The following is a 54681-nucleotide window of genomic DNA, read 5'->3' as shown; positions in this document are numbered from 1 at the left end:
TCCGCCGCGACCTGGGCGGCCGGGCCCGGGTCGGACTCGGGGTGCTCAGGCTCGGACGGCAGGTCCACCCGCTGGTGCGGGAGGCCGCGATGCCGGCGCTGCGCTCGCTGGCGGAGGACATCGGCGCGACCGCGCACCTGACGCTGGTGGACGGCGCGGAGGCGCTGGCCGTGGCGGTCGTGGAGCCGTCCTGGACGGACTACCACGTGGCCTACCGGGCGGGCTTCCGGCATCCGCTGGAGCGGGGGGCCGCCGGGAAGGCGATCCTGTCCGCCCGGCAGCAGGCGGCGGACGACCCCGGGTACACGCTGACCCACGGCGAGCTGGAGGCGGGCGCGTGCGGGGCGGCCGCGCCGCTGCTGGGGGTGACCGGAGTCGAGGGCAGCGTGGGCGTCGTCATGCTGGCCGAGGTGGTGCCGGAGCGGGTGGGGGCGCGCGTGATGGACGCGGCGCGTGAGGTCGCCGAGGCCCTGCGCTGACCCGGCGGACCGCGGCCCGTCGTGCCGCGACCGCCCGCGGCTACCATGACGTCGTGCTCTCCCGCCTCACGCGTCCCCAGAAACTGGCCGGTCTCGCCGTGCCCGCAGCGGCCCTGCTGGCCACCGCCGCCTTCGCGCCGCTGCCCTTCTCCGTGGCGCAGCCCGGCATGACCGCGGACGTGCTCGGCGAGAACAAGGGGACGCAGGTCATCACCATCTCCGGCGCACCCGTGCGGGAGACCAGCGGACAGCTGCGGATGACGACCATCGAGGCGACCTCCCCGGACACCCGCGTCGGCCTCCCGGACGTGATCGACAGCTGGTTCAGCACCGACCGCGCGGTCATGCCCCGCGACGCGGTCTACCCCAGCGGCGGCGACGTCGAGGAGATCGAGCGGTACAACGAGAAGCAGATGGAGGAGTCCCAGGACGAGGCGACCCGGGCCGCGCTGGACTACCTGGACCGCGCCGACGAGAACATCGACGTCACCCTGGAGCTCGCCGACGTCGGCGGCCCGAGCGCCGGCCTGCTGTTCTCCCTCGGCATCGTCGACAAGCTGAACGGCGACGGCAGCGGCGGCGACCTCACCGGCGGCCGGGTCGTCGCCGGCACCGGCACGATCGACGCGGCCGGCACCGTCGGACCCGTCGGCGGCGTCCCCCTCAAGACACAGGCGGCCAGGCGCGACGGCGCCACCGTCTTCCTGGTCCCGAAGGCCGAGTGCGCCGACGCCCGGACGGAACTCCCCGAGGGCCTGCGCCTGATCCCCGTCACCACCCTCAAGGGCGCCGTGCGGGCACTGACCGACCTGGAGAAGGGCACCGGCAAGGTCCCGAGCTGCTAGGGGGGCGCTAGCCCTCCTTGACGAACCCTTCCGCCACCATCCAGTCCAGCGCCACCTGGTGCGGGTCCTCCCCGTCGACGTCCACCTTGGCGTTCAGCGTCTGCGCCACCTCGTTGTCCAGCCTCTCGGTGACCGGGGCGAGGACCTCGGCGATGGCCGGCCACTTCTCGAACGTGCCGGAGTTGACCGTCGGTGCCGCGTTGTAGTTGGGGAAGAACTTCCGGTCGTCCTCCATCACCACCAGGTTCATGGACTTGATGCGCCCGTCGGTGGTGAAGACCTCCCCGTAGGTGCAGGCGCCCTTCGCGGTCTGGGTGTAGATGATCCCGGTGTCCATCTGCGTGACGTTGCCCGCCGGGATGTCCATGCCGTACGTCCTCTCCATGCCCGGCAGGCCGTCCGCGCGGTTGGCGAACTCGCCCTCCACGCACAGCGTCACCGCGGCCGGGTCGGACTTCGCCAGCGCGGCCACGTCGGAGAGGGTCCGGGTGCGGTACTTCTCGAAGTTCGCCTGGTTCATGGCCAGGGCGTAGGTGTTGTTGAGCTCCGACGGCTCCAGCCAGGTCACCCCCTCCTTCACGTCCGCGTCCCGCACCGCCAGCCACTGCTCGCGCGGATCGGGAATCGGCTTGCTGTTGCCCTGGTACGTGATCCACGCGGTGCCCGTGTACTCGAACCCGGCGTCCGCGTCGCCGTTGACGACGGCCTCCCGCGAGCCCACCGACCCCTGGATGCCGGTCCGGTCGATCACCTCCGCGCCGGCCGCCTGGAAGGCGATGCCCATGATCGCGCCCAGGATCAGCTGCTCGGTGAACTCCTTGGAGGTGACGGTGAGCTTCGCGCCCTCCAGCGGCCTGCCCGCGCCGACCGAACCCGGTTCCACGTCGTCGACCATCGGCGAGCCACTGGTCAGCCCGCACGCCGGGGCCACCGCCAGCAGCACCCCGGCCAGGAACAGGCGGACAGCGGTACGCGCGCGTCTCATGGGCCCGCCTCCAGACCCCGCGGCCGCAGCAGCAGTTCCGCCAGCGAGGCCAGCCAGTCCACCAGCAGCGCGAGCGCCACGGTGAGGATCGAGCCCACCACCAGCACCGGCATCCGCTGACTGGTGATCCCGGTGGTGATCAGCACCCCGAGCCCGCCGCCGCCGCCGAACGTGGCGAGCGTGGCCGTGCCGACGTTCAGGACGAGCGCCGTCCGCACCCCCGCGAGGATGAGCGGCACGGCCAGCGGCAGTTCCACCCGCGTGAGCACGCCCAGCGGGGACATGCCGATGCCGCGCGCCGCCTCCAGCAGCGTCGGGTCGTTGGCCTTCAGACCGGCGATCGTGTTGGACAGCACCGGCAGCACGGCGTAGGCGATGATGCCGATCAGGGCGGCCCGGCGGCCGATGCCCAGCCAGATCACCAGCAGCGCCAGCAGACCGATCGCCGGGGTCGCCTGGCCCATGTTGGCGAGCGCCATCGCGGCCGGGGCGGCCCTGCGGAACCTCGGCCGGGTCAGCAGGATGCCCAGCGGGATCGCGATGATCAGCACGAAGAACGTGGAGATCGCGGTGAGTTCGATGTGCTGCCACAGCGCCTTGGACACCTGCCCGTCCGACAGCGCGTTCCGGGTGAGCGCGTCGAGGTCCGCCTGCTCGAACCACAGCCAGGTCGCGAGCAGCACCGCGATCAGCGCCGCCGGCAGGAACGTCAGCTTCCGCCAGGTCACCCGGGGGCGGCGCGCAGCCGTGGGCGGGGGAGCGGCGCCGGTGCCGTCGTCGGACGGTCCGTCGTGCCCGTCGGTGGGGGCCGGGTCCTGCGTCCCCTGCCCGCCCTCGGGCCGCCCGGAAGAGGTCCTCACGCCTTCGCCTCCCCGCCGGGGCCCTCCTGCTCGGCGTGCGTCTGCGAGGCCCGCTGGTCCTGGAGGTCGGCCTGCGCCTCCCGCGCCTCCAGCCGGTCCGCCTCCAGCAGCTCGTGCACGGAGTTCATCAGCGTCTCCACGTCCACGACCCCCTCGTACGCGCCGCGCCGCCCGGTGACCGGGACCCGGCCGGTGTTGTCGGTCAGCACCGCCTCCAGCGCGTCCCGCAGGGTCGCGTCCTGGGTCACCGTGTCGCCCACCAGCGCGCCCGCGCGGGCCAGGGAGCCCTTGGCGCGCATCATGTCGCCGCGCCGCAGCCACTTGTAGGGGCGGCCCCGCTTGTCGAGCACCAGCACCTCGTTGGTGCCGCCGGAGCGGAGCCTGCTGAAGATCTCCTCGAGCGGGTCGTCGACGCTCACCGTCGGATAGTCGGTGATCCCCACGTCCCGCACCCGGGTCAGGTTGAGCCGCTTCAGCGCCGCCCCCGCGCCGACGAAACCGGACACGAAGTCGTCGGCGGGGTTGGTGAGGATCGCCTCCGGGGTGTCGAACTGCGCGATGTGGGAGCGTTCGCGCAGCACCGCGATCCGGTCGCCGAGCTTGATCGCCTCGTCGAAGTCGTGGGTGACGAACACGATCGTCTTGTGCAGCTCCCGCTGGAGCCGGATCAGCTCGTCCTGGAGGTGGTCCCGGGTGATCGGGTCCACCGCGCCGAACGGCTCGTCCATCAGCAGCACCGGTGGATCCGCCGCCAGCGCCCGCGCCACGCCCACCCGCTGCTGCTGGCCGCCGGAGAGCTGCCGCGGGTAGCGGCCGTGGAACTCGCCCGGGTCCAGGCCGACCAGGTCCAGCATCTCCTCCACCCGCTCCCGCACCCGGGCCGCGGGCCAGCGCAGCATCCTCGGCACCAGGGCGATGTTCTGCGCGACCGTCATGTGCGGGAACAGCCCGCTCGCCTGGATCGCGTACCCGATCTTGCGGCGCAGCCGCACCGGGTCCATGTCGGTGACGTCCTCGCCGCCGATGCGGATCCGGCCGGACGTCGGCTCGATCAGCCGGTTGATCATCTTCAGCAGGGTGGACTTCCCGCAGCCCGACGGGCCGACGAGGATCACCGTCTCGCCTTCCCTGAAGTCCATGCTGACGTCGTCCACGGCGGGCAGCGCGCTGCCCGGGTACCGCTTGGTCAGACCCTCCAGCTCGATGGTCGCCCCGACGGAGCGGGTCTCCGCCTCCGGCGTCCGGGGACCAGCCACGGAATCAGGCACGGATCCCCCTGGGAATGGTCAGCCGCCCGAGCAGGACGTACGCGGCGTCGAACAGCAGGGCGAGGACGATGATCCCGAGGGTGCCGGCGAGCACCTGGTTCAGCGCGTTCGAGCTGCCCAGCGAGGCGATCCCGCGGAAGATGAGGTTGCCCAGGCCGGGACCCGAGGCGTAGGCGGCGATGGCGGCGATGCCCATCAGCATCTGGGTGGACACCCGGATCCCGGTCAGGATCGGCGGCCACGCCAGCGGCAGCTCCACCCGTGCCAGCCGGGCCACGCGCGACATCCCGATCCCCTTCGCCGCGTCCACCAGCGACGGATCGACCCCGCGCAGGCCCACGATCGCGTTCCGCACGATCGGCAGCAGCCCGTACAGCGTCAGCGCGATCACCGTCGGCGGCACGCCGAGCCCCACGACCGGGATCAGCAGACCGATCATGGCCAGCGCCGGGATGGTCAGCAGGGTGGCGGTGGTGACGGTGGCGAGGTTGCCCGCCCACTCGCTGCGGTAGGTGACCACCCCGATCACCACGCCGAGCAGGGTGGCCACCACCATGCACTGGAAGACGACGCTGGCGTGCTGGTAGGCGTCGACGAGGATCTGCTGATGCCGGCTCCCCAGGTACTCCCAGAAGTTCACAACGGCTCACCCCAGCTCGGCCAGGTCGGGTCACTCGCCGAGCGCGGCCTGCTCCACCAGCGGGATGATCCGCAGCGGAACGGGGTTCTCCATGACGATCGCCGTGGACGCCCGGACGATGCCATCAAAACCGACCACGCGGTCGATCACCCGCTGGAGATCGGCGTTGGAGCGTGCCACCAGCCGGCACATCATGTCCCCGGTGCCGGTCGTGGTGTGCAGCTCCAGCACCTCCGGCACACCCGCCAAGTGGGCCCGCACGTCGGCTCCTTGACCCTGCCGGATCTGCAGCGTGGCGAACGCCGTGACCGGGTAGCCGAGGGCCGCGGGATCCACCTCGGGGCCGAATCCGCGGATGACTCCGTTCGACTGAAGGCGGTCCAGGCGGGCCTGCACCGTGCCGCGCGCCACCCCCAGCCGGCGGGACATCTCCAGCACCCCGATCCGGGGCTCCCGTGCCAGCAGCAGGATGATCCGCCCGTCCAGATGATCGATCGCCATATCGGCCTCCCCGATGGTCATCCTGTACAGAAAGCCCGCCGGAGCGGGCGTACGGCTAAACACATTGCCCAGTGAACAGGCAAACTATTGCGCACCTTGCAGGGCTGGCCCACCCTGCACCTATGACGCAGACCACAGACCACACTCCCGCAGCGACCGCCCGGCAGGCCGACCCCTTCCCGGTCAAGGGAATGGACGCGGTCGTCTTCGCCGTGGGCAACGCCAAGCAGGCGGCGCACTACTACTCCACCGCCTTCGGCATGAAGCTGGTCGCCTACTCCGGACCGGAGAACGGCAACCGCGAGACCGCCGCCTACGTCCTCGAGAGCGGCTCCGCCCGCTTCGTCCTCACCTCGGTGATCAAGCAGTCCACCGAGTGGGGCGCCTTCCTCGCCGAGCACGTGGCGGCGCACGGCGACGGCGTCGTCGACCTCGCCATCGAGGTCCCGGACGCGCGTGCCGCGTACGCCTACGCCATCGAGCACGGCGCCCGCTCGGTCGCCGAGCCGTACGAGATGAAGGACGAGCACGGCACCGTCGTCCTGGCCGCGATCGCCACGTACGGGGAGACCCGCCACACGCTGGTCGAGCGCTCCGGCTACGACGGCCCCTACCTGCCCGGGTACGTGGCCGCCGAGCCGATCGTCGAGCCGCCGGCCCAGCGCTCCTTCCAGGCCATCGACCACTGCGTCGGGAACGTCGAGCTCGGCCGGATGAACGAGTGGGTCGAGTTCTACAACAAGGTCATGGGCTTCACGAACATGAAGGAGTTCGTGGGCGACGACATCGCCACCGAGTACAGCGCGCTGATGTCCAAGGTGGTCGCCGACGGCACGCTCAAGGTCAAGTTCCCGATCAACGAGCCCGCCATCGCCAAGAAGAAGTCCCAGATCGACGAGTACCTGGAGTTCTACGGCGGCGCGGGCGTCCAGCACATCGCGCTGAACACCAACGACATCGTGCAGACCGTCCGCCAGATGCGCGCGGCCGGTGTGCGGTTCCTGGACACCCCCGACTCGTACTACGACACCCTCGGGGAGTGGGCGGGGGAGACCCGGGTGCCGGTGGAGACGCTGCGCGAGCTGAAGATCCTCGTCGACCGGGACGAGGACGGGTACCTGCTGCAGATCTTCACCAAGCCGGTGCAGGACCGTCCGACGGTCTTCTTCGAGCTCATCGAACGCCACGGCTCGATGGGCTTCGGCAAGGGCAACTTCAAGGCCCTCTTCGAGGCGATCGAGCGCGAACAGGCCAAGCGCGGCAACCTGTAACCCGGACCACCCCGCCGCTGCGCACGACTGCCCGCAGCGGCGGGGTGGGCGTCAGGAGGACTCGGGGCCCGCCTGGACGGGCGGTTCGCCCAGGCGGGCCAGGGCGGTTCTGGCCCGGGGGACCGCCAGCGGGGAGAACCACGGGTTGATCTGGAGTGCCTCCCTCAGATGCCGCCGGGCCGCCCCGTACCGCTCCAGCGACCGCTCGATCACCCCCCGGTGGAACACGTACAGCGCACTGCGCACCCCGCCCCCCTCCGTCCCCTCCGTCGCCCGCACGGCGAAGGGCAGCGCCTCCTCGTGCCGCCCGGCGCGGTGCAGCGCCCATCCCAGCGCGTCCGCCACCTCCGTCGACGGGCCCCGCTCCCACACCGCCCGGAGCCGCCGCACGGCACCGGCCGCGTCCCCGTGGTCCGCCTCGAACCGGCCCAGCACCAGCGACTCGTCCGCCCCGTGCGCCGCGGCCACCCGCACCCGTTCCCGCAGCACCCCGTACTGCACTTCCGCCGCCTGCCTCAGCCCCAGCGACTCGTACAGCTCGCCCAGTTCCAGCGCGTACTCCGGCCGGGGCTGCTTCGCCAGCGCCATCCGGTACGCGCTCAGTGCCTCCGTCATCCGCCCCAGTGACGCCAGTGCCCTGCCCTGGCCGGCCTGCGCCGCCCGCTGATCGGGGTCGATCCGCACCGCCTCCCGGAAGTGCCGCAGCGCGTCCTCCCGGTCGCCGCGCTCCCAGGCGAGCTGCCCGGCCCGCTCCAGGTACGCCGCCCGCTCGGCCGGCTCCCCGGCGGCGGACGCCGCGTCCGCCAGCTTCGCCGCCGCGTCCTCCCGCCAGCCCCGGTCCCGGTACACGGCCGCCGCCCGCGCCATCACCGCCGGACCGGTGCGCAGCTTGGTCAGCCGCTCCAGCAGCCTGCCCGTCTCCTCGTCGTCCCCGAGTCCCGCCGACGCCTCGATGAGCAGCGGATACGTCGTCCACCGCGTCGGCTCCAGCTTCCGCGCGGCCTCGCCGTACCGGCGTGCCCCGGTGTGGTCCCGCCGCGCGTTCGCCAGCGCCGCGAGCCCCCGCAGCGCCGGGGCGTTGCCCTCCGGCCGCACCTTCAGCGAGGTGCGCAGCGCCTTCTCCGCCCGCGACCAGTACGCCGGGTCCGCCAGCCGCAGCCCCTGTTCCACCCGGGCCGAGCCGAGCACCGCCCAGGCCGCGGCGTCCCCGGGGTGCCGCCTCAGGTGCCGCTCCCGGTCCGCGGCCAGGGCGCCCAGGTCCGGCAGCGCGGCCGGCACCCCGCTGCCGACCGCGGCCAGCGCCCGTGCCTCGGGAGTCGGCGCGGGCGGTGCCCCCTCACCCCACGGCAGCAGTACCAGCGCCCCGCCCAGTACGGCGCACCCGGTGACGGAGGCGAGCAGCGCGCGGCGGCGCGTCCGCCGGCGGGGCTCACACGGCTTGTCGTCCATGGCGCACACTGTGCGTCACACCCCGCGTACGTACGATGATCACACCCCGATGTGACGCGGCTGCCGTACACGGGGTTCACACCGATGGCCCCGGGTGCCACGCTGTGATCATGAGCCGTAGCGAAGCGCGCAGCGATGCAGACACGGTGTCGGCCGGCCCCCTCGTCGACCGGCTGCTCGGCGGCCTGCCCGCGGACGCCGTCCTCACCGACCCCGACGTCACGGCCTCCTACGCCCACGACATGGCGAGCTTCTGCCCGGCCGGCCGCCCCGCGGCGGTCGTGCTGCCGCGCACGGTCGAACAGGTCCAGCACGTCATGCGCACCGCCACCGAGCTGCGCGTCCCGGTCGTCCCGCAGGGCGCCCGCACGGGTCTGTCCGGCGCCGCCAACGCCACCGACGGCTGCATCGTGCTCTCCCTGACCCGGATGGACCGCATCCTGGAGATCAGCCCGGTCGACCGGATCGCCGTGGTCGAGCCCGGCGTCGTCAACGCCGCCCTCTCCCGCGCGGTCGGCGAACACGGCCTCTCCTACCCCCCGGACCCCTCCAGCTGGGAGACCTGCACCATCGGCGGCAACATCGGCACCGCGTCCGGCGGGCTGTGCTGCGTGAAGTACGGCGTGACGGCCGAGTACGTCCTCGGCCTGGACGTCGTCCTCGCCGACGGCCGCCTGATGTCCACCGGCCGCCGCACCGCCAAGGGCGTCGCCGGGTACGACCTGACCCGCCTGTTCGTCGGCTCCGAGGGCTCCCTCGGCATCGTCGTCCGCGCCGTCCTCGCCCTGCGGCCCAAGCCGCCCGCCCAGCTGGTGCTGGCCGCCGAGTTCTCCTCCGGCGCCGCCGCCTGCGACGCCGTGTGCCGCATCATGGCCGGCGGCCACGTCCCCTCACTCCTCGAACTCATGGACCGTACGACGGTCAAGGCGGTCAACGACATGGCCCGCATGGGCCTGCCGGAGTCCACCGAGGCACTGCTGCTGGCCGCCTTCGACACCACCGACCCCGCGGCCGACCTCGCCGCCGTCGGCGCGCTGTGCGAGGCCGCCGGGGCCACCCAGGTCGTCCCGGCCGAGGACGCCGCCGAGTCCGAACTGCTGCTCCAGGCACGGCGGATGTCACTGCCCGCGCTGGAGGCGGTCAGGGGCACCACGATGATCGACGACGTGTGCGTGCCCCGCTCCAGGCTCGGCGAGCTCATCGACGGCGTGGAGCGGATCTCCGAGAAGTACCGGCTGACCATCGGTGTCGTGGCGCACGCGGGCGACGGCAACACGCACCCGACGGTCTGCTTCGACGCCACCGACGCGGAGGAGTCGCGGCGGGCCCGGGAGTCCTTCGACGAGATCATGGCGCTCGGTCTGGAGCTCGGCGGCACCATCACCGGCGAGCACGGCGTGGGCGTGCTCAAGAGGGAGTGGCTGGCGCGCGAACTCGGCCCGGTGGGCGTGGAGATGCAGCGGGCCGTCAAGAAGGCCTTCGATCCGCTCGGCATTCTGAACCCGGGCAAGCTCTTCTGACCCGAAGGTGCCCGAAAGGGGTGGGGTCCGGCCGGACGGGCGGTCAGTTCCCCGCCCGTCTGATAGATGTGGTCCCCCCGACCCACCCATCGAGCAGATACGGGACGACGGAATGAGTGCCCCAACCCCGGCCCCCGGTGACGACAGGCCCCGCGAAGGGTACTACCCGGACCCCTCCATCCCCGGATACGTCCGGTACTGGAACGGCGCCTCCTGGGTCCCCGGCACCAGCCGTCCGGCGCCCAAGGACGGCGAGTCGCTCCCGGCGCCCTCCGGCGCCGGGCCGGCGGTGCCCTCCGTCGAGGAGACCGGCCCGCACTTCTTCGACGAGGACCCGGTGGACGAACCGGCGCACCCGTCGCCCGCACCGCCGCCCTCCGCCGCTTCCTCCCCCGGTCCTTCCCCGGCCGAGGCGCAGCACGGCAGCCGGCCCGAACCGGCCTCGGCCTGGGGCGCGGACCGCTCCCACCAGTCCGGCTTCGGCGGCGACCAGGACCGCAGGGTCTCCTGGGGCACCGACCCGCGCGTGCCGCACGCGGCCGCCTCGTCCCCGCCGTCCGCGCCCTCCGCGCCGGAACCCCCGGCAGCCGGCACCGCGGACCCGGGTACCGGGCCGGCCGGCGCGGGCACCTTCGTGCTCCGCGGACCGGTGGCGAACGACCGGCGGACGGCCGGCGCCGGAGCCGGGGACGAGGGCACGATGACCTTCCGCGCCGTCACCCCGCGCGCGGACGACCGGAGCCGGGGACAGGACCCGGCCCCGGCACACCCCGCCCCCGCACGCCCCGGCTTCGGTGCCGGAAAGGCCGCGGCCGCCAGCGCCGCCACCACCCCGGCACCCTCCGGCCCGCAGCGGGCCACCCCACCGGCCGTCCCCCCGCAGACCGCGGCACCCGCCGCTCCCGCTCCCGCCGCGTCCGGCGCCCCCGCGGCTCCGGCTCCCGCCGCGTCCGGCTCCGCGCCCCTGACGAGCGGCTCGGGCGGCGGTCAGTCCTCCTGGGCGCAGCAGGTGCACCGGCTCGCCGGCGGCGAGGAGCCGCCGGTCGCGCCGTGGAAGCCCCCGGTCGACGACCCGTTCCAGGCCGCCGCCCGCCGCCAGGCCGAGGCCCGCCCCGCCGCCCTCGGCAAGCGGCTGGCCGCCCGGCTGCTGGACACGCTCGTCGTCGGCGCCGTCACCGCCGCGGCCGGTGTGCCGCTCGGCATCGCGGCCATGGACCACATCGACGCGAAGATCGAGGCGGCCAAGCTGTCCGGCGAGACCGTCACGGTCTGGCTGCTCGACGGCACCACCTCGGTCCACCTCGGCATCGTCCTCGCCGTCCTCCTCCTCACCGGAGTGCTCTACGAGGTGCTGCCCACCGTCAAGTGGGGGCGCACCCTGGGCAAGAAGCTGCTGGGCCTGGACGTACGGGACATCGAGGGCCACGAGGCCCCCGGCTTCGGCGCGGCGCTGCGCCGCTGGCTCGTCTACAGCGTTCCCGGACTGCTCGTCGTCGGTGTCGTGGGCGTCCTGTGGTGCCTGTTCGACAAGCCCTGGCGGCAGTGCTGGCACGACAAGGCCGCGCACACGTTCGTCGCCGGCTGATCCGGTACTCCGGACGGCGGCTCGCCGGATGCGGGGCCCGGGGGTTCGCGGTCGACTCGGGTGCATGACCACCGAACCGCCCCCCGGCTCCGGTCAGCAGCCGCCGGACGACGACCCGTTCAGGAAACATCCCCCGCCGGGTGGCCCCGGCTCCGAGGGGTCCGGCTCACCCGGGCCCGGCTCTCCCGGGTCCGGCTCCCCGTACGGGGGCGGTCCCGCGGGAGGCGGTGACCCCTACGGAGGTGGCGGCCCGTACGGGGGAGGAGGCCCGTACGGCGGAGGCCCGCCGGGTGGCGGGCCGTTCGGCGGCGGCGGCCCCTACGGGGGCGCTCCCCAGGGCCCCTCCGACCCCCTGGCCGGCATGCCCCCGCTCGCCGACAGCGCCCGGCGCACGCTGGCCCGCGTCATCGACATGATCCTGGTCGGCATCGTGGTGGTCCTGCTCACCTGGCCGTTCGGCGTCAACGAGTACAACGTCGACGGCAACGACGTCAACGTCGGCAACGGCTTCGTGCAGTCCGCCGTCGCCGCCGTGCTCTACATCGCCTACGACACCCTCCTGACCGCCCGCACCGGCCAGACCCTGGGCAAGAGGCTGCTGCACATGAGGGTGGCCGACCTCTCCGACGGCTCCACCCCGTCCGTGCAGACCTCGCTGATGCGGGCCGCCGTGCTGTGGCTGCCGTTCGCGTTCTGCTGCGCCTGCGTCTGGACCGTCATCGCGGGCGGCTGGAGCTACTTCGACCGGCCCTACAAGCAGGGCCTGCACGACAAGGCGGCCAGGACCGTGGTGGTCAGCACCGGATGACGCCGGAGGGCGGGGAAAGGCCCGGGCCGGGGCCCGTCACCGCACCGGTTCGCGCACCGAGTCCCGTACCGGGCCGCGGGCCGGGGAGGGGACGGTGGCCCGTACCGGCTGCGGGGCCGCGGGCCGTGCCACCGTCGCGGAGCGCCGGGGCACCGGGAGCGGAGCGGTCACGGCGACCAGCAGCCCCAGGGCGAGTGCCGACACGGCGACCACCGCGACGCCCGCGCCCGAACTGGTGCCGGACAGCAGCAGCATGGCGACGGTGGAGAAGATCACGGTGCACGAGCCGTAAGCGAACTGAGCCACAGTAGGACGGGGCATGGCCATCGTGTCCTCGGGAGTCGGGGGCTGTCGGCCTGGCTCTCCGCCGGTTCAAGGGCGTTGCGCCAAGCGACTCTAACCGCGAGGGTGCCCGAGCGGAAAGGACGGTAAGCGTGACCTCACCGACGGGGCCGGTGCACAGGGGGCGCACGGAGTCATGACGTCCACCACGTGGACGGTTGCACGCGCCCGCCCGGGGTCGTTCGAAGGTGTCCGGTAAGCGGACCCGTACTCCGCATAATGCAGTTGACCTGTTCAAGTCAAGGTCTGTTTTTTCTGCCGAACCTCTAGTCAAATGTCGTCACTTGACTACACGCGTTGATCACGTGCGTGCGGGACCTTCCACCGACGGAACCTCCTACGGCCGCGCGTGAGCACGCGGGAGGGGATCTCAAGTGACCACTAGACCATGGACGTTCAGAGCGGCCGCGACAGGCGTGGCACTCGCGGCGGTCACCGCCACCTGCTCTGCGTTCACCGTGGCCCAGGCCGACACGGCTGACCAGGCCGACCGGCCCGGCGCCGTGGAGCGGCACGACCCGGCCGAGCGCCACCACGTCGAGCACGACCTCGAGGGGCCGCTCTCCAAGACGCAGGCGGCCCAGCGAGAGGAAGCCCTCAAGCAGGTCATCTCCGGCAAAGCCTCGGTCAAGGACCGTGAGGGCTCGAAGGTCGTCCAGCTCAAGAGCAAGAAGGGCGACGCCAAGTACGTCGAGCTCGGCCGCGAGAAGACCGACAAGATCTTCACGATCCTCGTCGAGTTCGGCGACCAGATAGACAGCCGCTACGGCGGCACCCCGGGCCCGCTGCACAACCAGATCGCCAAGCCGGACCGCAAGGTGGACAACTCCACCGCCTGGCAGGCGGACTACGACCAGCAGCACTTCGAGGACCTGTACTTCGGTTCCGGCAAGGGCGTCGACTCGGTCAAGACGTACTTCGAGAAGCAGTCCTCCGGCCGCTACTCGGTCGACGGCGAGGTCTCCGACTGGGTCAAGGTGCCCTACAACGAGGCCCGTTACGGCTCCAACAAGTGCGTCCCCGACAACTGCGCCTGGTACGCGGTGCAGGACGGCGTGACCGCCTGGGCCGCCGATCAGAAGGCCGCCGGCCGGACCGACGCCCAGATCAAGGCGCAGCTCTCCCGGTACGACGAGTGGGACCGCTACGACTTCGACGGCGACGGCGACTTCAACGAGCCCGACGGCTACATCGACCACTTCCAGATCGTGCACGCCGGCGAGGACGAGTCCGCGGGCGGCGGCGCCCAGGGCGAGGACGCCATCTGGGCCCACCGCTGGTACGCCTTCGGCACCGACGCCGGCGCCACCGGCCCCGAGCAGAACAAGCTCGGCGGCACCCAGATCGGCAACACCGGCATCTGGGTCGGCGACTACACCATCCAGCCGGAGAACGGCGGACTCGGCGTCTTCGCCCACGAGTACGGCCACGACCTCGGCCTGCCGGACCACTACGACACCCAGGGCGGCGAGAACTCCACCGGGTTCTGGACGCTGATGTCCTCGGGTTCCTGGCTGGGCACCGGCAAGAACGAGATCGGCAACCTGCCCGGCGACATGACCGCCTGGGACAAGCTGCAGCTCGGCTGGCTCAACTACGACACGGCCAAGGCCGGCGTCAACTCGTGGCACAAGCTCGGCCTCGCCGAGTACAACACCAAGCACAAGCAGGCGCTGGTCGTCCAGCTCCCGAAGAAGGCCGTCACGACCGAGGTCGTGACCCCGGCCGAGGGACAGACCCAGTGGTGGAGCGGCAGCGGTGACGACCTGCGGAACACGCTGACCCGCAGCGTCGACCTCACCGGCAGGACGTCGGCCGCGCTGACCCTCGACGGCTGGTACGAGATCGAGGCCGACTACGACTTCCTCTACGCCGAGGCGTCGACCGACGGCGGTGCCAACTGGACCGCCCTGGACGGCACGGTGGACGGCTCGCCGATCCCGCGCGACGGCAGCGACAAGCCGGCCCTGCACGGCACGGTCGACGGCTACAAGAAGCTGGCGTACTCCCTGGACGCCTACGCGGGCAAGAAGATCGACCTGCGCTTCCGCTACCAGACCGACGGCGGGGTGGCCCTCAAGGGCTTCGCGGCCGACCGGATCACGGTGACGGCGGACGGCTCCGCGCTGTTCACGGACAACGCCGAGACCGCCGACGGCGCCTGGACGGCAAAGGGCTTCTCCCGCATCGGCGCCTCCTTCACCAAGGAGTACGCGCAGTACTACATCGCCGAGAACCGGCAGTACGTGTCGTACGACGAGACGCTGAAGGTCGGTCCGTACAACTTCGGCTTCGCCAACAGCCGTCCGGACTGGGTGGAGCACTTCCCGTACCAGAACGGCCTGCTGATCTGGAAGTGGGACACCTCCCAGCAGGACAACAACACCAGCGTGCACCCGGGTACCGGTCTGCTCCTGCCGATCGACTCGCACCCGGCCCAGCTGAAGTGGTCCGACGGCACGCTGATGCGCAACCGCATCCAGACCTACGACGCGCCGTTCAGCACCTTCCGCACCGACGCCCTGACGCTGCACAAGGCGGACGTGGCGACGTGGATCCCCTCGTCGAAGGGTGTGCCGGTCTTCAACGACCGCACCAACACCTACTACGACGAGTCGAACCCGACCGCCGGTGTCAAGGTCACTGACACCAACACCAAGATCAAGATCGTCAAGGAGGCCAAGAACGGCTCCACGATCGAGCTCGAGGTCGGGCCTGCCGGTAGGTAAATAGCATCCTCGCAGGTCAGAGCGTGATCGGCGGTGACCCCCTGGCGGGTCACCGCCGATCCGTGTTTAGGTGCCTCCTGTGGCTCTCTTATTGACACCTGTTCCGACGCCGGCTGACTCGGGGGTATGACCGCATGGCCGCAGGAGGTTACTGCAAGCTGCCGAACGGCACGGTGGTGGTGGCGCTGAACCTGCCCAGCCCGGCCGCCGGCGCACCCGCCGGGGTCCGCGTCCTCGTCCACGCCCGGAACCGCGCCCGAGCCCTGACCAGGCTGCGCAACCTGGGCCTGCGAGCGGTCTACCTGCGGGGCAACGCGGCCCCGCCGACCCCCGACGAGATCACCGCGGTGCTGCACCACCCCGACGGCCTCATATGGCGCACGACCCCCGACCCGAGCCCCCTGACGGTGGAACTTTGGCACCCGATCAAGGCCCTGCTGAGACGTCCCACGGAGGCCCAGGCGTAGCGACGCCCCCACGCGGCGGGCAGTCGTGCCCCCTCCGGTACGGAGCCGGCAGCGGGGGAGGCGCCGGCCCGGCGCGGTGAGCCGAAGCGGCGCCCGGCCCGGGCCCGCCCGGGGTCACTGCACCACGGGCTTCCCGGACAGCTCCACCCCCGCCGAGCGCAGCTCCTCCAGCGCCCGCTCGGTCGTCGCCGCCGCGACGCCCGCCGTCAGATCCAGCAGCACCCGCGTCCGGAACCCCTCCCGCGCCGCGTCCAGCGCGGTGGCCCGCACGCAGTGGTCGGTGGCGATCCCCACCACGTCCACCTCCCCGACCTCCCGCTCCCGCAGCCACTGCGCCAGCGGAGTCCCGTTCTCGTCCGTCCCCTCGAAGCCGCTGTAGGCGGCCGAGTAGGCGCCCTTGTCGAACACCGCGTCGATCGCCCCGGACGTCACCGCGGGGGCGAAGTTGGGGTGGAACCCGACCCCCTCCGTCCCGGCGACGCAGTGCGCGGGCCAGGACCGCACGAAGTCGGGGTTGTCGGCGAAGTGTCCGCCGGGCGCGATGTGGTGGTCGCGGGTGGCGGCCACGTGCTGGTAGCCGCCGGCCGAGGCGGCCTGGCCGATCAGCTCGGTGATGGCGGCGGCCACATCCGCCCCGCCGGTCACGGCGAGGCTGCCGCCCTCGCAGAAGTCGTTCTGCACGTCGACGACGATCAGTGCGCGGCGCATGGCGGTGTCCTTCGATGAGGGGTCGGTCGTGTGGGGTGGGGGACGGGGCCCGGCCGGGTGGACCTCCGGGCCTGGGGAACGCGGGGCACCGCGGACAGGGCCGCGGCGGGGGCACCGCCTTTAGCTACCCGACGGCCCGGGCGCGTACTCCGTCGGAATCACGGGTTCCCCGCGGGACAGCTGCGTCGCGGACAGCGGCAGCCCCGCACGCGCCGCCGCGTGCCGGTCGCGGACCACGTCCAGCGGCTCGCGGACGAGCACCTCACCGTCCTCGGCCAGCGGCACCAGCAACTGCCGTCCGGCCAGCTCCGGCGGGACCTCGCCGGTGCCGACGACCTCCGCCTCGGCGACGCCGTAGGCGTCCAGCCGCCTGGCCGCCCACTTGCGGCCGCCGACGGAGGTCTTGCCGCCGGTGGACTTCTTCGCCACCGGCACCAGCGGCGCCGCGGGGTCGTCGGACTCGGCGCGGGCGACCAGCTTGTAGACCATGGAGGCGGTCGGGTGCCCCGAACCGGTCACGAGCTGCGTCCCCACCCCGTACGCGTCCACCGGCGCCGCCGCCAGCGAGGCGATGGCGTACTCGTCCAGGTCCGAGGTCACGGTGATCTTCGTACCGGTGGCGCCCAGCTCGTCGAGCTGCTGCCGCACCCGGTGCGCCACCAGGAGCAGGTCCCCGGAGTCGATCCGCACGGCGCCCAGCTCCGGCCCCGCGATCTCGACGGCCGTGCGGACCGCCTCGGTCACGTCGTAGGTGTCCACCAGCAGCGTCGTGCCGCCGCCGAGGGAGTCCACCTGGGCGCGGAAGGCGTCCCGCTCGCTGTCGTGCAGCAGGGTGAAGGCGTGCGCGGAGGTGCCCACGGTCGGGATGTCGTAGCGGAACCCGGCCGCCAGGTCGGAGGTGGAGGAGAAACCGCCGATGTAGGCGGCCCGGGAGGCGGCCACCGCCGCCAGCTCGTGGGTGCGGCGGGCGCCCATCTCGATCAGCGGCCGGTCACCGGCCGCCGACGCCATCCGGGACGCCGCGGCCGCGATCGCCGAGTCGTGGTTGAGGATCGACAGGATCACCGTCTCCAGGAGCACGCACTCCGCGAAGCTGCCCTCGACCCGCAGGATCGGCGAGCCCGGGAAGTACACCTCCCCCTCCGGGTAGCCCCAGATGTCACCGGAGAAGCGGTATCCGGCCAGCCAGTCCAGGGTCGCCCCGTCGACGATGTTCTTCTCGCGCAGGAACGCGAGGACGTCCGGCTCGAAGCGGAAGTTCTCCACCGCGTCCAGCACCCGCCCGGTGCCGGCCACCACGCCGTAGCGGCGCCCGTTCGGCAGCCGCCGGGTGAAGACCTCGAACACGCTGCGCCGTCCGGCCGTACCGGCCTTCAGCGCCGCCTGCAGCATCGTCAGCTCGTACTGGTCCGTGAAAAGCGCCGTCGAGGGCACGCCCACCCGTCGGCCACGCCCAAGGTCTGCTGTGGTCATGGCAGGAATGCTACCCCCATTTCGTCAGTTTGACGATTTGGGTTCGGGGGGCCGGAACAGCGGGCCGGTTTGTGCGACCACCCCCCTGCGGTGGCAGCATGGGCATGTGACGTCACCCGCACCCCTGGAGATCGAACGCACCGAGTCGGCGGAGGAGGTCTTCGCCGTACCCGAGCCCGACGTCCCGTGGGTCACCATCGTCCACAACGACCCGGTCAACCTCATGAGTTATGTGACGTACGTCTTCCAGTCGTACTTCGGCTACTCCAAGGACAAGGCCACCAAGCTCATGATGGACGTCCACCACAAGGGCCGGGCGGTCGTCTCCAGCGGCACGCGCGAGGAGATGGAACGCGACGTGCAGGCCATGCACGGCTACGGGCTGTGGGCCACCCTCCAGCACGACCGGAAGTGACCGAGCCGGACATGACCCGACCCCGCCCGCAGGACCGGAAGTAGCGATCGCCGCCATGCCAGGAACCTTCGAACCGCTCCCCGGCGGCGGCGCGGCCGTCGCCCTCGACGACGTCGAGATCTCCATCATCCGGTCGCTGGCCGTGCAGATGATGGAGCTCATCGGCCCCGGGACCGCCGGGGAGGCATCGGGCGACCCGCTCGCCGACCTGTTCGCCGACGGTCCGAGCGAACCGCCCTCCGACCCCGTGCTGCGCCGCCTCTTCCCCGACGCCTACGGCGACCCCGAGGGCACCCCGCAGCCGGCGGAGGCCGAGCAGCAGCGGGCGTACTCCGCCGAGTTCCGCCGCTACACCGAGAACGACCTGCGGGCCGGCAAGCGCGACAACGCCCTCGCGGTGATCCGCTCCCTGGACGCGCTCAGCCCGGCGGGCCGGGAAGGCGCGGTGCTCAAGCTGTCCCCGGACGCGTCCCGCCAGTGGCTCGGCGCCCTGAACGACCTGCGCCTGGCGATCGGCTCCCGGCTGGAGATCAGCGACGAGGACGACAGCGACCTGCTCTTCCACCTCCCCGACGAGGACCCGCGCAAGCCGATGGTGATGGCCTACCTGTGGCTCGGGGGGCTTCAGGAGACGCTCGTCTCGACGCTCATGCCGTAAACGTGCCCCATACATCCAAAAAGATCCCCTGATCTGTTCGCTCAGAGGAACCTCAAGTCCGGATAACGATCCCGTCACCGCCCCTGCGTATTTGCCGCGCAGGGGCGTTTTCGTGTGACCCGCGTCACTCATGATCAGGTAAACGGCGTGGTAAGAATCGGCAACTTGCTTGCGGCCCACTCCCCGCCGTGAGCAAGAAGCCGGCCACCGCCGGTGTGGAGGAACCAGCACGCCCAGGACGACGGACCCGGTTCACCGGGCCGCCGGCCGCCGCCGTCGCCGAGCGCGACGTGGGCCCCGCCCACGTCGTCACCCGCTCCGCTGCGCACGCCAGCACGTCCCCGCGCCATCTGAGGAAGTTCGATGTCACTCGACTCCATCACGCAAAACATCGACGACGCCGTAAGTGATTTCTTCGACCCTGTCGCGACCACCGTCGGCGACATCGTCTTCTACACCGTCCCGGTCGGTGACGCCGATCTTCCGCTCATCGTCGCCTGGCTCGTGATCGCCGGCCTGGTCTTCACCGGCTGGTTCGGCTTCGTCCAGGCACGCAAACTGAAACTCGCCCTGGACGTCGTCCGCGGCAAGTACGACGAGAAGGACGCCCCCGGGGAGGTCAACCACTTCCAGGCGCTGACGGCCGCGGTCTCCGGCACCGTCGGCCTCGGCAACATCGCCGGTGTCGCCGTCGCCGTCTCCATCGGCGGCCCGGGTGCCACCTTCTGGATGATCCTCTGCGGCCTGCTCGGCATGGCCACCAAGTTCGTCGAGGTCACCCTCGGTGTGAAGTACCGCGAGGAACACGCCGACGGCACCGTCTCCGGCGGCCCCATGCACTACCTGCCCAAGGGCCTCGCCGAGCGCTTCGGCAGCGGTGGCGCCAAGCTCGGCAAGGTGCTCGCCGTCCTGGCCTCCGCCATGATCCTCTTCTTCGGTCTCTTCGGCGGCAACCTGTTCCAGACCAACCAGAGCTACGCGCAGATCTCCTCCACCTTCGGCGGCGAGGACGGCTTCCTGGCCAGCTCCGCGGGTGCCGTGCTCTTCGGGCTCCTGGTGGCCGTCCTGGTCGGTCTCGTGCTGCTCGGCGGCATCCGCTCGATCGCCTCCGTCACCAGCCGTCTGGTCCCCGCCATGGCGATCATGTACGTCGTGGCCTGTCTGGTCGTCATCCTGACGAACGTCACCGCCGTGCCCGACGCGATCGGCAGCATCTTCCGGGGCGCCTTCGAGGCGGACGGCGTCGCGGGCGGCATCATCGGCGCCCTGATCGTCGGCTTCCAGCGTGCCGCCTTCTCCAACGAGGCCGGCATCGGTTCCGCGCCCATCGCCCACTCCGCGGTCAAGACCAAGCACCCCGCCAGCGAGGGTCTGGTGGCGCTGCTCGAGCCCTTCATCGACACGGTCATCGTCTGCACCATGACCGCGCTGACCATCGTCATCGCCAACCCCGCCAGCTGGGGCGAGGCCCGCGAGGGTGAGAACATCGGCGGCGTCACCATCACCTCCGACGCCTTCGCCACCGTCCTGCCCTGGTTCCCCCACCTGCTGACCGTCGCGGTGCTGCTGTTCGCCTTCTCCACGATCCTCACCTGGGGGTACTACGGCCTCAAGGCCTGGACGTACCTCTTCGGCCGCAGCAAGGTCAGCGAGACGACCTTCAAGGTGACCTGGAGCGTGTTCGTGATCGCGGGTTCCCTGCTCTCCCTCGACTCGCTGATCAGCCTCGCCGACTCGGCGCTCTTCCTGCTCGCGGTGTTCAACATCATCGGCCTCTACCTGCTGGCCCCCGTGGTCAAGCGGGAACTGAACTCCTTCCTCGAATTCGTCCGCGCCCGCGGGACCGGAGCCGGTGCCGAGGCGGAGGGCACCGAGGCCGAGGTCGTCGACGCGCCCCAGCGGTAGCTTCCGCGCCCGAGGGGCCCGTCCGTACCCGCACCGGTACGGACGGGCCCCTTCCGTTTCTCGTTCTACCTGCAATTTGTGCACAGGTGTTCGCTCAATGGACTCTCAAATCCGCATAACGATCGCGTCAAACGGGCGGCCGCGTTTTCGGTCCGCGGTCCCCTTTCTCCGTATTTTCCTGTGATCTGCATCTCGTCGGAGTGGGTGGTGCGGTCCAGCCGCCGTGATAGATCTTCACGACCGCCCGGCGAACGCCACCCGAACGTTCGGCCGGGTGCGCCACCGAGCCGGTCACCGCCGGCCAGGCACGGGCGGACTCCTCCGAGTCCGCTCAGCTCCATCAGTCCGGGGGGATCGAGACCCGATCCGAGGCCGAGCGGCCCGGGTCGGCATGGAGAAAGGCGCAGCACACATGGCCTCACCGCAGGTCGACACGGAGTCCGTACCCGAGGAGGGGTACGAGCGCGGCCTCAACAGCCGCCAGGTCCAGATGATCGCCATCGGCGGCGCCATCGGCGTCGGACTCTTCCTGGGCGCCGGGGCGAACATCGCCAAGGCGGGCCCCAGCCTGATCGTGATGTACGCCCTCGCCGGCGTGATCATCTTCTTCATCATGCGGGCGCTCGGAGAGCTGCTGCTCTACCGTCCGGTGTCCGGCTCCTTCGCCGAGTACTCGCGCGAGTTCCTCGGCCCGTTCTTCGGCTACTTCACCGGCTGGACCTACTGGCTGATGTGGGTGGTCACCGGCATGGCGGAGCTGACCGCCGCCGCCATCTACATCAACTACTGGTTCCCGGCGATCCCGCAGTGGACGTCGGCCCTGGTCTTCCTGATCATCCTGTTCGGCGCCAACCTCATCTCGGTGAAGCTGTTCGGCGAGATCGAGTTCTGGTTCTCGATGGTCAAGGTCACCGCGATCATCGGCATGATCGTGATCGGTCTCGGCGTGCTCACCCTCGGCTTCAGCCAGGCCGGCGACACCGCCGCCGTCTCCAACCTCTGGGCCTTCGACGGCTTCTTCCCCAAGGGCATCGGCTCCTCCCTGATGACCCTCCAGGGCGTCATGTTCGCCTACCTCGCCGTCGAGCTCGTCGGCGTCACCGCCGGTGAGTCCGAGAACCCCGAGAAGACCCTGCCCAAGGCGATCAACACCCTGCCCTGGCGCATCGCCCTCTTCTACGTCGGTGCCCTCACCGTCATCCTGTGCGTGGTCAAGTGGACCGAGTTCTCCGCCGACGCCAGCCCCTTCGTGAAGGCGTTCGCCGTCATCGGCATCCCCGCCGGCGCCGGCATCGTGAACTTCGTCGTGCTCACCGCCGCGCTGTCCTCCTGCAACTCCGGCATGTACTCCACCGGCCGCATGCTGCGCAACCTCGCCGACAACGGCGAGGCCCCGCGGATCTTCCGCAAGCTCTCCTCCCGCAAGACCCCGGCGTTCGGCATCGCCACCTCCGTGGTCTTCATGGGCATCGGCGTCGTCCTGAACTACGTCGTCCCGGAGAAGGCCTTCGGCTACGTCATGTCCATCGCCACCGCCGCCGGCATCTGGACCTGGCTGATGATCCTGGTCAGCCACGTCCTCTACCGCCGCAAGGTCGTCGCGGGCCGGCTGCCCGCCTCCTCCTTCCCGGCACCCGGCGGCTCGGTCTGCTCCTACATCGCCATCGTGTTCCTGCTCTTCGTCACCGCGCTCATCGCGATCGACGCGGACGCCCGGATCTGTCTGTACGTGATGGCCGGCTGGGCCATCGCCCTCGGCATCGGCTGGATGATCCTCAAGAGCCGCAACCCGCAGGTCACCCAGCGCGACGAGAGCCATTTCGAGAAGGTGGGCTGACCCCCACCCAGGACGCCGGCGACGGGGGGCACTCGTGGCGCTCCCCGCCGCCATCCGCTCAAGGCGTCCGGCATACGGGCCGTTCCGTACCACCCCTCGGTACGGAACGGCCCGTTGCCTATCCTGGGCCCCATGCTGACCATCACCCAGGCCCTGTACGACCAGATCGTGGCCCACGCCCGCCAGGACCACCCCGACGAGGCGTGCGGCGTGGTGGCGGGCCCGGTGGGCTCCGGCCGCCCCGAGCGCTTCATCCCCATGCTGAACGCCGCCCGCTCGCCCACCTTCTACGAGTTCGACTCCCAGGACCTGCTGAAGCTGTACCGGGAGATGGACGACCGCGACGAGGAACCCGTGGTCATCTACCACTCCCACACCGCGACCGAGGCCTACCCCTCCCGCACCGACGTCACCTACGCCAACGAGCCCGGCGCCCACTACGTCCTGGTCTCCACCGCCGACACCGACGACGCCGGCGAGTTCCAGTTCCGCTCGTTCCGCATCGTCGAGGGCGAGATCACCGAGGAGGAGGTCAAGGTCGTCGAGGCCTACTGACCGCGGGCCCCGGCCCCGGTCCCGCCGCGCCGTCCCCGGCCCGTCCCGTATCGCGGAAGCGAGGTGTCCGCACAGTGAGATCACACTCCGGAGGCCCGTCCGGGAATCGATACGATGACCCCATGGTTCTCCTCGACGTGAGTGACACAGCGCCGGGCGCACTGCTCGTGGCGCGGCTGCACGTCGACCTGTGCCGGCTGAACAGCGCCATCTGTTGATCCCCGCCGCCGCCGTACGGCCGAGTGCCGCGGCGGACTGCCGCGTGCCGCCGCGCGCCCTTCCCGAACCCACGACAGACACATCCGACAGGAGCCCTCAGCCATGGCCATCGAGGTCCGCATCCCGACCATCCTCCGCCAGTACACCGACGGCCAGAAGGCGGTGGAAGGCACCGGGAGCACCATCGCCGAGCTCTTCACCGACCTCGAGACCCGGCACGCGGGCATCCACGCCCGCATCGTGGACGGCGAGCAGCTGCGCCGCTTCGTCAACGTCTACCTCAACGACGAGGACGTCCGCTTCCTCGACGGCATCAACACCAAGCTGTCCGACGGCGACAGCGTGACGATCCTGCCGGCGGTGGCCGGCGGTATGGCCTGATCGGCGATGCGATACGACTCCCCGCTGGCCGCGGTGGGCAACACCCCCCTGGTGCGCCTGCCGCGGCTCTCGCCGTCCGCCGACGTCCGCATCTGGGCGAAGCTGGAGGACCGCAACCCCACCGGCTCCATCAAGGACCGCCCCGCCCTGTTCATGATCGAGCAGGCGGAGAAGGACGGCCGCCTCACCCCCGGCTGCACCATCCTGGAGCCGACCAGCGGCAACACCGGCATCTCCCTGGCCATGGCCGCCAAGCTCAAGGGCTACCGCATGGTCTGCGTCATGCCCGAGAACACCTCGCAGGAACGCCGTGACCTGCTCGGCATGTGGGGTGCGGAGATCATCTCCTCCCCGGCCGCCGGCGGCTCCAACACCGCCGTGCGCGTCGCCAAGGAGCTCTCCGCCGAACACCCCGACTGGGTGATGCTCTACCAGTACGGCAACCCGGACAACGCCGGCGCCCACTACGCGACCACCGGCCCCGAGATCCTCGCCGACCTGCCGTCCCTCACCCACTTCGTGGCCGGCCTCGGCACCACCGGCACCCTCATGGGCGTCGGCCGCTACCTGCGCGAGCACAAGCCCGACGTCAGGATCGTCGCCGCGGAGCCGCGCTACGACGACCTCGTCTACGGCCTGCGCAACCTCGACGAGGGCTTCGTCCCCGAGCTCTACGACGCCTCCGTCCTCACCACCCGCTTCTCCGTCGGCTCCGCCGACGCCGTCACCCGCACCCGGGAACTCCTCCAGCAGGAGGGCATCTTCGCCGGCGTGTCCACCGGCGCCGCCCTGCACGCGGCCATCGGCGTCGCCAACAAGGCGCTCAAGGCGGGGGAGAGCGCCGACGTCGTCTTCGTCGTCGCCGACGGCGGCTGGAAGTACCTCTCGACCGGCGTCTACACGGCCGCCACCACCGAAGAGGCCATCGACACCCTCCAGGGTCAGCTCTGGGCGTGACACCGAGCGCCAAGACGCCACAAGGGGCCGGAGCACCTCGTCTCCGGCCCCTCACGCGTCCTCGGAGTCGTGGTCCGGGCCGCCGCCGTCACGGGACCCGCCGCGCCTCCCGCTTCCGCGACCCCGCCGGGGCCGGTGCCCTCGCCCCCACCCGTCGACGAGCGCCGTGACGAACGCGAGCAGTACCACCGCGACGAGCGCGAGCCACCAGGCCGTGTCCATGCCCGGACCGTACCGGCGCGGACCACCACCGTGCGCCTTCGCGTCACCGGGATGCGCCGCTTCCAGCCGAACCGGTGACAGCACAGGTGAGTTCGCCCACAACGGCCCCTGGTGGAGGAGCGACCGAAGGTTTCGCGCCTTACGCTCGACAAACCGCACGACCCCCGTCTCTCCACACCCGCCAGCGGAGGTTTCTGCTTCATGAAGCTCACCGTCGTCGGCTGCTCGGGGTCGTTCCCGTCCGCGGAATCGGCCTGCTCGAGCTACCTCGTCGAGGCCGACGGCTTCCGGCTGCTTCTCGACATGGGCAACGGTGCCCTGGGCGAGCTGCAGCGCCACTGCGGTCTCTACGACCTCGACGCGATCTTCCTCAGCCACCTGCACGCCGACCACTGCATCGACATGTGCGGCTACTTCGTCGCGCGCTACTACCGGCACGACGGCGGCCGCTGCGAGCCCCTCCCGGTCTACGGACCCGAGGGCACCGAACACCGGCTGATCACCGCCTACGCCGACACCCCCTCGGCCTCCTCCATGAGCGAGGTCTTCGACTTCCACACGGTCAAGCCGTCCACCTTCGAGATCGGCCCGTTCCTCGTCCACACCGAGCGCGTCGCGCACCCGGTCGAGGCGTACGGCATCCGCATCGAGCACGGCGGGCGGACCCTGACCTACTCCGGCGACACGGGTGTCAGCCCCGCGCTCGACGACCTCGCCCGCGACGCCGACCTCTTCCTGTGCGAGGCCGCCTTCACGCACGGCAAGGAGAACATCCCCGACCTGCACCTCAACGGCCGCGAGGCGGGTGAGACGGCCGCCCGCGCGGGCGCCCGCCGGCTGATCCTCACCCACATCCCCCCGTGGACCGACCCGCAGATCAACCTCACCGACGCCCGCGCGGTCTACCCCGGCCCGGTGGGCCTGGCCTCCCCGGGGACGACGTACGAGATCTGAGCACGCCGGCCGCGGCCGCCCCGGTACCGGCGCACCCGCCGTGCCGGGGCACCGGGGCGGACAGCGCGAAGGCCCGGCCGTATCGGCCGGGCCTTCGCGTGTGTGAGCGGGTCGCAGCGGGTTACTTCGCCTCGGCCTTCTGCAGTTCCGCCAGTTCCTCGTCCGACTCCCGGCCGGGCGTCGGCAGGTTGAACCTGGTGATGGCGAAGCGGAAGACCACGTAGTAGAGCGCTGCGAAGCACAGGCCTACCAGCGCCAGGCCCCACGGGTTGCTGGCGATGCCGAGGTTGAGGAAGAAGTCGACCGCGCCGGCCGAGAAGCCGAAGCCGTCCTTCATGCCCAGGGCCCACGTCAGCGCCATGGACACACCGGTCAGCACCGCGTGGATGGCGTAGAGCACCGGCGCGATGAACATGAAGGTGAACTCGATCGGCTCGGTGACGCCCGTCACGAACGAGGTGAGCGCGAGGGAGAACATCATGCCGCCGACGACCTTGCGGCGCTCGGGCCGGGCGCAGTGCACGATGGCCAGGCAGGCCGCCGGGAGGGCGAACATCATGATCGGGAAGAAGCCGGTCATGAACTGGCCGGCGGTCGGGTCCCCGGCCAGGAAGCGCGCGATGTCGCCGCTCTTGCCCTCGTACTCGCCCGCCTGGAACCACGGGAAGGAGTTCAGCAGGTGGTGCATGCCGATCGGGATGAGAGCGCGGTTGGCGACGCCGAAGACACCGGCGCCGACGGCGCCCGAGCCCACCAGCCATTCGCCGAAGTTGTGCAGCACGGTGCCGAGGACCGGCCAGATGTAACCGAAGACGATGCCGATCAGCAGACCGGCGAAGGCGGACAGGATCGGCACCAGGCGGCGGCCGCCGAAGAAGCCGGCCCAGTCCGGGAGCTTCGTGCGGTAGAAGCGCTGGTAGAGCAGCGCCACCACGATGCCCATCACCACACCGCCGAGGACCTTGGCGTCCACCGGCGCGTCCACCATGACGACCTTGCCGTCGACGGCCTTGGCCACCTGGGGAAGGTTCTCGTCGGTGAAGGTGGCCAGCACGTTCTTGAAGACCAGGTAGCCGACGACCGCCGCGAGAGCGGTCGAACCGTCCGACTTCTTCGCGAAGCCGATCGCGATGCCCACGGCGAACAGCAGCGCCATGTTGTCGAGGATCGCGTTGCCGCCGGCCGCCATGAAGCCGGCGATCTTGGTAATGAAGGCGGGGAACGAGTCGCGCCCCAGCATGTCCGTGTTGCCGAGGCGCACCAGCAGTGCCGCCGCGGGCAGCACCGCGACCGGCAGCATGAGGCTGCGGCCGATGCGCTGCAGGACGGCCATCGCGCCGGCGCCCCTCTTCTTGTCGGCGGTTGCCGTGCTCGCCGTGGTCATCGTGCTCCTCCTGTGGGCAAGGCGCCGCCAGGGGACACATGAGGACGGCGGCGTCCCGAATGCGCGGCGGGAACCCCACAGCGCATGGTCTACACCACTAAGTGGTGTAGACCTGTTGTAGCACGATGAAGGCCACGTAAGGAACCCGCGAAAACGCGACCGCGGGACTACGCACCGTGCCCGCCCCGCACCCGCCCCGCGCCCCGAAGCGGAACCCGTCGCGGGCGCACCGAAAAGCCCCCGGACCACGACGGACCGAGGGCTCGAACAGCCGCCTGGAAGCCTAGAGGATCACGCCTTCGTCGCGTCCTCCACCTCCTCCTCCGCCTCCCGCCCCGGGGTCTTCAGATCGAACCGCGTGATCGCGAAACGGAAGATCGCGTAGTACAGCGCCGCGAACACCAGGCCGATCGGGATGATCAGCCACGGCCTGGTCGCCAGGTTCCAGTTGATGACGTAGTCGATCAGCCCCGCCGAGAAGCTGAACCCGTCGTGCACCCCCAGCCCCCAGGTCACCGCCATCGACACCCCCGTCAGCACCGCGTGCACCACGTACAGCAGCGGCGCCACGAACAGGAACGAGTACTCGATCGGCTCCGTGATCCCCGTGACGAACGACGTCAGCGCCACCGACAGCATCAGGCCGCCGACCTCCTTGCGCCGGGCCGGCCGCGCGCAGTGCGTGATCGCCAGCGCCGCCGCCGGCAACGCGAACATCATGATCGGGAAGAACCCGGACAGGAACTGCCCCGCCTCCGGATCACCCGCCAGGAACATGTTGATGTCACCGTGCACCACCGTCCCGTCCGGCTTCGTGTACGAACCGAACTGGAACCAGATGGGCACGTTCAGGAACTGGTGCAGCCCCACCACCAGCAGCGCCCGGTTCGCCACACCGAACACACCCGCACCCCACGCGCCCAGGTCGCTCATCCAGTCGCTGAAACTCTCCAGCGCCTCCCCGATCGGCGGCCACACCCACAGGCACACCGCCGCGAACGCGATCGCCGCGAACGCCATGATGATCGGCACCAGACGCCGCCCGTTGAAGAAGCCCAGCCAGTCCACCAGCCTCGTCCGGTGGAACCGCTGCCACAGGTACGCCGCCATCAACCCGATCACGATGCCGCCGAACACCCCCGGGTTCTGGAACGTGAACGCCGTCACCGTCCCCGACCCGTCGGTCACCTGACACCCCACCTGCGGCACCGCCCGCGAACCCTCCGGACAGTCCTCCGGGAACTGGCGCAGCACGTTGAAGTAGACGAGGAACCCCGCCACCGCCGCCAGCGCCGTCGAACCGTCCGACTTCTTCGCCATCCCGATGGCCACACCCACGCAGAACAGCAGCGGCAGCCCCAGCGAACCGTCCAGCAGGGCGCCACCCGCCCCCACCATCACCTTCGAGACGTCCGTCCACCCCAGACCGTCGTCCCCGAACACGTCCGGCTGCCCCAGCCGGTTCAGGATCCCGGCCGCCGGCAGCACCGCGATCGGCAGCTGCAGACTCCGCCCCATCTTCTGCAGACCCTGGAACAACCGGTTCCAGCGCTCCCGCGCCGAACCCGCCGTAGGCTCGGCACCGGCAGGACTGTCGGCACTCATCCGGCCCCCTTCGCTGGAACACGGCCACCACGGGCACGACGGGTTTGTCCGCGGTCCACCCGGTGGTGTAGACCAGTGGGGAGGGGCGGACCCGCCGTCGTGACGCCATCATTCGGCACCCACGACCAGGCCGCTCGCAAAGCTGGGCCAACTGTGGGTTACTGCGACAAAGCGGTTCGCATCAGGGAGAACGAACATGGCCACCAAGGCTGAGAAGATCGTCGCCGGACTCGGCGGCATCGACAACATCGACGAGATCGAAGGCTGCATCACCCGCCTCCGCACCGAAGTCGTGGACCCCGCCAAGGTCGACGAAGCCGCACTCAAGGCCGCCGGCGCCCACGGCGTCGTCAAGATGGGCAGCGCCATCCAGGTCGTCATCGGCACCGACGCCGACCCCATCGCCGCCGAGATCGAAGACATGATGTGAACCACCCCGCCTGAACTCCGGCGAAAGCCACACCTTCAGGGCCCCGACCCACCGCGGAAGGGGCCCTTCCGCCGTCTCCGGCTAGGCTCGGCGCCATGTCTCGAATCGACGGCCGCACCCCCGACCAACTCCGCCCGGTCACCATCGAACGCGGCTGGAGCAAGCACGCCGAAGGCTCCGTCCTCATCTCCTTCGGCGACACCAAAGTCCTCTGCACCGCCTCCGTCACCGAAGGCGTCCCCCGCTGGCGCAAAGGCAGCGGCGAGGGCTGGGTCACCGCCGAGTACTCGATGCTGCCCCGCGCCACCAACACCCGCGGCGACCGCGAATCCGTCCGCGGCCGCATCGGCGGACGCACCCACGAGATCAGCCGCCTCATCGGCCGCTCCCTGCGTGCCGTCATCGACTACAAGGCCCTCGGCGAGAACACCGTCGTCCTCGACTGCGACGTCCTCCAGGCCGACGGCGGCACCCGCACCGCCGCCATCACCGGCTCCTACGTCGCCCTCGCCGACGCCATCACCTGGGCCCAGGGCAGGAAACTCGTCAAGCCCGGCCGCAAACCCCTCACCGGCACCGTCAGCGCCGTCTCCGTCGGCATCGTCGCCGGCACCCCCCTCCTCGACCTCCGCTACGAGGAGGACGTCAAGGCCGACACCGACATGAACGTCGTCTGCACCGGCGACGGCCGCTTCGTCGAAGTCCAGGGCACCGCCGAAGCCGAACCCTTCGCACGCGACGAACTCAACGCCCTCCTCGACCTCGCCGTCACCGGCTGCACCGAACTCGCTACCGCACAGCGCACCGCCCTTGATACCGTCCTCGAAAGGTAAAAGGCAGACCAAGGACAGTGGCCGACGCGGAGCAACCGCGCCGGCCACCCCCGCGTCTGATCCCATACGGGCACCCGGCCCCACCGGCCGCCGCCCCGCCGACGCACACGGGCCGCACCGGCCCGACGAGGGAGGGACCGATCCATGGCCGCGAGCCGCCGACGCCGCACCACAGCCGTCGCCGCCACCCTGGCGGCCGTCGCGCTGACCGCCGGACTCACCACCGGCTGCGCCGCGGTCGACAAGGCACTGGACTGCGTGCAGACCGCCGACGCCATCGCCGACAGCGTCACCGACATGCAGCAGGCCGTCGAGAACGCCGGCAACGACGTCACCCAGCTCGAAGAGTCCCTCGACTCCATCGACAAGAACCTCACCGACATCGGCGAGAAGACCGACAACGCCGACGTCTCCAAGGCCGTCGACGACCTCGACAAGGCCGTCGGCAACGTCCGCACCTCCGTCGAGAACGGCGACGCCACCCCCGACATCAGCCCCATCACCGACGCCGCCGGCGAACTCACCAAGGTCTGCACCCCGTAGTGGACGGGCCGCCCGTGGGCCCAGACATACTGGGCCCATGACCCGCCTGATCCTCGCCACCCGCAACGCCGGAAAGATCACCGAACTCCGCGCCATCCTCGCCGACGCGGGCCTGCCCCACGAACTCGTCGGCGCCGACGCCTACCCCGACGTCCCCGACGTCAAGGAAACCGGCGTCACCTTCGCGGAGAACGCCCTCCTCAAGGCCCACGCCCTCGCCCGGGCCACCGGCCTCCCCGCCGTCGCCGACGACTCCGGCCTCTGTGTCGACGTCCTGAACGGCGCCCCCGGCATCTTCTCCGCCCGCTGGTCCGGCACCCACGGCAACGACCGCGCCAACCTCGACCTGCTCCTCGCCCAGCTCTCCGACATCGCCGACGAACACCGCGGCGCGTACTTCGCCTGCGCGGCCGCCCTGGCCCTCCCCGACGGCACGGAGCGCGTGGTCGAGGGCCACCTGACCGGCACCCTCCGCCACACCCCCGCCGGCACCGGCGGCTTCGGCTACGACCCGATCCTCCAGCCGGACGGCGAGACGAGGACGTGCGCGGAACTCACCGCGGACGAGAAGAACGCCATCAGCCACCGGGGCAAGGCCTTCCGCGCCCTGGTACCGGTGGTCCGGGAACTGCTGGGCTGACACACGAAGAGGCCCCCCGTCCAGCAAGAAGGCGGGGGGCGGTGCGGCCGGTGGGACTCGAACCCACACGGGTGTTAACCCACTGGGACCTAAACCCAGCATGACTGCCAATTCCATCACGGCCGCTCAAAAACGGTCATCATGCTTGACCGGCGACGTTCAGTGTACGGGGGCAGGAGTCGCCTCGTCCGGCTCGCCCTCCTTTTTCGCCGACACCAGGTCTCTGTCAGCGCGTGGCAGTTGGGACACAAGTACCGCGGATCTCCCGTCGGTTGTCGCGCCGGTCCCCATGGGAAAGCGGAGCGGCCCGTACCGGTGGGGTGGGGTGCGGGCCGCCGGGGGAGGGGGTGGGTCAGATGGCCAGGTCTTTGATGATCTTGGCGACGTGGCCGGTCGCGCGGACGTTGTAGAAGGCGTGTTCGACCTTGCCCTGCTCGTCGACGACGATCGTGGAGCGGATGACGCCCTGGTAGGTCTTGCCGTAGTTCTTCTTCTCACCGAAGGCGGCGTAGGCGTCGAGGACCTGCTTGTCGGGGTCGGCGAGGAGGGTGATCCGCAGCGACTCCTTCTCGCGGAACTTCGCGAGCTTCTCCGGCTTGTCGGGGGAGATGCCGATGACGTCGTAGCCGGCGTCCGCGAGCAGCTCGAGGTTGTCGGTGAAGTCGCAGGCCTGCTTGGTGCAGCCGGGGGTGAGGGCGGCCGGGTAGAAGTAGACGATGACCTTGCGGCCCTTGTGGTCGGCCAGGGACACCTCGTTGCCGTCGGCGTCGGGCAGGGTGAAGGCGGGGGCCTCGTCCCCGGGCTGGAGGCGTTCGCTCATCGGTCTGGGTCTCCTCGTACGTGCGCGCTGCGTGGATCGGGTGCCGGGATCGAGGGTAACCGGGGGTCCTGACAGTGCGTGGCGGCGTGGAGCTGACAGACTGTCCGGCACAGGTATCAGCGGATTTCGGAGGCGACACGGTGGCGGACACGGCGGACACCAGAACACCGGCGCAGATCGAGGCGGACATCGAGCGCCGTCGTGCGGTGCTGGCCGAGACCCTGGACGAGATCGGGGTGCGGGTGCACCCGAAGACGATCATGGGGGACGCTAAGGCGAGGGTCGTGTCCAACGTGGACCACACGCTCGGCCGGGCGTATGTGCGGGTCAACGGTGTGGTGAGTGAGGTGAAGGGCCAGTTCGTGGACGCGGAGGGTTCTCCGCGGCTGGAGCGGGTCGTGCCGGTGGCGGTGCTGCTGGTGGGTGTGGTGGGTCTGCTGGCGGTGGGGTCGCGTCGTCGGGGCGGGTCCGCCCGGCGCCGGCGGTGACCCCTCGCGTCTGTGTTCGGGGTGATTGCGGGTAGGTTTCAGGACGTGAGCGCCAAGAGACACGAGCAGGGTTCCCAGGACGACAAGCTGCCCATTCGGATGCTGCACGACCGCGTGCTGGTGCGGCAGGACACGAGTGAGGGCGAGCGGCGTTCGGGGGGCGGCATTCTGATTCCCGCGACGGCGGCGGTGGGCCGTCGGCTGGCCTGGGCCGAGGTGGTCGCGGTGGGGCAGAACGTGCGGACGGTGGAGCCGGGTGACCGGGTGCTGTTCGATCCGGAGGACCGCGCGGAGGTCGAGGTGCGCGGGACGGCGTACGTGCTGATGCGTGAGCGTGATCTGCACGCGGTGGCCGCGGACCGTTTCGAGGGTTCCGAGGATTCGACGGGCCTGTACCTGTAGTTCCGCGGTGCGGAGGGGCTGGTGACCATGGTCACCAGCCCCTCCGGTCTGTCCTGGGCTACGGTGGGAGGACCCATGTGGGCCCCGACGAGACGCGCCGTACCGGGGTGAGGCAAAGACGACGCACCCCCGTTTCGGTTCGTGTGTCGGAGGTGTCCGTCGTGGCGTGGGTTCTGCTGGTGGTGGCCGGTCTGCTGGAGGTCGGCTGGGCGATCGGTCTGAAGTACACGGAGGGGTTCACCCGGCTGGTGCCGAGTGTGCTCACGGGTGCGGGGATCGTCGCGAGCATGGTGCTGTTGTCGTACGCGGCCCGTACGTTGCCGATCGGTACGGCGTACGGCGTGTGGGTGGGGATCGGTGCGGCGGGGGCCGCGGTGATGGGGATGCTGGTGCTGGGTGAGCCGGTGACCGCTGCCCGGGTCTTCTTCATCAGTCTGCTGGTGGTCGCCGTGGTGGGGTTGAAGGCGACCTCGGGGCACTGACCTCCGGGCGGCGAGGGCGGCGAGGGCGGCGGGGCGGCCGGGGGTCATTCGTCGCGGCGGGTGTGCTGGGTGAGCGCCCCGGTCAGGCCGGCGGGGCCGGTGCGGTCGTCGCCGTCGCCGTTGCTGTCGCTGGAGCCGGTGCCGCCGCCGCCGGTCTCCGTGCCGTCGTCGGTGGTTCCGTCCCCGCCGCCGGTGGTGGTGCCCGTGGTGCCGCTGTCGTCGCGGCCGTCGCCCGGGGTCTCCGGTGCGGGTTCGTCGGTGTCGTCCGGGGTGCTGCTGCCGGTGTCCTCGTCGTCCGGTGTGCCACTGTCACGGTCGGTGGGGCGGTCGGAGGAGGAGGGGCTGTCGGTGGAGTCGGAGGGGGGCGGCTGGCTCTCCCAGGCGCCGGGCTGCACGCGGAGGTCGAAGGCGCGGACGGGCCGGCCTTCGAGGGCTTCGCGGGTGTACTGGCCCCAGATCTCGGCGGGTGCGCCGCCTCCGTTGACGCGGGGCAGGCCCATGGCGCCGTAGAGGGACTTGTGGCCGGCGGTGACGGGGTCCTGGCCCATGACGGCGACGACGGTGGCGAGGTCGGGGGTGTAGCCGGCGAACCAGGCGGCGGTGTCCTCCTCGGCGGTGCCGGTCTTGCCGGCGGCGGGGCGGCCCGCGGTCTGGGCGGCGGTGGCGGTGCCGTTCTCGACGACTCCGCGCAGGACGGCGGTGGTGGTGTCGGCGGCCTGGCGGCTGACGGCCTGTCGGGTGCGGCGTTCGGGCAGCTCGACGTTCTCGCCGCCGCGGGTGATCTTCTCGACGAGGACGGCTCCGCTGTGTTCGCCGTGGTTGGCGAGGGTGGCGTAGGCCTCGGCCATGTCGAGGACGCTGGCGGTGGCGACGCCGAGGGCGATGGAGGGTCCGGCGTCGTCGAGGCTGGGGGTGTCCTCGGACAGTCCGAGGTCGATGGCGGTGCGGCGGACCTCGTCGGGGCCGACGTCGACGGCCATCTGGGCGTAGACGGCGTTGACGGACTTGTCGGTGGCCTCGCGGACGGTGATGTCGCCGTAGTCGCGGTGGTCCTCGTTCTCGGGGGCGTAGCGGGCGCCCGGCCAGCCCTGGACGGGGCGTTCGCTGGTGCCGTCGTAGAGGGTGGTGGGGGTGATGCGGCGGCCGTCCTGGGTGCGGGACCTGTTCTCGACGGCGGCGGTGAGGACGAACGGCTTGAAGGAGGAGCCGGTCTGGAAGTCCCGCCGGGTGGCGTTGGGGGTGTACTGCTTGACGTAGTCGATGCCGTTGTACATGGCGACGACCTTGCCGGTCCCGGGGTCGATGGAGGCGCCGCCTGCGCGGACGTAGGTGTCGACCTTGCGGTTCTCCTGGTCGAGCCGGTCCATGAGCCGGTCGTTGACGGCGTCGACGAAGGCGTCCTGCTTGTCCTTGTGGAGGGTGGTGGTGATGCGGTAGCCGCCGGTGTCGAGGGTGTCCTCGTCGACGATGTCGTTCTCGGTGAGGTACTGCTTGACGACGTCGACGATGTAGCCGCGCTGGCCGGACATGCCGGTGGAGTGGGTGGTCTCCTTGGGGGTGGGGAACTTCATGCCGGCGCGTTCGCCCTCGCTGATCCAGCCTTCGTCGACCATGCCGTCCAGGACGTAGTTCCAGCGGTTCTCGACGGCCTGCCGGTTCTCGGGGTGGGTGATGACGTCGTACTGGCTGGGGGCGTTGAGGAGGGAGGCGAGGTAGGCGGCCCGGCCGGCGTCGAGTTCGGAGGCGTCCATGTCGTAGTAGGCGTGGGCGGCGGCCTGGATGCCGTAGGCGCCGCGGCCGAAGAAGCTGGTGTTGAGGTAGCCCTCGAGGATCTCGTCCTTGCTCTGGTTGCGGTCGAGCTTGATGGCGATGAAGAACTCCTTGACCTTGCGGGTGACGGTCTGTTCCTGGCGCAGGTAGTAGTTCTTCACGTACTGCTGGGTGATGGTGGAGCCGGACTGCTTGCCCTTGCCGGTGGCGGTGTTCCAGGCGGCGCGGATCATGGCCTCGGGGTCGACGGCCGACTCGGTGTAGAAGTCGCGGTCCTCGGCGGCGAGGATGGCGTGCTGGGCGTCCTCGGAGATCTGGCCGAGGGTGACGTTCTCCCGGTTGACGTCGCCGTCGCGGGCGATGACGGAGCCGTCGGCGTAGAGGTAGACGTTGGCCTGCTGGGTGGCGAGGGCGTTGGCGGCGGGGATCTGCACGAGGTGGTAGCCGAGGAAGAAGCCGCCGACGACGAGGGCGGCGGTGACGAGGGCCGCGGCGAGGACCGTGCGCCAGGTGGGGAGGTAGCGGCGCCATCCGGTGCGCGGGGGTCTGGTGCCCTTCTTGTCTCCGGGGGCGGCGGCCGCCTGGGGCTCTCTCGGTGCCCAGCCCTGGTCGGGCCGGCGCGGCTGCGGCTCGTCGCTCATGTCGTGCACGGACTCCTGATTCGCCTCGTTCGTTCCGGTACGCCTGATGCGTCTCCCTTATTCAAGACTGTCGCATCCGGTGGCGCGTTCCGCGGCTGCGGCGCGCGTCGCGCACACTTGCGGCTTCTCCCACGCGTGGTCCCGCCGGGTGCCGCCGCGCCGCCCGTGCGGCCGGGAAATCGCGTGGCCGGTGGGCCGGTGCGCGCACTAGGCTCCTGCGCTTCGGTGCCGGGGCGGGAGGAGGGGCGGGGTGGGTGCGTGGCGGGTGTACCCGGCCGTGGCGGTGGGGGCGTTCCGGCGGTACGCGACGTACCGGGCGGCGACCGCGGCGGGGGTGTTCACGAACACGGTGTTCGGGCTGATCCTGGTGTACACGTACCTGGCGTTGTGGGAGGCCCGGCCGGGTCTGGGCGGGTACGACCAGGCGCAGGCGGTCACGTACGTGTGGCTGGGGCAGGCGCTGTTCGCGATGCTGGCGTTCCAGGGCGGCGGGTTCGAGGTCGAACTGATGGAACGCGTCCGTACGGGTGAGATCGCGGTGGATCTGTACCGGCCGGTCGACCTCCAGCTGTGGTGGCTGGCCAACGACGTGGGGCGGGCGGTGTTCCAGTTCCTGGGGAGGGGGGTGGTGCCGTTCCTCTTCGGTGCGCTGTTCTTCCCCACGGCCTTGCCGGGGGAGGTGGCGGTGTGGGGGGCGTTCCTGGTGGCGCTGGTGCTGGCGCTGCTGGTGAGTTTCGCGATCCGCTACCTGTTCGCGCTGACCGCGTTCTGGCTGCTGGACGGGCAGGGGGTGGCGCAGGCGCTGATGGTGACGGGGCTGTTCTGCTCGGGCATGACGCTGCCGTTGAACGCTTTTCCGGGGGCGCTGGGCGAGGTGGTGCGGGCGCTGCCGTGGGCGGCGCAGCTGCAGGTGCCGGCGGATGTGCTGATGGGGGAGTCCGCTCCGCTCGGTGCGTTCGCCTTCCAGGCGGCGTGGGCGGTGGCGCTGCTGGCGGTGGGCCGGCTGGTGCAGTCGGCGGCGACGCGGCGGGTGGTGGTGCAGGGTGGCTGAGGCGGGGATGCGGGGGGTGTCCCGTGCGGGGGAGGGGCTGCGGGCGTACGGGCTGATCGCGGGGATGTGGATCCGGTCCACGATGGCCTACCGGGCCTCGTTCGTCCTCACGGTGGTCGGGAACCTGCTGCTGACGGGGCTGGACTTCGTGACGATCCTGCTGATGTTCTCGCAGGTCGACGCGCTCGGCGGGTGGACGCTGCCGGAGGTGGCGTTGTTGTACGGGCTGTCGGTGACGGCGTTCGGCATCGCCCAGCTGGCGTTCGGTTCGGTGGCCGCGCTGGGTGGCCGGGTGCGGGACGGTTCGTTCGACACGCTGCTGGTGCGGCCGGTGCCGGTGCTCGCGCAGGTCGCCGCGGACCGTTTCGCGCTGCGCCGGGTGGGCCGGGCGCTGCAGGGTGTGGTGGTGCTGGGCTGGGCGCTGGTGGCGGTCGAGGCCGACTGGACGGTGGCGAGGGTGCTGCTGGTGCCGGTGACGGTGGTGTGCGGGGCGGTGATCTTCGCTTCGCTGTTCGTGGCGGGCGGTGCCTTCCAGTTCTGGGCGCAGGACGCGGCCGAGGTGCAGAACGCGTTCACGTACGGGGGGACGACGCTGCTGCAGTATCCACCGACGGTGTTCGGCCGGGACCTGGTGCGGGGGGTGACGTTCGTGCTGCCGCTCGCCTTCGTCAACTGGGTGCCCGCGGCGTACCTGCTGGGGCGTCCGTATCCGCTGGGGCTGCCGGACGGGGCGGCGTTCGCGGGGCCGCTGGTGGCGGTGGTGTGCGTCCTGCCGGCGGCGGCGGTGTGGCGGCTGGGCCTGAGGTCGTATCGGAGCACGGGGAGTTAGGGCGGTCGGGTGGAGGCGTTCATCGATGTGGAGCGGGTGGAGAAGGTCTTCGAGGTGCGCCGGAAGACCGGCTTCCTGAAGCGGGAGCGGAGGCGGGTGCGGGCCGTGGACTCGCTGTCCTTCACGGTGGCGCGGGGGGAGATGGTCGGCTACATCGGGCCGAACGGGGCGGGCAAGTCGACGACGATCAAGATGCTCACCGGCATCCTGACGCCCAGCGGGGGGCGGCTGCGGGTGGCGGGGATCGATCCGTCCCGGGAGCGGACGCGGCTCGCGCACCGCATGGGGGTGGTGTTCGGGCAGCGTACGACGCTGTGGTGGGACCTGCCGCTGATCGACTCGTACCGGCTGATGCACCGCATGTACCGGATCCCGGACGCCCGGTACCGCGAGAACCTGGACCGGCTGGTGGAGCACCTCGACCTGGGCGAGCTGCTGGACGTGCCGGTGCGTCAGCTGTCGCTCGGCCAGCGGATGCGGGGGGACGTCGCGGCGGCGCTGCTGCACGATCCGGAGGTGCTGTACCTGGACGAGCCGACCATCGGCCTGGACGTCGTCTCCAAGACGAAGGTGCGGGACTTCCTGCGGCAGCTGAACGCCGAGCGGGCCACGACGGTGCTGCTGACGACGCACGACCTCCAGGACATCGAGCAGTTGTGCTCCCGGGTGATGGTCATCGACCACGGCCGGATGGTGTACGACGGTGCGCTCGCCGGGCTGCACGAGGCGGGGGAGAGCGAGCGGACGCTGGTGGTGGACCTGGAGCGGGAGCTCCCGCCGATCGAGGCGCCGGCGCCCGCGCGGGTGGTGCGGGTGGAGGGGCCGCGGCAGTGGCTGGCGTTCCCGGCGTCGGAGCCGGCGGCGGCCCTGGTGGCGCGGATCGTGGCGGAGTACCCGCTGGTTGATCTGTCGGTGCGGGAACCGGACATCGAGGCGGTGATCGCGAGGATGTACGCCGACCGGACGGACCGGGCCGTTCCGTGACCGTCCCGGCTGCCCTCGTAGCCGTGTGACGGAGACAACTCGTAGGCTGCTCCGTATGACCGACGACGCAGCCGCACCGGACCTCCGCGCCTCCGACGCCGACCGTGAACGGGTCGCCGACATCCTGCGGGACGCCCTCGCGGAGGGCCGTCTCGACATGGAGGAGTTCGGGGAGCGGCTGGACGCGACGTACCGGGCGCGCACGTACGGGGAACTGGCGCCGATCACCCGCGACCTGCCGGACCACGGCGCGCCGGCGGTGCCGGCGGTGTCCCTGACGAAGGACGCGCAGCCGGGCGGCGGCTGGGGCGAGCGGATCGTCGGCGCGAGCGACGGCGGGTCGTCGTCGTGGGCGGTGGCCGTGATGTCGGGCTTCCAGCGCAAGGGCCGCTGGACGGCCCCGCGGCGCTTCAACTGCTTCGCCTTCTGGGGCGGCGGGGAGGTCGATCTGCGCGAGGCGTACTTCGAGGACCGCGAGATCGTGATCAACGCGGTGGCGATCATGGGCGGGGTGGACGTCATCGTGCCGCCCGGCGTCGAGGTCGTGGTGCGCGGGGTCGGCATCATGGGCGGCTTCGACCACCGGGAGGAGGGCGTGCCCGGTGAGCCCGGCGCGCCCAGGGTGATCGTCACGGGCCTGGCCTTCTGGGGCGGCGTGGGCGTCCAGCGCAAGCTTCCCCGCGCGGAGAAGCAGCGTCTGCGCGAGGAGCGCCGTCAGGAGAGACTGGAGCGCAGGCAGGAGCGCCGCAGGGAGCTGGAGTCCTCCGTGCAGGACCACATGGACCGGTACGACGACCTGATCAAGAAGCGCCACCCGCACCGGCACGAGGACCGCTGAGCCACCCCCGGGGACGGTGGGGGCATGTCCGTAAGGGCATGTACCCCCGCACCCTCCTCCCCGGGGACGGGCCCCTCACAGCTCCGCCGGCACCGAGCCCTCCAGCAGCCTCAGCTCGAACTCCTTCGCCATCCGCACGTACCCCCGGTCGCTGGGGTGCAGGTGATCACCGGAGTCGTACGCCCCCCACAGCCGCCCCGGATCGTAGGGGTCCCGCACCGCCGCGTCGAAGTCGACGACCTCGTCGAACACGTCCCCCGCCCGGATCTCCGCGTTGATCCGCTGCCGCACGGCCTCCCGCGCCTCGCTGTACCCCCGGTGCCCCCGGAACGGCATCAGCGTCGCCCCGACCACCTTGACGCCCCGTGTGTGCGCCCGCCGCACCAGGGTCTCCAGCCCCGCCACGACGGGCTCCGGGTCGGCGGCCCCCGGTGTGCGCAGGATGTCGTTGATGCCCAGCACGATCACCACGGCCCTGACGTTCGTCCGCCCCAGCACGTCCCGTTCGAACCGGTGCAGCCCGCTGGGGTTCTCGGCCGGCCGTCCCAGCCCGTCGGCGAGCACCCGGTTCCCGCTGATCCCCGCGTTGACGACGCTGTAGCGAGGCACGTCCCGCCCGGCGGCGAGCGCCGACCGCAGCCGGTCGGACAGCACGTCCGGCCAGCGCTTGTTCGCCCCGGTCGTGGAGGTGACGCCGTCGGTCAGAGAGTCCCCGAGGACGACGACGGTGCCGTCCGCCTCGTTGCTCAGCACGTCCAGCGCGGTCGCGTAGCGCCAGACCTCGCTGCGCCCGGTGTAGGCCGCGCCGGTGGTGTCCCGCGTGTGCTCGCCCACGGCGACGTACGAGATCTGGCGGGCGTGGCGGTGGTAGGTCACCGGCCCTGACCCGGCGGGGGAGTACGTCGTGATGAGCACGTCCCCGTCGTGCGGTACGGGGACGCGGACCGCGTCGCTGGTCACCTGGGCGCCGGGCGGGACGACGACCGAGGGGCGCCCGGCGAAGGTGAGCCGCCGCATGGTGCCGGCGAGGGCCACCGCGGTGTCCGGGTCGGCGGAGACGGCGACGGAGGCGTGGGAGACGGTGAGCGGTGACTGCCCGTAGAGGTTGGACAGGGTGACGCGGGCGCCGCTGCCGCCGGCGCTGGTGTGCACGACGTTGCGCACGGAGCGGCCGGCGAGTGCGGCCGGTTCGGTGCCGGGTTCGCCGCCGGCCGGGGAGGCCGCCCAGGAGGAGACCCAGGTGCCGGTGGAGACGGGCGCGGCCGGGTTGTTGCCACCGCTGCCGCCGCCGCTGTGGCCCGGGCCCCCGGCGACGGTGTCGCGGCGCTCGGTGCCGTCGTCCGCGGCGACGCCGACGTAGATGGTGGCGGAGACCGCCACGATCGCGGCGACGACGGCGGCGAGCAGGGCGTGCTGCCTGGCGGGAGGGGCCCCCGTGCCCCCGTCACGACCCCGGGTCATGCTGTTCGGTTCTCCTCGGGAGACGGGAGCCGGATGCTCCGATCTGATGAACCCATGATGTGCCATGGGCCGGGCAGGTTGAGGTGAGGGACCCTTAGGTGACCCCCCGGGACGAACCCCCTCCGGACAGACGCCGGGAACTCCTGTTCCGTTCCAGGAGTCGGTCAGGAAGGGACAATGTGTGAGGGATCACCGAACGGGTGGAGCGGATGGAACGGACTGGATCGACGCGCGCGCCGGGAGCATCGGACCCGGCGCGGAGCCAGGGCCCGACGGGCCCCACGGACCTGTCGAAGCCGCCGGAACCGGCAGGCACCGCACGGCGTGACACCGAGGGCCCGGACCGGGGCCGGGACCACGGCCCAGGCGAAGGCCAAGCCCAGCATGCCCGCCCCGGCGCCTTCACCAACCGCGCGATGAACACGTTCAGCCCCGCGGACGAGGAGAAGCGGCGCGGAGTGCGCCGGATGAAGCTCACCGCCACCGGCCTGCTGGTGTTCGTCGCCGTGGTCTACGTGCTGGCCAAGTGGGCCTCCCACCAGGGCGCCGGCCCCTGGGCGGGCTATGTCGCCGCCGCGGCCGAGGCCGGCATGGTCGGCGCCCTGGCCGACTGGTTCGCCGTCACCGCCCTCTTCCGCCACCCCCTCGGCCTGCCCATCCCGCACACGGCGATCATCCCCAGGAAGAAGGACCAGCTCGGCGTCTCCCTGGGGGAGTTCGTCGGGGAGAACTTCCTCTCCGAGGACGTGGTGCGCGGCCGGCTGCGCGCGGTCGGCATCGGCAGCCGGCTCGGCACCTGGCTGGCCGTGCCCGAGCACGCCGACCGGGTGACGGCCGAGCTGTCGGCGGCCCTGCGCGGCGCGCTGACCGTGCTGCGCGACTCCGACGTCCAGGCGGTGGTCGGCGAGGCCATCACCCGCCGCGCCGACGCCCAGGAGATCGCGCCCGGCATGGGCAAGTTGCTGGAGCGGATCGTCGCCGACGGCGGCCACAAGCGGGCCGTCGACGTGATCGTCACCCGCGCCCACGACTGGCTGGTGCTGCACAGCGACACGGTGATGGACGCCGTCCACGGCGGGGCTCCCGGCTGGACGCCCAAGTTCGTCGACCGCAAGGTCGGGGAGCGGGTCTACAAGGAACTGCTGCGATTCGTCACCGAGATGCGCGACATGCCCACGCACCCCGCGCGCGGCGCCCTCGACCGGTTCCTCACCGACTTCGCCTCCGACCTCCAGGCCGACACCGACACCCGGGCCCGGGTCGAGCGCCTCAAGAGCGAGATCCTCGGCCGCGGCGAGGTGCAGGACCTGATCGCCTCCGCCTGGACCGCCGTACGCGCCATGATCGTCTCGGCGGCGGAGGACGAGCGCAGCGAACTGCGGCTGCGGGTGCGCGCCTCGCTGCTCTCCCTGGGCGCCCGCCTGTCGCTCGACCCGAAGATCCAGGGCAAGGTCGACGGCTGGCTGGAGAGCGCGGCGGTGTACGTGGTGACCACGTACCGCAAGGAGATCACCTCGCTGATCACGGACACGGTGGCGAGCTGGGACGCCGAGCACACCACGAAGAAGATCGAGGCCAACATCGGCCGCGACCTCCAGTTCATCCGGATCAACGGCACGGTGGTCGGTTCGCTGGCCGGCCTGGTCATCTACACGGTGTCGCGGGCGCTGGGGGCGTAGTCCCGGGAGTCAGGGGGCACACGAGGGACGTTCGCTTTCCAGGAGGAGGACGTCCATGGCCGCAGCGCGCTCCGCGTCGGGTCGCACGATCACCACTGACATATCCGCCCGTCTGGACCGGCTGCCCTGGTCGCGCTGGCACTGGTCCATCGTCATCGGTCTGGGCACCGTCTGGATCCTCGACGGGATGGAAGTCACGATCGTCGGCAACATCGCCGGCCGGCTGGCGGAGCCCGGCAGCGGTCTGGACATCTCCTCCGGTCAGATCACCGGCATCGCGGCCGCCCTCTACGTGACCGGCGCCTGCGCGGGCGCGCTGTTCTGGGGGCGGCTGACCGACATCTACGGCCGCAAGAAGCTCTTCCTGATCACCCTCGCGGTCTACCTCGGGGCCACCGCGCTGACCGCTATCTCCTTCGACACCTGGTGGTTCTTCCTCTTCCGCTTCCTCACGGGCTTCGGCATCGGCGGTGAGTACGCGGCCATCAACTCCGCCATCGACGAACTGATCCCGGCGAAGTACCGGGGACGCGTCGACCTGATCATCAACGGGAGCTACTGGCTGGGCGCCGTCGGCGGCGCGCTGCTGTCGATCGTCGCGCTGAACACGTCGATCTTCCCGGCGGACGTCGGCTGGCGGCTGACCTTCGCCCTGGGCGCCGTCCTCGCCCTGGTGGTCCTCCTGGTGCGGCGGCACGTCCCGGAGAGTCCGCGGTGGCTGCTGATCCACGGCCGGGAGGAGGAGGCCGAACGGATCGTCCGCGACGCCGAGAAGACGATCGAGGCCGAGAAGGGTGAGCCGCTGCCCCCGGCCGAGGGCGAGATGGTCATCCACCAGCGCACACGCACCACCTTCACCGAGATCGCCCGGACGATGTTCGCCCGGTACCGCAAGCGGTCGGTCCTCGGCTTCTCCCTCTTCATCGGGCAGGCGTTCCTCTACAACGCCATCACCTTCGGCTACGGCGCGATCCTCACCGAGTTCTTCGACGTCCCGTCAGGAAACACCGGGTACTACTTCGCCGTCATCGCCATCGGCAACTTCCTCGGCCCCCTGCTGCTCGGCCGCCTGTTCGACACGGTGGGGCGGCGGATCATGATCTCCGGGACCTATCTGGTCTCGGGTGTGCTGCTGTTCGCCACCGCCTGGCTGTTCGACCAGGGCTCGCTGAGCGCGACCACCATGACGGCCTGCTGGTGCGCGGTCCTGTTCTTCGCGTCGGCCGGCGCGTCCAGCGCCTACCTCACGGTCTCGGAGATCTTCCCGATGGAGACCCGGGCCATGGCCATCGCCTTCTTCTACGCCATCGGCACCGCCGCGGGCGGTATCAGCGGACCGCTGATCTTCGCCGAGCTCACCGGCTCCGGCAAGGTGCCCGACGCGGTCCTCGCCTTCCAGATCGGCGCGGCGCTGATGTGCGCGGCGGGCATCGTGGCCGCCTTCCTCGCGGTGAAGGCGGAAGGCCGCTCCCTGGAGGACATCGCCACCCCGCTGTCGGCGGCCGAGGCGAAGGAGGAGCCGGCGGCGACGCGACTGACGTGACGGGGCGGGGCGGGACGCCGCCCGGGCACCGCCCACGCCGTGGCCGTGGCGCCCGGACGATCGGCCGAGGGCCGTCGCCGGGCGTCACGGCGTTCCTTCCCTCTCCCGCCGGACGACCGCCCCGGGCCTCCGGGGTTCCGGCGGTCCGGTGTCTCGACCGTCCGGTGTCTGGACCGTCCGGTGTCTGGACCGTCCGGTGTCCGGACCGTCCGGGGTTTCGGCCGTCCGGTGTCTCGGTGGCCCGGTGTCCCGACCGTTGGGGTCCGGCCCGGCGGGTGCTCATCCCCGCCGGTCGGCCACCGCCCACGACGTGAGCGCCACGGCGCCCGCCACGCCGAACACGGCCGGCCAGGCGCCGACCTTCTTCGCCAGCGGGTGCGACCCCGCGAACGCGGCGACGTACGCGGCCGACAGGGCGCCCGCGGTCACCCCGCCGGCCCGCTCCCGCCACTCGCGCGCGGCCGCGACGCCGGCGACGGCGAGCACCGCCCCGCCCAGCTCCCGCCTCCGCGTCCACCGGGCCACGCCGTACCCGCCGACGAGCCCTCCGGCCGCCATCACCGCTCCGGGAACCTTCGCCATGCCGTCTGCCTCCTGCCACTGCGCCCACCGGGGGCCGGCGTCTGCCGGACTCCGGACTCCGAGGCTAACGCGCGGACCGGCACCCCCCTCGACCAGGCCCGGAACACGCCCATCCCCCCAAGGTGAGTCAGGTGTTGTCAACTTTCCTCCCCATGGGTTATATAAAGAAGTGACCCCCTAGGGCATCGCACCGATACACCGCAGAGAGGAGCGACCTGTGATGCTCATGCGTACCGACCCCTTCCGCGAACTGGACCGCTTCGCGCAGCAGGTACTCGGTCAGGCGTCCGCAGCAGCCCGCCCGTCGGCGATGCCGATGGACGCGTACCGGGCAGGTGACGACTTCATCGTCCACTTCGACCTCCCCGGCATCGACCCCGAGTCGATCGAACTCGACGTCGAGCGCAACGTCCTCAACGTGCGTGCCGAGCGCCGCTCGCCGGCCCCCGAGGGTGCGGAACCGGTGGTCGCCGAACGCCCCACCGGCACCTTCACCCGCCAGCTCTTCCTCGGCGAGACCCTGGACACCGAGCGCATCGACGCGTCCTACGAGGCCGGCGTCCTCACTCTGCGCATCCCGGTGGCCGAGCAGGCCAAGCCGCGCCGCATCCACATCACCGGCGGCGACAGCCCCAAGCAGATCAGCGGCTGACGCAGCACCCACCGTGAGGTGTCCCGCGGGTGACCGGCCGGAGTGCCGCCGGTCACCCGGGGACGCACCCCGTGCCCGCCCGCCGCCCCCGGGCGGGCGACCAGGCCCCGCAGAAGGAGAGGAGCCCGTACATGACCACGCTGACCCCGGACCGTCCCGCCGTCACCGGACCGGACGCGACGCTCCCGGCCCCGAGGCCCGTCACGCGACCGCGCGACCGCGGCCGTGACGACGGCTGGCGCGAACTGGTCGACGCGGTCCGGGAGTCGGGTCAGTACCCGACGAGAGCGGAGGCCGAGAGCGTCACCCGCGTCGTGCTGTCCGCCCTCGGCGGCCACGTGGTCGGCGACGAACGCGTCGACCTGGCCCGCGCCCTGCCCGAGGAGGCGGCGCGCGTGGTCGCCTCCCAGGTGCCGGCGACCCGCGTGCTGACGGCGGCGGAGTTCGTCGACTCGGTGGCGCGCCGCGTCGAGGGCGCGACCCCGGCCACGGCCCGCTGGGACGTCAGCTCCGTCCTCAGCGTCCTGCCCGCCCTCGTGGGCGACGAGCTGGTGACCCGCGTCCTGACCCACCTGCCCCCGGGCTACGCCCTCCTCTTCGGCCGGGCAGAACTCACCCCGGCGGGCTGACCCCGCCCCGAGACGCTTTCCCCACAGCTCTCAGCCCGGGTGCCCTCGCATCGACGCACCCGCTTCGGCGCACCGGCTTCGACGCCCCCGCTTCGGCGCCCTCGCCATGGGCCCGCGCATCGGCCTCCTGCCCGGGGGCCGACCCGGGGCCCCGGTCCGGGACTCCGGTCCGGGACTCCAGCCCGGGGTCTGTCCGGGCCCCAGCCGAGGTGCCTGCCCGGGCTCCCCGCCTCAGGGCTCCTGCCGGGCTCCGCCCCCGGCGTCGGCATCCCTGTCACCCACTGCGCCCCCGCCCGCCACGGCCCGTGCCCGGCGTTCGGTGAACCAGCCCGCCGAGACGGCCGACGCCGTGGCGGCGAGGGCCAAGCCCGCCAGGCCCGGGTTGACGTACCCGGGCACGTCACCGTTGTCGTAACTCCCGCCGTCACTCGTCTCGCACGTGAACCCGAGCGGCGCGAAGCCCACCCGGTAGCCGGTGATCTCCACCCCCGCGGTGGCCCGCTCCTCCCACCCGGGCGTACGGCAGGACCGGACCGGAGACGAGTCCGTGCCCCCGTCCTCCGCCTCCACCACCGCCCCCAGGACGGCCAGCAGCCCCCAGGCGTAGAGGGCCGCAGCACCGGCGCCGCACAGCGCCGCCAGCCCGCGCAGCGCGACATGGCGCTCCTTCAGCCCCGACAGCCCGTCGGCCACCGCCCCGACGCCGTAGCCCACCAACCCGAAGCAGCACCCCACCAGAACCGGTATCAACAGCAGAGCCAGAAACCACACGACGGGCCTCCCGGGCACGAAGATCGAATCCACGGAGTCCACCAGCCACACCCCCGCCCGACAGTGGCGGAAGCCACAGTTCCGGCAACGGCCGGGTCACAAGACCTCCCCCGCGGACCGCAAATCGTTCGACCGCCCCCCACTCCGTGCGCGATCCTGCGAGCCCGCACACCACCAACCCGGCCCGCACGGAGGACCGTTGAACCCCACCATCCGCCACATCACCATCGACTGCACCGGCGACCCGTACGACCTCGCCCTGTTCTGGAGCGCGCTGCTCGGCAGGCCGCCGGCCGACGACGACAAGCCGGGCGACCCGGAGGCCCTGATCGCGGACCCCCAGGGAGGCCCCGCCCTGCTGTTCGTCCGGGTCGGCGAGGGCAAGGCCGCCAAGAACCGCCTCCACCTCGACCTGTGGCCGACGGGCCGCACCCGCGCCCAGGAGGTCGCCCGCGCCCTCGAACTCGGCGCCCGGCAACTCGCCGACCACACCCGTCCCGACGGCACGGGATGGGTCACCCTGGCCGACCCCGAGGGCAACGAGTTCTGCATCGAGCGGGGCGAGCTGCACTGACACCTGCGGGACCGCCGCCCGGGAGCGTACGCTCGTACACATGGCGACGGACTACTTCGCGGACGACCCGCGCACCAACCTCGAACGGATGCTCGCAGGCGACCTCTACATCGCCGACGACCCGGAGATCGCCCGCCGGCAGCTGGAGGCCACGCGCCTCGTGGCCCGCTACCAGGCCGCGTGCCTGGAGGACCCCGCGAAGGCCCGGCCGATCCTCGCCGAGCTGCTCGACTCCCTCGGTGAGGGCGCCGAGGTCCGCCCGCCGCTGTACGTCGACTACGGCAGCAACATCAGCATCGGCGCCCGCACTTTCGTCAACTACAACCTGACCGCGCTGGACGTCGCGCGGATCACCATCGGCGAGGACTGCCAGATCGGCCCGAACGTCCAACTCCTCACGCCCACCCACCCCGTGGAGCCGCAGCCGCGCCGCGACAAGCTGGAGGCGGCGCAGCCCATCACCATCGGGGACAACGTCTGGCTCGGCGGCGGAGTCATCGTCTGCCCCGGGGTGAGCATCGGCGACGACTCCGTCATCGGCGCCGGCGCGGTCGTCACCAAGGACATCCCCGCCGGCGTCGTGGCCGTGGGCAACCCCGCCCGCCCGGTCCGCACCCTCTGACGGCACCGGGCCCGCCCGCCATGGCCACCGGACACACCGACCCGCAGCGCCGCGACCGCATCCTCGCCGCCACCCTCGACCTGATCGCCGAGGTGGGCGTCGCCGGCGTCTCCCACCGCAAGATCGCCGCCCGCGCCCAGGTCCCCCTGGGCTCGATGACGTACCACTTCACCGGCATCGACGACGTCCTGCTGGAGGCGTTCACCCGCTACTCGGACCACGTGGTGGCCCTCTTCGAGCGGCACCTCTCCGCCGCCACCACCCCCGACGAGGCCCGCGAAGCCGTCACCGACCTCATCCACACCCTGTCGGAGAACGCCCGCCGCGACCTGATCCTCACCCAGGAGCTCTACACCCTGGCGGCCCGCCACGAGCCCTACCGCGGCCTCTGCAGGCGCTGGATGCGACGCAGCCGCGATCTCCTGGAGCACCACTTCCCGCCGCCGACCGCCCGCCAGCTCGACGCGCTCATCGAGGGCCTGACCCTCCACCGCGCCCTGGACGACGCACCACCCGGCCGGGACCTGACCCGGGAGGCGGTCCGGCGCATCACCGCAGCCCCCGAGCCGTGACACGCGACCCGTGAGCCGCAACTGGTGAGCCGTGACCCTTAATCCGTGAGCCGGACCGCCGTCGGGACGGCGGTCCGGCTCAGGGGACTTCGTACGGAGAAGCGTCAGCCCGCCCAGACCTCGGCCTCGTCGGCCGGGACGGTGGTGCCGAGCCCCAGCTCCTTGCGGGCGGCGACCGACGTGTTCGGGTCGATGCCGGTGAACGCCGGGTCGTAGGCGGTGTAGAACGCGTCGGCGTCGGCTGCGTTCGCGGCCTTCTTCCAGTCCCCGGCCGCCTTCTCCAGCGTCCCGCGGAGCTTGCCGACCTCGGCGCCGTCGATGCCGTCCAGGCCCTTGACGTGCGCGTCGAGGGCGGCCGCGACGGCCTTGGCCTGCGCCTTGTAGCCGGCCAGGTCCTCCTCGACGTTGTCCTTCTCGGGCTGGTTCCCCCACAGGGCCTCGTACACCGCGTTCGAACCGTTGAGGTACGTGGTCTGCTCGGGCTTGAGGGACTTCGCGGACTCCAGCGAGCTGCTGATGGTGCTCGTCTCCGCCGTGTACGTGCAGCTCACCGCACGGTCGCCGGTCGCCCAGCTCTCCGCCGTCGGGGTGTAGTAGAAGAGGGCGACGCCCTTGGGGAGCGCCCACGTGTCGGGGGCGTACTTCTGCGCCTCGACCGGGCAGCGGGTGTCCGCGATCGCCGAGATCCCGTCGTCACCGGGGAACTCCTTGCCCTCGTCGATCGCGAACTCGCCGACGACCTGACCCTTGTGCGCCTCGTCGCAGGGCACGACCTCGACGGTGTACGCCGTCCCCTCGGCCTTGCCGTTCGGGTTGTAGCAGTCGCCGATGTCCAGCGAGTACACCGAGCGCTGGCGGGCCACCTTCTTCGCGCCGTCCTTGGCGCTCTCCGTGAGGTCGGAGCATCCCACCGCGCCGATCGCGAGCAGGGCGACAACAGCGGATATCCCACGAAGGGAACGGGGCGGGCCGACGATAGCCATGGCGCGTACATCCTCTTATCTGAACTTTATGAAGGCGCGCGCATCGTATGTCATCCCCGCGACCCGGCTGTGCGTCGGCCCTCACCTCATCGCAGCTTCTACGACACGCGAGGGGCCGCGAGGGTTGCAGCCGCCTTTCCGCAGGTCGAGGGAGAGGCCGGGGCCGCGGAGGGGGAGGGGCGTGCCGGCCCGCGCTACCCGGGCATCCGCCGCCGTCCGCTCTCCCGCCCGCCGCTGTCCGGCGAAGCGGTGACGATCCACACGGCCCCCGGAATCCGGACACCGTCGGCGGTCTCGAACTCCGTGAGCGCCTCGCGCACTTCGGCCCGGACGCGGGCGACGACGGCCGTATCGACACCGCGCAGGTTGTGGCGCGTCGGCCCCATCGAGAAGAGGAAACCGGCGGCGTCCCCGGCGTCCGTGCCGAAGGTCATGGGAGCCTCGGCGGGCGTCACCTCCACCTCCGCGAAACCGGCGTCGGTGAGCACGCGGCGGATGCGCGCGGGGTCGAGGAGCGAGCCCATGCCCCGCGCGGCCGGCGACGCTTCGCGCAGGTAGGGCGCCAGCGCGGCGGTCGCCCGGGCGTAGGCGCTGTCCGGCCCGCCGGGGTGGGGTCCGAGGAAGGCGAGCCGGCCACCCGGCACCAGAGCCTGCCGGAGGTGCGCGAAGGCCGCGACGGGATCCGCGAAGAACATCACCCCGCCCCGGCTGAGGACCACGTCGAACCCGGAGCCGGGGAACGGGTGCACCTGGGCGTCGCCCTGCTCGAAGACGACGTTGCCGAGACCTTCCGCGGCGGCGTCCCGGCGGGCCCGCTCCAGCATCGGCGCGGACAGGTCGACCCCCACCACGCTCCCGTCGCCCGCCTGCCGCGCGGCCAGGCGCGTCGTCCGCCCGGTGCCGCAGCCGACGTCGAGGACCCGGTCACCGGCCGCGATGCGCGCGGCGGCGAACAGGGGCGCGTTGAACGCCTCCAGCATCGCGTCGTACCGCTCCGGATGCTCCGCCCAGTGGGCGCCCTCCCAGTCGTTCCATGCCTCTGCCTGCTGACGGTTCGCGATGACGCGCACGGCTCACCCTCCCTTTCGTTGGAGTCCAACTCTAGAGTGTGACTCTAGATATAAGCTCCAGTCATGGCTGAGGGCAAGGGAAAGCGGGGCGGCAAGGCCCTGGAGACGCGGCGCCGCATCATCGAGGCGGCCGGCGCACTGTTCGTCGAGCAGGGCTACGGGGCGACCAAGCTCCAGCAGATCGCCGACCGGGCGGGTGTGGCGGTGCAGACGATCTACTTCGTCTTCCGCAACAAGCCCTCGCTGCTCAAGGAGCTCGTCGACGTCGCGATCGCCGGCGACGACGAACCCGTACCGACCCTGGAGCGCCCCTGGTTCACGGAGGTCACTTCCGCGCCCACCGCCGAGGCCGCCCTCGCCGCCCTGCTCCCCGGCACCCGCGCGACCCTCGAACGCGTCGCCGCCCTCGCCGAGATGGTCCGCGCCGCCGCGGCGACCGACCCGGAGATCCGAGAGCTGTGGCCGGACCGCACGGACCCCCGGTACACGGTGCTCGCTGCGGCCGCGAAGGCCCTGGCCCGGAAGCCGGGCGCCCGCCCCGGCCTCCCCGCCGACGAGGCGGCGGACATCCTCTACGCCGTCCTCAGCCCGGAACTCTTCCTGATCCTCACCCGCGACCGCGCCTGGCCCCCCGCCCAGTGGGAGCGCTGGGCCCACGACACCCTCCGCTCCCAGCTGCTGGCCCCGGACGGGACATGACCGGGGGGAGCCGGCGTGCTTGTCGCCGCCTCCGCCGCCTACTAGGACAGGATCTGACCTCGATCGTCCCTAACGTGGTACTCGACCGACGGAGCAGTACGACCGGAAGGCGAGAACCATGAACGCTGACGAGCTGACCACCCCCGCATCGGCCGGCACCCCGACCGTGACCGGCGAGCGCGCCGACCTGCTGGAGGTACTGGCCAAGCACCGGTACTTCCTGCGCTTCACCACCCGTGACCTGACCGACGAGCAGGCCGGCCTGCGCACGACCGCGGGTGAGCTCTGCCTGGGCGGCCTGATCAAGCACGTCGCCGCGGTCGAGCGGGGCTGGGTGGACTTCATCCTGGAGGGCCCCTCGGCCATGAAGGACTTCGCGGACATGACCGAGGCCGACCTCACGCGACGGGAGAACCAGTTCCGCATGCTGCCGGGCGAGACGCTGGCCGGTGTCCTGGACGACTACGCCGAGGTGGCCCGCCGCACCGACGACCTGATCGCCACCCTGCCCGACCTGGACGCCGCCTGGCCCCTGCCGAAGGCTCCCTGGTTCGAGCCCGGCGCCCGCTGGTCGGCCCGCAGGGTCCTGCTGCACATCGTCGCCGAGACCGCCCAGCACGCCGGCCACGCCGACATCATCCGTGAGTCCCTGGACGGCGCGAAGAGCATGGGCTGACCGGAGACGCGGTCGCCGTCACGGACGCGGTCGCCGACGTGGACCCGGGGGACGCACGACCGCGACTCGCGCCCGATGCCCCGGCGGAATCGACGGCATCGGGCCGCGCCTCTTGATGTCCTCGTGGCCGGGCGCACCCCGCCGTGCCCCCGAACGCCCCCTCACGGCCTGCCGGCGGACGCGGCCGCAACGGCCGCCGCCAGCGGATCACGGGCCGTGCGGCCCAGGAGACCGGCGAGATCGGGCGCGGTACCGTCCAGGAAGCCGTGCCGGACGCCCGTCGCGATCGAGACCAGCATCGGCGGCTGGAAGGGCAGCAGCCCCGGCGTCCCGAGCAGCCTGCGCCGGTACTCACCCAGGCCGATGGGGCGATGCGGGACACCGAGCTCGGCGGCCACCTGTCCCGCCGTGACCGGCGTGCCCACGAGGTCGAGGACCCGCCCGACGTGAGGCGCGGGATCCGACGCCACCACCGCCGCGGCCTCCGCCAGGTCCCCCCGCGGGACCGCCGCCAGGGCGCCGTCCCCGAACGCGGACTCCACACCGTCGCCGTCCCACATCAGCAGACCACCGAACAGCTCGGCGTACAGGCCGTTGCGCAGGATCGTCCACGGCAGCCCGCTCGCCCGCACCGCACGCTCCGTCGCGCGGTGCGCCAGGGCGAACCCGAGATGGTCACCGGCCGTGGTCAGGCTCGTGTAGACGACGTGGCCGACACCGTCACGGACGGCCGCGTCCAGGACCGCCGCGTGCCGGGCCACGACCCGGTCGTCCTCGGCATAACCGGCGGAGACGAGCACCAGGGTCGACACACCGGCGAGGTCGAGGCCCGCCGGGTCGTCGAAGTCGAGCCGACGCATCCCCGAGCCCGGTGTGCGGCTGCCGCCCACCGCGGCGGCGCCACGGGCGTGCAAGGCAGAGAGAATCGCCGAGCCGAGGTTCCCGTTCGCTCCGGTCACCAGAATCATGATCGATCGCAGTCTTCCGTCGTGGTTCTCCTGGGTCACTACGCTCGATCGTCGACCGCACGCCCACCGGCCACAAGAAGGCAGTCTCATGTCACCCACGCACACCGCGGTAAGCACCACCCCCGCCGAACTCGACCCGTGCGGACGCGAGGACCACCCCGACTGCGGCATCCGCGACGTCCTCGACCGCATCGGGGACAAGTGGTCGGTGCTCGTGATCGTCGAACTCGCCGGCGGGCCACGCCGCTTCCGTGCACTCCAGCGCGCCCTCGACGGCATCTCCCAGCGGATGCTCACCCTCACCGTGCGCAGGCTCGAACGGGACGGCCTCGTCCTGCGCACCGTGTACCCGACCGTCCCGGCCCAGGTCGACTACCGCCTGACCGAGACCGGCGCCGGCCTGACCCACCTGGTCAAGTCCCTCGCCGACTGGTCCCTCACCCACCGGGCCGCCATCGCCGAGGCCAGGCACGCCTACGACGAGGCCCACCCGGGGCACGACATCCGCTGACGGGAGCGGGTTCGGCCGCCGGCGTCGATCACCCGAGGCGGAACGCCGCCACGAAGGGAGCCCACGCCTCCCCGCCCACCGTGATCACGGCCCCCTCCACGTCCTTCGAGTCGCGGACATGGATCGCGTCGTCGTGGATCGCGCACTCCACGCACTCGCCTCCGGCGCCGTTGCTGTACGACGACCTGAACCAAGCCGGAGGACGTCCGGTCGGGGCTGCGGTGCTCACTTCGCGTACTCCTTCACGACGGACTTGATGAGCTGGGCGGAGCGCTGAGGACTGAGCGCGGCGGCGCGCAGCCCGTCGAATGCCCTTGTGTACTCCCGTACGTGGTGCTCGCCCTCCAGGTAGACGGCGTCGGTGATGCCGTCCCGGTACACAAGGTCCGGGTCCTCCGGTGCTGGGAACCCGAGCATGGTGAAGGAGCCCGTGACCGGGTGGGTGCCCGCGTCGAACGGCAACACCTGCAGGGTGACCCTGGGCAGGGCGGCAGCGTCGAGGACCCGCTCGAGTTGCTCGCGCATCACCTCCCGATCACCGATGACATGGCGTACGGCGGCCTCGTTCACGACGAACCAGGCTTCGGGGGCGTCGGGCCGGGTCAGCATCGACTGACGCTCCAGTCGCACCCGTACGGCCCTGTCGATGTCCTCGGCGGACATGTGGGCGCCCGTCGTGTGCAGTTCCCGCGCGTACGACGTGGTCTGCATGAGGCCGGGAAGTACCTCGCACTGGTACTGGCGGAGTGTGGAGGCGTCCTGCTCCAGGCCGATGTAGATGTTGAACCACTCGGGCACGCCCGCGCCGTGCTCCTGCCACCAACCGCGCGTCTTGGCCTGCCGGGCCAGTGACTTAGAGGTCCTAACAGAAGTCGCTGATGGTGTGACTGTCGGCTCAGATGCTCGTTGCTCTGTT

General features: G+C 71.5%; 59 protein-coding genes, 1 tRNA gene, 1 pseudogene and 1 riboswitch (1 of these 62 only partly in view). Of the genes and pseudogenes, 38 read left to right on the top strand and 23 right to left on the bottom strand.

Going from position 1 to position 54681, the window contains the following annotated elements:
• Together IE118_RS30710 and IE118_RS30705 are read left to right on the top strand one after the other, a co-directional pair.
• A protein-coding gene (locus tag IE118_RS30710) for an IclR family transcriptional regulator (RefSeq protein ID WP_189561371.1) crosses the window boundary here: on the top strand, window positions 1-479 show its 3' portion. The gene continues 163 nt to the left of window position 1, outside the view; 479 of the gene's 642 nt are visible here — the last part of the coding sequence; its start codon lies off the left edge, out of view; its stop codon occupies window positions 477-479.
• Between the two features lie 53 nt (window positions 480-532).
• Window positions 533-1324 (top strand): S16 family serine protease, encoded by a 792-nt coding sequence (locus IE118_RS30705; RefSeq protein WP_189561370.1) that lies wholly within the window; start codon window positions 533-535, stop codon window positions 1322-1324.
• Between the two features lie 7 nt (window positions 1325-1331).
• On the opposite strand, the gene IE118_RS30700 is transcribed toward IE118_RS30705, so the two are convergent.
• Genes IE118_RS30700 through IE118_RS30680 form a run of 5 tightly spaced genes read right to left on the bottom strand, consistent with a single transcriptional unit; the run spans window position 1332 to window position 5578 of the window.
• The gene (locus tag IE118_RS30700) at window positions 1332-2309 is read right to left on the bottom strand and encodes a glycine betaine ABC transporter substrate-binding protein (protein WP_189561369.1); all 978 of its coding nucleotides are present in this window, start codon (window positions 2307-2309) and stop codon (window positions 1332-1334) included.
• On the bottom strand, window positions 2306-3169 hold the full coding sequence (locus IE118_RS30695) for an ABC transporter permease (protein WP_189561368.1): 864 nt from the start codon (window positions 3167-3169) through the stop codon (window positions 2306-2308). The genes IE118_RS30700 and IE118_RS30695 overlap by 4 nt, the downstream gene beginning before the upstream one ends.
• Window positions 3166-4425 (bottom strand): betaine/proline/choline family ABC transporter ATP-binding protein, encoded by a 1260-nt coding sequence (locus IE118_RS30690; protein ID WP_189561367.1) that lies wholly within the window; start codon window positions 4423-4425, stop codon window positions 3166-3168. The genes IE118_RS30695 and IE118_RS30690 overlap by 4 nt, the downstream gene beginning before the upstream one ends.
• Window positions 4426-4429: 4 nt before the next feature.
• Window positions 4430-5077: an ABC transporter permease gene (locus IE118_RS30685; protein WP_189561366.1), complete on the bottom strand. Its 648-nt coding sequence runs from the start codon at window positions 5075-5077 to the stop codon at window positions 4430-4432.
• 30 nt (window positions 5078-5107) lie between these two features.
• Complete coding sequence (locus tag IE118_RS30680) at window positions 5108-5578, bottom strand: Lrp/AsnC family transcriptional regulator (RefSeq protein WP_189561365.1); 471 nt, start codon at window positions 5576-5578, stop codon at window positions 5108-5110.
• Between the two features lie 122 nt (window positions 5579-5700).
• Here IE118_RS30680 and hppD point away from each other — a divergent pair, with 122 nt between their 5' ends.
• On the top strand, window positions 5701-6849 hold the full coding sequence (gene hppD / locus IE118_RS30675; RefSeq protein WP_189561364.1) for a 4-hydroxyphenylpyruvate dioxygenase: 1149 nt from the start codon (window positions 5701-5703) through the stop codon (window positions 6847-6849).
• Window positions 6850-6900: 51 nt separating this feature from the next.
• Here hppD and IE118_RS30670 read toward each other — a convergent pair whose 3' ends face one another.
• Window positions 6901-8298, bottom strand: a complete 1398-nt coding sequence (locus tag IE118_RS30670) for a tetratricopeptide repeat protein (RefSeq protein WP_189561363.1) — start codon at window positions 8296-8298, stop codon at window positions 6901-6903.
• Window positions 8299-8402: 104 nt separating this feature from the next.
• Between IE118_RS30670 and IE118_RS30665 the strand changes: the two genes are divergently transcribed.
• The 3 genes from IE118_RS30665 (at window position 8403) to IE118_RS30655 (ending at window position 12211) form a co-directional block, all read left to right on the top strand.
• Complete coding sequence (locus IE118_RS30665; protein ID WP_373298254.1) at window positions 8403-9818, top strand: FAD-binding oxidoreductase; 1416 nt, start codon at window positions 8403-8405, stop codon at window positions 9816-9818.
• 112 nt (window positions 9819-9930) lie between these two features.
• Window positions 9931-11403: an RDD family protein gene (locus IE118_RS30660; protein ID WP_189561361.1), complete on the top strand. Its 1473-nt coding sequence runs from the start codon at window positions 9931-9933 to the stop codon at window positions 11401-11403.
• 64 nt (window positions 11404-11467) lie between these two features.
• Entirely contained in the window at window positions 11468-12211 is a 744-nt protein-coding gene (locus tag IE118_RS30655; RefSeq protein WP_189561360.1) for an RDD family protein, read from the top strand.
• A gap of 36 nt (window positions 12212-12247) precedes the next feature.
• On the opposite strand, the gene IE118_RS30650 is transcribed toward IE118_RS30655, so the two are convergent.
• A complete protein-coding gene (locus tag IE118_RS30650) occupies window positions 12248-12538 on the bottom strand; it encodes a hypothetical protein (RefSeq protein WP_189561359.1) in 291 nt (96 codons plus the stop codon).
• Window positions 12539-12927: 389 nt separating this feature from the next.
• Between IE118_RS30650 and IE118_RS30645 the strand changes: the two genes are divergently transcribed.
• Both IE118_RS30645 and IE118_RS30640 read left to right on the top strand, forming a co-directional pair.
• Entirely contained in the window at window positions 12928-15282 is a 2355-nt protein-coding gene (locus tag IE118_RS30645; protein ID WP_189561358.1) for an immune inhibitor A domain-containing protein, read from the top strand.
• 134 nt (window positions 15283-15416) lie between these two features.
• Complete coding sequence (locus tag IE118_RS30640; RefSeq protein ID WP_189561357.1) at window positions 15417-15749, top strand: hypothetical protein; 333 nt, start codon at window positions 15417-15419, stop codon at window positions 15747-15749.
• 114 nt (window positions 15750-15863) lie between these two features.
• Here IE118_RS30640 and IE118_RS30635 read toward each other — a convergent pair whose 3' ends face one another.
• Both IE118_RS30635 and IE118_RS30630 read right to left on the bottom strand, forming a co-directional pair.
• Entirely contained in the window at window positions 15864-16457 is a 594-nt protein-coding gene (locus tag IE118_RS30635; protein ID WP_189561356.1) for a nicotinamidase, read from the bottom strand.
• Between the two features lie 120 nt (window positions 16458-16577).
• Entirely contained in the window at window positions 16578-17930 is a 1353-nt protein-coding gene (locus IE118_RS30630; protein ID WP_189561355.1) for a nicotinate phosphoribosyltransferase, read from the bottom strand.
• Window positions 17931-18036: 106 nt separating this feature from the next.
• On the opposite strand from IE118_RS30630, the gene clpS reads away from it, so the two are divergent.
• The 8 genes from clpS to IE118_RS30595 all read left to right on the top strand — a co-directional run bounded on the left by clpS (window position 18037) and on the right by IE118_RS30595 (window position 24857).
• Window positions 18037-18345 (top strand): ATP-dependent Clp protease adapter ClpS, encoded by a 309-nt coding sequence (clpS, locus tag IE118_RS30625; RefSeq protein ID WP_189561354.1) that lies wholly within the window; start codon window positions 18037-18039, stop codon window positions 18343-18345.
• Between the two features lie 55 nt (window positions 18346-18400).
• Window positions 18401-19003, top strand: a complete 603-nt coding sequence (locus tag IE118_RS30620) for a DUF2017 domain-containing protein (protein ID WP_189561353.1) — start codon at window positions 18401-18403, stop codon at window positions 19001-19003.
• 363 nt (window positions 19004-19366) lie between these two features.
• Window positions 19367-20908, top strand: coding sequence for an alanine/glycine:cation symporter family protein (locus IE118_RS30615; RefSeq protein ID WP_189561352.1), 1542 nt, complete (start codon window positions 19367-19369; stop codon window positions 20906-20908).
• A 412-nt stretch (window positions 20909-21320) separates the two neighbouring features.
• Entirely contained in the window at window positions 21321-22745 is a 1425-nt protein-coding gene (locus IE118_RS30610) for an amino acid permease (RefSeq protein WP_189561351.1), read from the top strand.
• Window positions 22746-22877: 132 nt separating this feature from the next.
• A complete protein-coding gene (locus IE118_RS30605) occupies window positions 22878-23300 on the top strand; it encodes a M67 family metallopeptidase (RefSeq protein WP_189561350.1) in 423 nt (140 codons plus the stop codon).
• Between the two features lie 122 nt (window positions 23301-23422).
• Window positions 23423-23518: a putative leader peptide gene (locus IE118_RS34795; protein ID WP_351806668.1), complete on the top strand. Its 96-nt coding sequence runs from the start codon at window positions 23423-23425 to the stop codon at window positions 23516-23518.
• A 103-nt stretch (window positions 23519-23621) separates the two neighbouring features.
• Window positions 23622-23900, top strand: coding sequence for a MoaD/ThiS family protein (locus IE118_RS30600; protein ID WP_189561349.1), 279 nt, complete (start codon window positions 23622-23624; stop codon window positions 23898-23900).
• A 6-nt stretch (window positions 23901-23906) separates the two neighbouring features.
• Window positions 23907-24857, top strand: coding sequence for a PLP-dependent cysteine synthase family protein (locus tag IE118_RS30595; protein WP_030825411.1), 951 nt, complete (start codon window positions 23907-23909; stop codon window positions 24855-24857).
• 51 nt (window positions 24858-24908) lie between these two features.
• Here the strand turns inward: IE118_RS30595 and IE118_RS34545 are convergent, their stop codons facing one another.
• Entirely contained in the window at window positions 24909-25079 is a 171-nt protein-coding gene (locus IE118_RS34545; protein ID WP_189561425.1) for a hypothetical protein, read from the bottom strand.
• A gap of 201 nt (window positions 25080-25280) precedes the next feature.
• Here IE118_RS34545 and IE118_RS30585 point away from each other — a divergent pair, with 201 nt between their 5' ends.
• Entirely contained in the window at window positions 25281-26033 is a 753-nt protein-coding gene (locus IE118_RS30585) for an MBL fold metallo-hydrolase (RefSeq protein ID WP_189561348.1), read from the top strand.
• A 121-nt stretch (window positions 26034-26154) separates the two neighbouring features.
• Here IE118_RS30585 and IE118_RS30580 read toward each other — a convergent pair whose 3' ends face one another.
• Both IE118_RS30580 and IE118_RS30575 read right to left on the bottom strand, forming a co-directional pair.
• Window positions 26155-27417: a PTS transporter subunit EIIC gene (locus tag IE118_RS30580; protein ID WP_189561347.1), complete on the bottom strand. Its 1263-nt coding sequence runs from the start codon at window positions 27415-27417 to the stop codon at window positions 26155-26157.
• A 291-nt stretch (window positions 27418-27708) separates the two neighbouring features.
• On the bottom strand, window positions 27709-29022 hold the full coding sequence (locus IE118_RS30575) for a PTS transporter subunit EIIC (RefSeq protein ID WP_189561346.1): 1314 nt from the start codon (window positions 29020-29022) through the stop codon (window positions 27709-27711).
• A gap of 196 nt (window positions 29023-29218) precedes the next feature.
• Between IE118_RS30575 and IE118_RS30570 the strand changes: the two genes are divergently transcribed.
• The 4 genes from IE118_RS30570 to rdgB all read left to right on the top strand — a co-directional run bounded on the left by IE118_RS30570 (window position 29219) and on the right by rdgB (window position 31468).
• The gene (locus IE118_RS30570) at window positions 29219-29452 is read left to right on the top strand and encodes a PTS sugar transporter subunit IIB (RefSeq protein ID WP_037931958.1); all 234 of its coding nucleotides are present in this window, start codon (window positions 29219-29221) and stop codon (window positions 29450-29452) included.
• Window positions 29453-29547: 95 nt separating this feature from the next.
• Window positions 29548-30285, top strand: a complete 738-nt coding sequence (rph, locus tag IE118_RS30565; protein ID WP_189561345.1) for a ribonuclease PH — start codon at window positions 29548-29550, stop codon at window positions 30283-30285.
• Window positions 30286-30429: 144 nt separating this feature from the next.
• Window positions 30430-30828 carry a hypothetical protein gene (locus IE118_RS30560; protein ID WP_189561344.1) on the top strand — a complete coding sequence of 133 codons (399 nt, stop codon included), beginning with the start codon at window positions 30430-30432 and terminating at the stop codon, window positions 30826-30828.
• A gap of 37 nt (window positions 30829-30865) precedes the next feature.
• Window positions 30866-31468 carry an RdgB/HAM1 family non-canonical purine NTP pyrophosphatase gene (gene rdgB, locus IE118_RS30555; protein WP_189561343.1) on the top strand — a complete coding sequence of 201 codons (603 nt, stop codon included), beginning with the start codon at window positions 30866-30868 and terminating at the stop codon, window positions 31466-31468.
• A gap of 42 nt (window positions 31469-31510) precedes the next feature.
• Here the strand turns inward: rdgB and IE118_RS30550 are convergent.
• Together IE118_RS30550 and bcp are read right to left on the bottom strand one after the other, a co-directional pair.
• Window positions 31511-31594, bottom strand: a tRNA-Leu gene (locus IE118_RS30550).
• A 226-nt stretch (window positions 31595-31820) separates the two neighbouring features.
• Window positions 31821-32288: a thioredoxin-dependent thiol peroxidase gene (gene bcp / locus IE118_RS30545; RefSeq protein ID WP_189561342.1), complete on the bottom strand. Its 468-nt coding sequence runs from the start codon at window positions 32286-32288 to the stop codon at window positions 31821-31823.
• 140 nt (window positions 32289-32428) lie between these two features.
• Here bcp and IE118_RS30540 point away from each other — a divergent pair, with 140 nt between their 5' ends.
• The 3 genes from IE118_RS30540 to IE118_RS30530 all read left to right on the top strand — a co-directional run bounded on the left by IE118_RS30540 (window position 32429) and on the right by IE118_RS30530 (window position 33660).
• Window positions 32429-32776 (top strand): DUF3618 domain-containing protein, encoded by a 348-nt coding sequence (locus IE118_RS30540; protein WP_189561341.1) that lies wholly within the window; start codon window positions 32429-32431, stop codon window positions 32774-32776.
• 99 nt (window positions 32777-32875) lie between these two features.
• Window positions 32876-33178 (top strand): GroES family chaperonin, encoded by a 303-nt coding sequence (locus IE118_RS30535; protein ID WP_199293027.1) that lies wholly within the window; start codon window positions 32876-32878, stop codon window positions 33176-33178.
• Window positions 33179-33245: 67 nt separating this feature from the next.
• Window positions 33246-33306, top strand: a riboswitch (guanidine-III (ykkC-III) riboswitch).
• A gap of 33 nt (window positions 33307-33339) precedes the next feature.
• Window positions 33340-33660, top strand: coding sequence for a DMT family transporter (locus IE118_RS30530; RefSeq protein WP_189561340.1), 321 nt, complete (start codon window positions 33340-33342; stop codon window positions 33658-33660).
• Window positions 33661-33704: 44 nt separating this feature from the next.
• Here IE118_RS30530 and IE118_RS30525 read toward each other — a convergent pair whose 3' ends face one another.
• Entirely contained in the window at window positions 33705-36071 is a 2367-nt protein-coding gene (locus tag IE118_RS30525; protein WP_189561339.1) for a transglycosylase domain-containing protein, read from the bottom strand.
• A 250-nt stretch (window positions 36072-36321) separates the two neighbouring features.
• On the opposite strand from IE118_RS30525, the gene IE118_RS30520 reads away from it, so the two are divergent.
• The 4 genes from IE118_RS30520 to IE118_RS30505 are packed head-to-tail and all read left to right on the top strand — an operon-like array spanning window position 36322 to window position 39773.
• Entirely contained in the window at window positions 36322-37122 is an 801-nt protein-coding gene (locus IE118_RS30520; RefSeq protein WP_189561338.1) for an ABC transporter permease, read from the top strand.
• Window positions 37123-37129: 7 nt separating this feature from the next.
• Entirely contained in the window at window positions 37130-37951 is an 822-nt protein-coding gene (locus IE118_RS30515; RefSeq protein ID WP_189561421.1) for an ABC transporter permease, read from the top strand.
• Window positions 37952-37960: 9 nt separating this feature from the next.
• Window positions 37961-38935, top strand: coding sequence for an ABC transporter ATP-binding protein (locus IE118_RS30510; protein ID WP_189561337.1), 975 nt, complete (start codon window positions 37961-37963; stop codon window positions 38933-38935).
• Window positions 38936-38990: 55 nt separating this feature from the next.
• Window positions 38991-39773, top strand: a complete 783-nt coding sequence (locus tag IE118_RS30505; RefSeq protein WP_189561336.1) for a DUF1707 SHOCT-like domain-containing protein — start codon at window positions 38991-38993, stop codon at window positions 39771-39773.
• Between the two features lie 75 nt (window positions 39774-39848).
• On the opposite strand, the gene IE118_RS30500 is transcribed toward IE118_RS30505, so the two are convergent.
• The gene (locus IE118_RS30500) at window positions 39849-41234 is read right to left on the bottom strand and encodes an SGNH/GDSL hydrolase family protein (protein ID WP_189561335.1); all 1386 of its coding nucleotides are present in this window, start codon (window positions 41232-41234) and stop codon (window positions 39849-39851) included.
• A gap of 209 nt (window positions 41235-41443) precedes the next feature.
• Here IE118_RS30500 and IE118_RS30495 point away from each other — a divergent pair, with 209 nt between their 5' ends.
• Both IE118_RS30495 and IE118_RS30490 read left to right on the top strand, forming a co-directional pair.
• Window positions 41444-42913 carry a DUF445 domain-containing protein gene (locus IE118_RS30495; RefSeq protein WP_373298255.1) on the top strand — a complete coding sequence of 490 codons (1470 nt, stop codon included), beginning with the start codon at window positions 41444-41446 and terminating at the stop codon, window positions 42911-42913.
• A gap of 55 nt (window positions 42914-42968) precedes the next feature.
• On the top strand, window positions 42969-44456 hold the full coding sequence (locus IE118_RS30490) for an MFS transporter (RefSeq protein WP_189561334.1): 1488 nt from the start codon (window positions 42969-42971) through the stop codon (window positions 44454-44456).
• Window positions 44457-44735: 279 nt separating this feature from the next.
• On the opposite strand, the gene IE118_RS30485 is transcribed toward IE118_RS30490, so the two are convergent.
• A complete protein-coding gene (locus tag IE118_RS30485) occupies window positions 44736-45038 on the bottom strand; it encodes a hypothetical protein (RefSeq protein WP_189561333.1) in 303 nt (100 codons plus the stop codon).
• 220 nt (window positions 45039-45258) lie between these two features.
• Here IE118_RS30485 and IE118_RS30480 point away from each other — a divergent pair, with 220 nt between their 5' ends.
• Window positions 45259-45690 (top strand): Hsp20/alpha crystallin family protein, encoded by a 432-nt coding sequence (locus IE118_RS30480; protein WP_189561332.1) that lies wholly within the window; start codon window positions 45259-45261, stop codon window positions 45688-45690.
• A 131-nt stretch (window positions 45691-45821) separates the two neighbouring features.
• Window positions 45822-46319, top strand: a complete 498-nt coding sequence (locus tag IE118_RS30475; RefSeq protein ID WP_189561331.1) for a DUF2267 domain-containing protein — start codon at window positions 45822-45824, stop codon at window positions 46317-46319.
• 231 nt (window positions 46320-46550) lie between these two features.
• Here IE118_RS30475 and IE118_RS30470 read toward each other — a convergent pair whose 3' ends face one another.
• Entirely contained in the window at window positions 46551-47090 is a 540-nt protein-coding gene (locus IE118_RS30470) for a hypothetical protein (protein ID WP_189561330.1), read from the bottom strand.
• 199 nt (window positions 47091-47289) lie between these two features.
• On the opposite strand from IE118_RS30470, the gene IE118_RS30465 reads away from it, so the two are divergent.
• Genes IE118_RS30465 through IE118_RS30455 form a run of 3 tightly spaced genes read left to right on the top strand, consistent with a single transcriptional unit; the run spans window position 47290 to window position 48858 of the window.
• Window positions 47290-47664 carry a VOC family protein gene (locus IE118_RS30465; protein ID WP_189561329.1) on the top strand — a complete coding sequence of 125 codons (375 nt, stop codon included), beginning with the start codon at window positions 47290-47292 and terminating at the stop codon, window positions 47662-47664.
• 40 nt (window positions 47665-47704) lie between these two features.
• Complete coding sequence (locus IE118_RS30460; protein ID WP_189561328.1) at window positions 47705-48286, top strand: sugar O-acetyltransferase; 582 nt, start codon at window positions 47705-47707, stop codon at window positions 48284-48286.
• 20 nt (window positions 48287-48306) lie between these two features.
• Window positions 48307-48858 (top strand): TetR/AcrR family transcriptional regulator, encoded by a 552-nt coding sequence (locus IE118_RS30455; RefSeq protein ID WP_189561327.1) that lies wholly within the window; start codon window positions 48307-48309, stop codon window positions 48856-48858.
• Window positions 48859-48962: 104 nt separating this feature from the next.
• Here the strand turns inward: IE118_RS30455 and IE118_RS30450 are convergent, their stop codons facing one another.
• On the bottom strand, window positions 48963-49841 hold the full coding sequence (locus IE118_RS30450; RefSeq protein WP_189561326.1) for a septum formation family protein: 879 nt from the start codon (window positions 49839-49841) through the stop codon (window positions 48963-48965).
• Between the two features lie 194 nt (window positions 49842-50035).
• The gene (locus IE118_RS30445; protein ID WP_189561325.1) at window positions 50036-50911 is read right to left on the bottom strand and encodes a class I SAM-dependent methyltransferase; all 876 of its coding nucleotides are present in this window, start codon (window positions 50909-50911) and stop codon (window positions 50036-50038) included.
• A 63-nt stretch (window positions 50912-50974) separates the two neighbouring features.
• Between IE118_RS30445 and IE118_RS30440 the strand changes: the two genes are divergently transcribed.
• Entirely contained in the window at window positions 50975-51610 is a 636-nt protein-coding gene (locus IE118_RS30440; RefSeq protein ID WP_189561324.1) for a TetR/AcrR family transcriptional regulator, read from the top strand.
• Between the two features lie 118 nt (window positions 51611-51728).
• Window positions 51729-52286: a DinB family protein gene (locus IE118_RS30435; protein WP_189561323.1), complete on the top strand. Its 558-nt coding sequence runs from the start codon at window positions 51729-51731 to the stop codon at window positions 52284-52286.
• A 161-nt stretch (window positions 52287-52447) separates the two neighbouring features.
• On the opposite strand, the gene IE118_RS30430 is transcribed toward IE118_RS30435, so the two are convergent.
• Window positions 52448-53254, bottom strand: coding sequence for an NAD(P)H-binding protein (locus IE118_RS30430; protein WP_189561322.1), 807 nt, complete (start codon window positions 53252-53254; stop codon window positions 52448-52450).
• Between the two features lie 88 nt (window positions 53255-53342).
• On the opposite strand from IE118_RS30430, the gene IE118_RS30425 reads away from it, so the two are divergent.
• Window positions 53343-53765, top strand: coding sequence for a winged helix-turn-helix transcriptional regulator (locus IE118_RS30425; protein WP_189561321.1), 423 nt, complete (start codon window positions 53343-53345; stop codon window positions 53763-53765).
• 28 nt (window positions 53766-53793) lie between these two features.
• Here IE118_RS30425 and IE118_RS30420 read toward each other — a convergent pair whose 3' ends face one another.
• Entirely contained in the window at window positions 53794-53994 is a 201-nt protein-coding gene (locus IE118_RS30420; protein WP_189561320.1) for a DUF397 domain-containing protein, read from the bottom strand.
• Window positions 53991-54620 (bottom strand): annotated as a pseudogene (locus IE118_RS30415) (DUF5753 domain-containing protein); the annotation flags it as partial. The gene IE118_RS30420 and the pseudogene IE118_RS30415, both read right to left, overlap by 4 nt.
• Window positions 54621-54681: the final 61 nt, after the last annotated feature.

The sequence above is a fragment of the Streptomyces pilosus genome, from assembly GCF_014649835.1.
Taxonomy (GTDB): domain Bacteria; phylum Actinomycetota; class Actinomycetes; order Streptomycetales; family Streptomycetaceae; genus Streptomyces; species Streptomyces pilosus.
The sequence above is the reverse complement of the archived record's forward strand: the minus strand, read 5'-3'. Positions and strand labels throughout refer to the sequence as shown.

Excerpts from the sequence above, each read along its gene's own strand:
- IE118_RS30655 (WP_189561360.1), top strand. The coding sequence starts at position 11,468 with ATGACCACCGAACCGCCCCCCGGCTCCGGTCAGCAGCCGCCGGACGAC.
- IE118_RS30605 (WP_189561350.1), top strand. The coding sequence starts at position 22,878 with ATGCTGACCATCACCCAGGCCCTGTACGACCAGATCGTGGCCCACGCC.
- IE118_RS30575 (WP_189561346.1), bottom strand. The coding sequence starts at position 29,022 with ATGAGTGCCGACAGTCCTGCCGGTGCCGAGCCTACGGCGGGTTCGGCG.
- IE118_RS30490 (WP_189561334.1), top strand. The coding sequence starts at position 42,969 with ATGGCCGCAGCGCGCTCCGCGTCGGGTCGCACGATCACCACTGACATA.
- IE118_RS30440 (WP_189561324.1), top strand. The coding sequence starts at position 50,975 with ATGGCTGAGGGCAAGGGAAAGCGGGGCGGCAAGGCCCTGGAGACGCGG.
- IE118_RS30650 (WP_189561359.1), bottom strand. The coding sequence starts at position 12,538 with ATGGCCATGCCCCGTCCTACTGTGGCTCAGTTCGCTTACGGCTCGTGC.
- IE118_RS30495 (WP_373298255.1), top strand. The coding sequence starts at position 41,444 with ATGGAACGGACTGGATCGACGCGCGCGCCGGGAGCATCGGACCCGGCG.
- IE118_RS30570 (WP_037931958.1), top strand. The coding sequence starts at position 29,219 with ATGGCCACCAAGGCTGAGAAGATCGTCGCCGGACTCGGCGGCATCGAC.
- IE118_RS30435 (WP_189561323.1), top strand. The coding sequence starts at position 51,729 with ATGAACGCTGACGAGCTGACCACCCCCGCATCGGCCGGCACCCCGACC.
- IE118_RS30560 (WP_189561344.1), top strand. The coding sequence starts at position 30,430 with ATGGCCGCGAGCCGCCGACGCCGCACCACAGCCGTCGCCGCCACCCTG.
- IE118_RS30640 (WP_189561357.1), top strand. The coding sequence starts at position 15,417 with ATGGCCGCAGGAGGTTACTGCAAGCTGCCGAACGGCACGGTGGTGGTG.
- IE118_RS30500 (WP_189561335.1), bottom strand. The coding sequence starts at position 41,234 with ATGACCCGGGGTCGTGACGGGGGCACGGGGGCCCCTCCCGCCAGGCAG.
- IE118_RS30630 (WP_189561355.1), bottom strand. The coding sequence starts at position 17,930 with ATGACCACAGCAGACCTTGGGCGTGGCCGACGGGTGGGCGTGCCCTCG.
- hppD (WP_189561364.1), top strand. The coding sequence starts at position 5,701 with ATGACGCAGACCACAGACCACACTCCCGCAGCGACCGCCCGGCAGGCC.
- IE118_RS34795 (WP_351806668.1), top strand. The coding sequence starts at position 23,423 with ATGGTTCTCCTCGACGTGAGTGACACAGCGCCGGGCGCACTGCTCGTG.
- rdgB (WP_189561343.1), top strand. The coding sequence starts at position 30,866 with ATGACCCGCCTGATCCTCGCCACCCGCAACGCCGGAAAGATCACCGAA.
- IE118_RS30620 (WP_189561353.1), top strand. The coding sequence starts at position 18,401 with ATGCCAGGAACCTTCGAACCGCTCCCCGGCGGCGGCGCGGCCGTCGCC.
- IE118_RS30670 (WP_189561363.1), bottom strand. The coding sequence starts at position 8,298 with ATGGACGACAAGCCGTGTGAGCCCCGCCGGCGGACGCGCCGCCGCGCG.
- IE118_RS30580 (WP_189561347.1), bottom strand. The coding sequence starts at position 27,417 with ATGACCACGGCGAGCACGGCAACCGCCGACAAGAAGAGGGGCGCCGGC.
- IE118_RS30600 (WP_189561349.1), top strand. The coding sequence starts at position 23,622 with ATGGCCATCGAGGTCCGCATCCCGACCATCCTCCGCCAGTACACCGAC.
- IE118_RS30480 (WP_189561332.1), top strand. The coding sequence starts at position 45,259 with ATGCTCATGCGTACCGACCCCTTCCGCGAACTGGACCGCTTCGCGCAG.
- IE118_RS30700 (WP_189561369.1), bottom strand. The coding sequence starts at position 2,309 with ATGAGACGCGCGCGTACCGCTGTCCGCCTGTTCCTGGCCGGGGTGCTG.
- IE118_RS30460 (WP_189561328.1), top strand. The coding sequence starts at position 47,705 with ATGGCGACGGACTACTTCGCGGACGACCCGCGCACCAACCTCGAACGG.
- IE118_RS30585 (WP_189561348.1), top strand. The coding sequence starts at position 25,281 with ATGAAGCTCACCGTCGTCGGCTGCTCGGGGTCGTTCCCGTCCGCGGAA.
- IE118_RS30475 (WP_189561331.1), top strand. The coding sequence starts at position 45,822 with ATGACCACGCTGACCCCGGACCGTCCCGCCGTCACCGGACCGGACGCG.
- IE118_RS30615 (WP_189561352.1), top strand. The coding sequence starts at position 19,367 with ATGTCACTCGACTCCATCACGCAAAACATCGACGACGCCGTAAGTGAT.
- IE118_RS30595 (WP_030825411.1), top strand. The coding sequence starts at position 23,907 with ATGCGATACGACTCCCCGCTGGCCGCGGTGGGCAACACCCCCCTGGTG.
- IE118_RS30505 (WP_189561336.1), top strand. The coding sequence starts at position 38,991 with ATGACCGACGACGCAGCCGCACCGGACCTCCGCGCCTCCGACGCCGAC.
- IE118_RS30635 (WP_189561356.1), bottom strand. The coding sequence starts at position 16,457 with ATGCGCCGCGCACTGATCGTCGTCGACGTGCAGAACGACTTCTGCGAG.
- IE118_RS30525 (WP_189561339.1), bottom strand. The coding sequence starts at position 36,071 with ATGAGCGACGAGCCGCAGCCGCGCCGGCCCGACCAGGGCTGGGCACCG.
- IE118_RS30425 (WP_189561321.1), top strand. The coding sequence starts at position 53,343 with ATGTCACCCACGCACACCGCGGTAAGCACCACCCCCGCCGAACTCGAC.
- rph (WP_189561345.1), top strand. The coding sequence starts at position 29,548 with ATGTCTCGAATCGACGGCCGCACCCCCGACCAACTCCGCCCGGTCACC.
- IE118_RS30680 (WP_189561365.1), bottom strand. The coding sequence starts at position 5,578 with ATGGCGATCGATCATCTGGACGGGCGGATCATCCTGCTGCTGGCACGG.
- IE118_RS30515 (WP_189561421.1), top strand. The coding sequence starts at position 37,130 with ATGCGGGGGGTGTCCCGTGCGGGGGAGGGGCTGCGGGCGTACGGGCTG.
- IE118_RS30455 (WP_189561327.1), top strand. The coding sequence starts at position 48,307 with ATGGCCACCGGACACACCGACCCGCAGCGCCGCGACCGCATCCTCGCC.
- IE118_RS30485 (WP_189561333.1), bottom strand. The coding sequence starts at position 45,038 with ATGGCGAAGGTTCCCGGAGCGGTGATGGCGGCCGGAGGGCTCGTCGGC.
- IE118_RS34545 (WP_189561425.1), bottom strand. The coding sequence starts at position 25,079 with ATGGACACGGCCTGGTGGCTCGCGCTCGTCGCGGTGGTACTGCTCGCG.
- IE118_RS30535 (WP_199293027.1), top strand. The coding sequence starts at position 32,876 with ATGCTGCACGACCGCGTGCTGGTGCGGCAGGACACGAGTGAGGGCGAG.
- IE118_RS30430 (WP_189561322.1), bottom strand. The coding sequence starts at position 53,254 with ATGATTCTGGTGACCGGAGCGAACGGGAACCTCGGCTCGGCGATTCTC.
- IE118_RS30450 (WP_189561326.1), bottom strand. The coding sequence starts at position 49,841 with ATGGCTATCGTCGGCCCGCCCCGTTCCCTTCGTGGGATATCCGCTGTT.
- IE118_RS30660 (WP_189561361.1), top strand. The coding sequence starts at position 9,931 with ATGAGTGCCCCAACCCCGGCCCCCGGTGACGACAGGCCCCGCGAAGGG.
- IE118_RS30610 (WP_189561351.1), top strand. The coding sequence starts at position 21,321 with ATGGCCTCACCGCAGGTCGACACGGAGTCCGTACCCGAGGAGGGGTAC.
- bcp (WP_189561342.1), bottom strand. The coding sequence starts at position 32,288 with ATGAGCGAACGCCTCCAGCCCGGGGACGAGGCCCCCGCCTTCACCCTG.